This window comes from Hyphomonas sp., assembly GCF_046313975.1.
Classification (GTDB): domain Bacteria; phylum Pseudomonadota; class Alphaproteobacteria; order Caulobacterales; family Hyphomonadaceae; genus Hyphomonas.
In genome coordinates this window covers 1-56143 of record NZ_JBKBXB010000005.1, presented here as the reverse complement: position 1 = coordinate 56143, position 56143 = coordinate 1, and the positions used below count along the sequence as shown (strand labels likewise).

The 56143-nt window shown below is 64.1% G+C and carries 50 protein-coding genes (1 of these 50 cut by a window edge); 19 read left to right on the top strand and 31 right to left on the bottom strand.

What is annotated here, in order from left to right; genetic code table 11:
• Window positions 1–559, bottom strand: partial view of a helicase HerA-like domain-containing protein gene (locus tag ACK4TE_RS03245; RefSeq protein WP_409910044.1) — the 5' end (the start) only. 968 nt of this gene lie to the left of the window's left edge; 559 of the gene's 1527 nt are visible here — the first part of the coding sequence; it begins with the start codon at window positions 557–559; the stop codon falls past the left edge of the window.
• Between the two features lie 151 nt (window positions 560–710).
• Here ACK4TE_RS03245 and ACK4TE_RS03240 point away from each other — a divergent pair, with 151 nt between their 5' ends.
• The 3 genes from ACK4TE_RS03240 (at window position 711) to ACK4TE_RS03230 (ending at window position 7477) form a co-directional block, all read left to right on the top strand.
• Window positions 711–1835 carry an AI-2E family transporter gene (locus ACK4TE_RS03240; RefSeq protein ID WP_409910043.1) on the top strand — a complete coding sequence of 375 codons (1125 nt, stop codon included), beginning with the start codon at window positions 711–713 and terminating at the stop codon, window positions 1833–1835.
• A gap of 378 nt (window positions 1836–2213) precedes the next feature.
• Window positions 2214–6935, top strand: coding sequence for an NAD-glutamate dehydrogenase (locus tag ACK4TE_RS03235; protein ID WP_409910042.1), 4722 nt, complete (start codon window positions 2214–2216; stop codon window positions 6933–6935).
• A 68-nt stretch (window positions 6936–7003) separates the two neighbouring features.
• Window positions 7004–7477, top strand: a complete 474-nt coding sequence (locus tag ACK4TE_RS03230) for a hypothetical protein (RefSeq protein ID WP_409910041.1) — start codon at window positions 7004–7006, stop codon at window positions 7475–7477.
• A gap of 3 nt (window positions 7478–7480) precedes the next feature.
• On the opposite strand, the gene ACK4TE_RS03225 is transcribed toward ACK4TE_RS03230, so the two are convergent.
• Window positions 7481–10174 carry a M1 family metallopeptidase gene (locus ACK4TE_RS03225; RefSeq protein ID WP_409910040.1) on the bottom strand — a complete coding sequence of 898 codons (2694 nt, stop codon included), beginning with the start codon at window positions 10172–10174 and terminating at the stop codon, window positions 7481–7483.
• Window positions 10175–10294: 120 nt separating this feature from the next.
• On the opposite strand from ACK4TE_RS03225, the gene queG reads away from it, so the two are divergent.
• Together queG and mtgA are read left to right on the top strand one after the other, a co-directional pair.
• Window positions 10295–11419 (top strand): tRNA epoxyqueuosine(34) reductase QueG, encoded by a 1125-nt coding sequence (gene queG, locus ACK4TE_RS03220; protein ID WP_409910039.1) that lies wholly within the window; start codon window positions 10295–10297, stop codon window positions 11417–11419.
• Window positions 11416–12465 (top strand): monofunctional biosynthetic peptidoglycan transglycosylase, encoded by a 1050-nt coding sequence (gene mtgA / locus ACK4TE_RS03215; protein WP_409910038.1) that lies wholly within the window; start codon window positions 11416–11418, stop codon window positions 12463–12465. The genes queG and mtgA overlap by 4 nt, the downstream gene beginning before the upstream one ends.
• Window positions 12466–12490: 25 nt before the next feature.
• On the opposite strand, the gene ACK4TE_RS03210 is transcribed toward mtgA, so the two are convergent.
• Window positions 12491–13408: an SDR family NAD(P)-dependent oxidoreductase gene (locus ACK4TE_RS03210; RefSeq protein WP_409910037.1), complete on the bottom strand. Its 918-nt coding sequence runs from the start codon at window positions 13406–13408 to the stop codon at window positions 12491–12493.
• Between the two features lie 117 nt (window positions 13409–13525).
• On the opposite strand from ACK4TE_RS03210, the gene ACK4TE_RS03205 reads away from it, so the two are divergent.
• Genes ACK4TE_RS03205 through ACK4TE_RS03195 form a run of 3 tightly spaced genes read left to right on the top strand, consistent with a single transcriptional unit; the run spans window position 13526 to window position 15049 of the window.
• Window positions 13526–14176, top strand: a complete 651-nt coding sequence (locus tag ACK4TE_RS03205; protein ID WP_409910036.1) for an HAD-IA family hydrolase — start codon at window positions 13526–13528, stop codon at window positions 14174–14176.
• Complete coding sequence (locus tag ACK4TE_RS03200) at window positions 14163–14753, top strand: hypothetical protein (protein ID WP_409910035.1); 591 nt, start codon at window positions 14163–14165, stop codon at window positions 14751–14753. Before ACK4TE_RS03205 ends, ACK4TE_RS03200 begins: the two co-directional genes overlap by 14 nt.
• Window positions 14754–14755: 2 nt before the next feature.
• A complete protein-coding gene (locus tag ACK4TE_RS03195; protein ID WP_409910034.1) occupies window positions 14756–15049 on the top strand; it encodes a 4a-hydroxytetrahydrobiopterin dehydratase in 294 nt (97 codons plus the stop codon).
• Between the two features lies 1 nt (window position 15050).
• On the opposite strand, the gene ACK4TE_RS03190 is transcribed toward ACK4TE_RS03195, so the two are convergent.
• From ACK4TE_RS03190 to ACK4TE_RS03175, 4 genes are read right to left on the bottom strand one after another with little or no spacing between them, the layout of a single operon-like run.
• Window positions 15051–16595, bottom strand: a complete 1545-nt coding sequence (locus ACK4TE_RS03190) for a nitrilase-related carbon-nitrogen hydrolase (protein ID WP_409910033.1) — start codon at window positions 16593–16595, stop codon at window positions 15051–15053.
• A 9-nt stretch (window positions 16596–16604) separates the two neighbouring features.
• Complete coding sequence (locus ACK4TE_RS03185) at window positions 16605–17909, bottom strand: ATP-binding protein (RefSeq protein WP_409910032.1); 1305 nt, start codon at window positions 17907–17909, stop codon at window positions 16605–16607.
• 7 nt (window positions 17910–17916) lie between these two features.
• The gene (locus ACK4TE_RS03180; RefSeq protein ID WP_409910031.1) at window positions 17917–18603 is read right to left on the bottom strand and encodes a response regulator; all 687 of its coding nucleotides are present in this window, start codon (window positions 18601–18603) and stop codon (window positions 17917–17919) included.
• Between the two features lie 4 nt (window positions 18604–18607).
• Window positions 18608–19072: a MarR family winged helix-turn-helix transcriptional regulator gene (locus ACK4TE_RS03175; protein ID WP_409910030.1), complete on the bottom strand. Its 465-nt coding sequence runs from the start codon at window positions 19070–19072 to the stop codon at window positions 18608–18610.
• Between the two features lie 51 nt (window positions 19073–19123).
• On the opposite strand from ACK4TE_RS03175, the gene ACK4TE_RS03170 reads away from it, so the two are divergent.
• The gene (locus ACK4TE_RS03170; protein WP_409910029.1) at window positions 19124–20008 is read left to right on the top strand and encodes a branched-chain amino acid aminotransferase; all 885 of its coding nucleotides are present in this window, start codon (window positions 19124–19126) and stop codon (window positions 20006–20008) included.
• On the opposite strand, the gene ACK4TE_RS03165 is transcribed toward ACK4TE_RS03170, so the two are convergent.
• Window positions 20005–20916, bottom strand: coding sequence for a DMT family transporter (locus tag ACK4TE_RS03165; RefSeq protein ID WP_409910028.1), 912 nt, complete (start codon window positions 20914–20916; stop codon window positions 20005–20007). The two genes, ACK4TE_RS03170 and ACK4TE_RS03165, sit on opposite strands and share 4 nt — an antisense overlap.
• Before the next feature lie 17 nt (window positions 20917–20933).
• Window positions 20934–21890, bottom strand: a complete 957-nt coding sequence (locus tag ACK4TE_RS03160) for a calcium/sodium antiporter (RefSeq protein ID WP_409910027.1) — start codon at window positions 21888–21890, stop codon at window positions 20934–20936.
• Window positions 21891–22052: 162 nt separating this feature from the next.
• Here ACK4TE_RS03160 and ACK4TE_RS03155 point away from each other — a divergent pair, with 162 nt between their 5' ends.
• Entirely contained in the window at window positions 22053–23033 is a 981-nt protein-coding gene (locus tag ACK4TE_RS03155) for a sensor histidine kinase (RefSeq protein ID WP_409910026.1), read from the top strand.
• Here ACK4TE_RS03155 and ACK4TE_RS03150 read toward each other — a convergent pair.
• The gene (locus ACK4TE_RS03150) at window positions 23030–23764 is read right to left on the bottom strand and encodes a PhyR family response regulator anti-anti-sigma factor (RefSeq protein ID WP_409910025.1); all 735 of its coding nucleotides are present in this window, start codon (window positions 23762–23764) and stop codon (window positions 23030–23032) included. The genes ACK4TE_RS03155 and ACK4TE_RS03150 overlap by 4 nt on opposite strands.
• A gap of 135 nt (window positions 23765–23899) precedes the next feature.
• Window positions 23900–24541 (bottom strand): peroxiredoxin, encoded by a 642-nt coding sequence (locus ACK4TE_RS03145; protein ID WP_409910024.1) that lies wholly within the window; start codon window positions 24539–24541, stop codon window positions 23900–23902.
• Window positions 24542–24660: 119 nt separating this feature from the next.
• On the opposite strand from ACK4TE_RS03145, the gene ACK4TE_RS03140 reads away from it, so the two are divergent.
• Window positions 24661–25188, top strand: coding sequence for a SixA phosphatase family protein (locus tag ACK4TE_RS03140; protein ID WP_409910023.1), 528 nt, complete (start codon window positions 24661–24663; stop codon window positions 25186–25188).
• A gap of 128 nt (window positions 25189–25316) precedes the next feature.
• Here ACK4TE_RS03140 and ACK4TE_RS03135 read toward each other — a convergent pair whose 3' ends face one another.
• The 3 genes from ACK4TE_RS03135 to ACK4TE_RS03125 all read right to left on the bottom strand — a co-directional run bounded on the left by ACK4TE_RS03135 (window position 25317) and on the right by ACK4TE_RS03125 (window position 27635).
• The gene (locus ACK4TE_RS03135) at window positions 25317–25622 is read right to left on the bottom strand and encodes a UrcA family protein (protein WP_409910022.1); all 306 of its coding nucleotides are present in this window, start codon (window positions 25620–25622) and stop codon (window positions 25317–25319) included.
• Window positions 25623–25705: 83 nt separating this feature from the next.
• On the bottom strand, window positions 25706–25891 hold the full coding sequence (locus ACK4TE_RS03130; RefSeq protein WP_409910021.1) for a hypothetical protein: 186 nt from the start codon (window positions 25889–25891) through the stop codon (window positions 25706–25708).
• Window positions 25892–26153: 262 nt separating this feature from the next.
• Window positions 26154–27635, bottom strand: coding sequence for an FAD-binding domain-containing protein (locus ACK4TE_RS03125; protein WP_409910020.1), 1482 nt, complete (start codon window positions 27633–27635; stop codon window positions 26154–26156).
• A gap of 141 nt (window positions 27636–27776) precedes the next feature.
• On the opposite strand from ACK4TE_RS03125, the gene ACK4TE_RS03120 reads away from it, so the two are divergent.
• From ACK4TE_RS03120 to ACK4TE_RS03105, 4 genes are all read left to right on the top strand, one after another.
• Window positions 27777–29261, top strand: a complete 1485-nt coding sequence (locus ACK4TE_RS03120) for a glycosyltransferase family 2 protein (RefSeq protein WP_409910019.1) — start codon at window positions 27777–27779, stop codon at window positions 29259–29261.
• Between the two features lie 67 nt (window positions 29262–29328).
• Window positions 29329–30543, top strand: coding sequence for an acyl-CoA dehydrogenase family protein (locus ACK4TE_RS03115; protein ID WP_409910018.1), 1215 nt, complete (start codon window positions 29329–29331; stop codon window positions 30541–30543).
• 56 nt (window positions 30544–30599) lie between these two features.
• On the top strand, window positions 30600–31736 hold the full coding sequence (locus ACK4TE_RS03110; RefSeq protein WP_409910017.1) for an acyl-CoA dehydrogenase family protein: 1137 nt from the start codon (window positions 30600–30602) through the stop codon (window positions 31734–31736).
• A 100-nt stretch (window positions 31737–31836) separates the two neighbouring features.
• A complete protein-coding gene (locus ACK4TE_RS03105; RefSeq protein WP_409910016.1) occupies window positions 31837–32379 on the top strand; it encodes a hypothetical protein in 543 nt (180 codons plus the stop codon).
• Window positions 32380–32453: 74 nt separating this feature from the next.
• On the opposite strand, the gene ACK4TE_RS03100 is transcribed toward ACK4TE_RS03105, so the two are convergent.
• The 6 genes from ACK4TE_RS03100 to ACK4TE_RS03075 form a co-directional block, all read right to left on the bottom strand.
• The gene (locus ACK4TE_RS03100; protein ID WP_409910015.1) at window positions 32454–32726 is read right to left on the bottom strand and encodes a DUF2853 family protein; all 273 of its coding nucleotides are present in this window, start codon (window positions 32724–32726) and stop codon (window positions 32454–32456) included.
• A 248-nt stretch (window positions 32727–32974) separates the two neighbouring features.
• Window positions 32975–33868, bottom strand: coding sequence for an SIMPL domain-containing protein (locus ACK4TE_RS03095; RefSeq protein ID WP_409910014.1), 894 nt, complete (start codon window positions 33866–33868; stop codon window positions 32975–32977).
• A gap of 118 nt (window positions 33869–33986) precedes the next feature.
• A complete protein-coding gene (bfr, locus tag ACK4TE_RS03090; RefSeq protein WP_409910013.1) occupies window positions 33987–34463 on the bottom strand; it encodes a bacterioferritin in 477 nt (158 codons plus the stop codon).
• A 197-nt stretch (window positions 34464–34660) separates the two neighbouring features.
• Window positions 34661–34945, bottom strand: coding sequence for a bacterioferritin-associated ferredoxin (locus ACK4TE_RS03085; protein WP_409910012.1), 285 nt, complete (start codon window positions 34943–34945; stop codon window positions 34661–34663).
• A complete protein-coding gene (locus tag ACK4TE_RS03080) occupies window positions 34942–35172 on the bottom strand; it encodes a helix-turn-helix transcriptional regulator (protein ID WP_409910011.1) in 231 nt (76 codons plus the stop codon). The genes ACK4TE_RS03085 and ACK4TE_RS03080 overlap by 4 nt, the downstream gene beginning before the upstream one ends.
• 3 nt (window positions 35173–35175) lie before the next feature.
• On the bottom strand, window positions 35176–35625 hold the full coding sequence (locus tag ACK4TE_RS03075) for a hypothetical protein (RefSeq protein ID WP_409910010.1): 450 nt from the start codon (window positions 35623–35625) through the stop codon (window positions 35176–35178).
• Window positions 35626–35785: 160 nt separating this feature from the next.
• Here ACK4TE_RS03075 and ACK4TE_RS03070 point away from each other — a divergent pair, with 160 nt between their 5' ends.
• Together ACK4TE_RS03070 and ACK4TE_RS03065 are read left to right on the top strand one after the other, a co-directional pair.
• Window positions 35786–37378: a lysine--tRNA ligase gene (locus tag ACK4TE_RS03070; RefSeq protein WP_409910009.1), complete on the top strand. Its 1593-nt coding sequence runs from the start codon at window positions 35786–35788 to the stop codon at window positions 37376–37378.
• A 61-nt stretch (window positions 37379–37439) separates the two neighbouring features.
• A complete protein-coding gene (locus tag ACK4TE_RS03065) occupies window positions 37440–37760 on the top strand; it encodes a hypothetical protein (protein WP_409910008.1) in 321 nt (106 codons plus the stop codon).
• A gap of 76 nt (window positions 37761–37836) precedes the next feature.
• Here ACK4TE_RS03065 and ACK4TE_RS03060 read toward each other — a convergent pair whose 3' ends face one another.
• Window positions 37837–41298, bottom strand: coding sequence for an indolepyruvate ferredoxin oxidoreductase family protein (locus tag ACK4TE_RS03060; RefSeq protein ID WP_409910007.1), 3462 nt, complete (start codon window positions 41296–41298; stop codon window positions 37837–37839).
• A gap of 127 nt (window positions 41299–41425) precedes the next feature.
• Between ACK4TE_RS03060 and ACK4TE_RS03055 the strand changes: the two genes are divergently transcribed.
• A complete protein-coding gene (locus ACK4TE_RS03055) occupies window positions 41426–41923 on the top strand; it encodes an Lrp/AsnC family transcriptional regulator (protein ID WP_409910006.1) in 498 nt (165 codons plus the stop codon).
• Window positions 41924–41930: 7 nt separating this feature from the next.
• Here ACK4TE_RS03055 and ACK4TE_RS03050 read toward each other — a convergent pair whose 3' ends face one another.
• From ACK4TE_RS03050 to ACK4TE_RS03005, 10 genes are all read right to left on the bottom strand, one after another.
• Window positions 41931–42827 carry a hypothetical protein gene (locus tag ACK4TE_RS03050; RefSeq protein WP_409910005.1) on the bottom strand — a complete coding sequence of 299 codons (897 nt, stop codon included), beginning with the start codon at window positions 42825–42827 and terminating at the stop codon, window positions 41931–41933.
• Between the two features lie 52 nt (window positions 42828–42879).
• Entirely contained in the window at window positions 42880–43500 is a 621-nt protein-coding gene (locus ACK4TE_RS03045) for a hypothetical protein (protein WP_409910004.1), read from the bottom strand.
• Between the two features lie 82 nt (window positions 43501–43582).
• Entirely contained in the window at window positions 43583–44764 is a 1182-nt protein-coding gene (locus ACK4TE_RS03040; RefSeq protein ID WP_409910003.1) for a thiolase family protein, read from the bottom strand.
• Window positions 44765–44850: 86 nt separating this feature from the next.
• A complete protein-coding gene (locus ACK4TE_RS03035; RefSeq protein ID WP_409910002.1) occupies window positions 44851–45429 on the bottom strand; it encodes a glutathione peroxidase in 579 nt (192 codons plus the stop codon).
• A 116-nt stretch (window positions 45430–45545) separates the two neighbouring features.
• A complete protein-coding gene (locus ACK4TE_RS03030) occupies window positions 45546–45785 on the bottom strand; it encodes a dodecin family protein (protein WP_409910001.1) in 240 nt (79 codons plus the stop codon).
• A gap of 95 nt (window positions 45786–45880) precedes the next feature.
• Window positions 45881–46204 carry a hypothetical protein gene (locus tag ACK4TE_RS03025; protein ID WP_409910000.1) on the bottom strand — a complete coding sequence of 108 codons (324 nt, stop codon included), beginning with the start codon at window positions 46202–46204 and terminating at the stop codon, window positions 45881–45883.
• A gap of 134 nt (window positions 46205–46338) precedes the next feature.
• Window positions 46339–48549 carry a M13 family metallopeptidase gene (locus ACK4TE_RS03020; protein WP_409909999.1) on the bottom strand — a complete coding sequence of 737 codons (2211 nt, stop codon included), beginning with the start codon at window positions 48547–48549 and terminating at the stop codon, window positions 46339–46341.
• An 85-nt stretch (window positions 48550–48634) separates the two neighbouring features.
• Window positions 48635–51856 carry an efflux RND transporter permease subunit gene (locus ACK4TE_RS03015; protein ID WP_409909998.1) on the bottom strand — a complete coding sequence of 1074 codons (3222 nt, stop codon included), beginning with the start codon at window positions 51854–51856 and terminating at the stop codon, window positions 48635–48637.
• On the bottom strand, window positions 51853–53124 hold the full coding sequence (locus tag ACK4TE_RS03010) for an efflux RND transporter periplasmic adaptor subunit (protein WP_409909997.1): 1272 nt from the start codon (window positions 53122–53124) through the stop codon (window positions 51853–51855). Before ACK4TE_RS03010 ends, ACK4TE_RS03015 begins: the two co-directional genes overlap by 4 nt.
• Window positions 53125–53126: 2 nt before the next feature.
• Window positions 53127–54590, bottom strand: coding sequence for an efflux transporter outer membrane subunit (locus ACK4TE_RS03005; RefSeq protein WP_409909996.1), 1464 nt, complete (start codon window positions 54588–54590; stop codon window positions 53127–53129).
• A gap of 215 nt (window positions 54591–54805) precedes the next feature.
• Between ACK4TE_RS03005 and ACK4TE_RS03000 the strand changes: the two genes are divergently transcribed.
• On the top strand, window positions 54806–56143 hold a 1338-nt coding region (locus ACK4TE_RS03000; protein ID WP_409909995.1), incomplete at its 3' end, for a sensor histidine kinase.

The window sequence follows — 56143 nt, the reverse complement described above, 5'->3', positions numbered from 1 at the left end:
TGCCATACTTGCGGCTGACTTCGGTGCGCACCGTATCGTCGCCGAGGCTGACGAGCAGCTTGCGCAGATCTTTCAGGTCGAGCAGCAGGAGGCCATTATCGTCCGCATACTGAAAGGCGATGTTGAGCACGCCTTCCTGCACATCGGTGAGACCCATCAGGCGCGAGAGGAGGATGGGGCCCATCTCGGAAATGGTGGCGCGGATGGGGTGGCCGCATTCGCCGAACACATCCCAGAAGATGGTCGGGGCGCCTTCATATTTCAGCTCGCCCATGCCGATCTGCTGGGCGCGGGCGGTGAGGCTGGCATGCGCCTTGTGGGTGTCGCTGCCCGGCATGCAGATACCGGACAGGTCGCCTTTCACATCGGCGGCGAAAACGGGCACGCCTGCATCGGAGAATGCCTGGGCCATGACCTGCAGGGTGACGGTCTTGCCGGTGCCGGTGGCGCCGGCGACGAGGCCGTGGCGGTTGGCGACCTTCAGGATCAGTTGCTGCGCCGCGTCGGGGTGGCCGGTGCCATTGGCATCTGCCCCGCCAAGAAAGATCGTTTCCGCCATGTCCGGCCCTTCATTCTGAAATCGGGGTGCAGGCTAGTGATTTGGCGGGATTCGGCAAGCCAAACCCGCTGTGGGCGCCGCTGACGGACTGCGCTTGACGGGCAGGGCGGGCCCTTCCAGTTTGCGGCGGCACGTCTGGAGGCGCATCTGCATGGAACGTTCGGCCAGGGTCGGAACCTGGATCATCGCCACCGGCGTGATCGTTGCCTTCCTGTACCTGGGGCGCGACATTCTCGCGACCTTTGCCATGGCGGTGTTCCTGTACCTGATCATCGAAGGCTTCGCGACTGTGATCGAGGCGGCGGGCAAGCGGGCGAAGGTGGCGCGCTTCGGCATGCGGGCGGCGCGGCTGATTGCGGTCCTGATCGTGACCGGCGGCTTCGTGGCGTTCATCGCGCTGCTGGCCAATGGCTTTGGCGAGTTCGGCCGGCATTCGGAGGAATACGAGACCAAGATCAACCTGCTGATCGCGGACGCCTACCGGGCAGTGGGGCTCGGTAATGCGCCGACGCTGACGCAGCTGTTACTGAACGAGACGGGCCAGCAATTCTTTGCCACGCTGGCGAACGCCGTAAGCGGGCTGTCGGGAGACCTGGTGCTGATCCTGATCTATGTGGCGTTCCTGTTTGCCGCGCAGGGCGGATGGTCGCGCAAGCTCGACGCGATCTTCCGCACGCCGGAGCGGCGCGAGCAAGTGCGTGTGATCGGCGAGGAGGCGCGCCTCAGCATCGAGCGATACCTGTGGGTGCAGACGGTGATCTCGGCGCTGATCACGCTGCTCAGCTATGTCTCGCTGCTGGCGCTGGGCGTGCAGAACGCGCTGTTCCTGTCGGCGCTGATCTTTGTGCTGAACTATATTCCGACCGTCGGTTCGATTGTCGCGGCGCTGGTGCCGCCCTTGTTTGCCCTGGTGCAACCGTCCGTGCCGGGCTGGGTGCCGGGCTTCGCGCCGGATACGTCTTATATCTATGCCGCTCTCGTCTTTGTGATCGTGAGCTTCTGGCAATTCTCGATCGGCAATTTCGTGCAGCCGCGGATGATGGGTGATTCGCTCAACCTGTCGGCCCTGGTGGTGCTGCTGGCGCTTGCAATCTGGGGCCTGATCTGGGGAATCCCGGGCATGTTCCTCTCGGCGCCGCTGACCGTGCTGATGATGATCCTGCTGGCCCAATCGGACCAGACACGCTGGATGGCGGTGCTTTTGTCTTCGGATGGCAACCCCAGGGGGAAGGTAGAGCAGTCTGAAGTTGCGGTATCTGCGTCACGGGGTAGCTAACCCGGTCCATTTGTTGTACGCGGCTTGCAGCATACCGGCATGGCAAGCTACATGTCGATGGAGAATTGTTAACTTTTTTGCTGACACCATCCGGGTTCAAATCCGAGTGTGTCGCTCTATATAACGGGTCAGACTTCCGCGTGCGTCCCCCCACCCAGCCTGCGGAAGTTTCTGAAGGGCCCGCTGGACATGTCCCCGTCCGGCGGGCCCGCTTCATTTCGGGGTCCGGTTTCTGAATCCAGCTTCCGTTGACGCAAGCGGCAGGGCCCTTTCCGGGGCGTGCCTATTCTTTCATCACATCGGCCACCAAGATTCTTGAAGCGTTCAGGACCCGGGAGTAGACCCGGATGAAACGATTTCCCTTAGGTGAGTCTTTCCATGACCCGTTCCGCCGCCATCACCGGCCCTGAAGGCCAGGTGCTCGACCAGATTTTACAGGAGGCGGCGGGCGAAGACCTGACCGGCCTGACCGAGGCCGATATCCGCGCGCTGGCCAAGCGCCTGTGGGACTGGGCGGCCACCGTGCCTGCCGGGCAGCAGGCGGTGCGGATTACTCCGCATACGGACGGCGCGGCGGGTCCGCTCAGCCGTAGCCTGCTGGAGGCGACCGGGCCGGACATGCCTTTCCTTGTCGATTCGCTGCTGAACGAATGCGCCGCGCAGGGCCATGAGGTAAAATCCCTGTTCCACCCGGTGGTGACACTGGCAGACGGGCGCCGGATTTCGGTGATCCAGATCCACACCTCGCTGATCACATCGCAGGAAGCGCAAATCCTGGAAGAGGGTGTGCGCCATACACTGGCGGATGTCGGCCGGGCGGTGTCGGACCATGCCGCAATGAAGGCGCGGATGCGCGCCGAGATGAAGCGGCTGTCGGGCCTCACGCACATTCATCCGGCCGAACGGGATGAGGCGGTGGCTTTCCTCGAATGGCTGCAGAAGGAGCATTATGTGTTCCTCGGCAGCCGCGAATATGATTTCGAGACGGACAGCGATGGCCGCGTTCTGCCGGCCGAGCCGGTGACGGTGGAAGGCTCCAATCTCGGCATCCTGCGCGACGACAATCTCAATGTGCTGTCGCGCGATTCCGAGCCGCTGGTGATCAACCAGCAGATCGGCGAATTCCTGTCGCACCCGGCGCCGCTGATCATTGCGAAATCGACCCTGCCGAGCCGCGTGCACCGCCGGGTGCCGTGCGACTATATCGGGGTGAAGAAATATGATGCGCAGGGAAGGGTGAACGGCGAGGTGCGTTTCCTCGGCCTGTTCACGGCGGAAGCCTATGACGAGACGGCGCGGACGATACCTTTCGTGCGCCGGCGGGTGCAAAAGATCATGGCGGCCTCCGGTGCGGCGCCGGGCGGGCATTCGGAGAAGGCGCTCGCCAACCTGATCGAGACCTGGCCGCGCGACGAACTGTTCCAGACACGATCGGCGATCCTCGGGCCGATGCTGATGGGCGCGCTTCACCTGATCGGCCGGCCACGGACGAAAGTGTTCCTGCGCCGCGACGAGTTTGACCGGTTTGTCACTGCGCTCGTGTTTGTGCCGCGGGAATCGTATGACACGGCGCTGCGTCAGCGAATCGCTGCCTTGTTGACGGACGCCTATGAGGGCGAACTGCGTTCGTTCCAGCCTTACTTTGATGCCGGCCCGATGGCGCGCGTGCATTTCGAGATTGGCCTCGTGCCGGGACATCCGGAGCCGGATTCTGCGGAAATCGAGGCGCGGATTGCGGGACTGGCCCGGACATGGGACCAGGGCTTCCGCGACCTGCTGATGGAATCGAAACTTTCCGGCGCCGACCGGGAAGGGGCACGGGCCTTTATCGGCGCGTTCAATGCGGCCTACCGCGAAGCGTTCACGCCGGAAGAGGCGCTGACGGATGTGGCGAGCATGGCGCCGCTTTCGGCCGGCCGGCCGGTGGTGGCGCGCGCGTATCGTCAGCATGCGGACAAGCCCGAGACTGTGCGCGTCAAGATCTATGCGCGGGACGGGGCGATTGCGCTGTCGCGCTGTGTGCCGGTATTCGAGAATCTCGGCTTCTTCGTGAATTTCGAGACGGGCTATCCGGTTCGTCCGCCGGTGAAGCCGGTGGCCGATGCGCCGGACACCTACTGGGTACATGCACTCTACATGCGTACGGCCGATGGCTCGGCGCTGGACCTCGACCAGATTGCCCGCGCGCTGGAAGAAGCGTTTGTCGCTGTGTGGAGCGGCAAGGCGGAGAATGACGGGTTCAACAAGCTGGTTCTGGTTGCCGGAACAGGCTGGCGCGAGGCGGCGCTGATCCGCGCGCTGGCGGCTTATCGCCGGCAGAGCGGCATGGACCAGCCGCAGGATGTGCAGGAGGCCGCGCTGGCGCGCTATCCGGCAGCGACACGGCTGATCCTCGACTATTTCGCAGCGCGGTTTGATCCGCAGGCGCACAAGACGCTGGAGGCGCGCAAGAAGGCCGGCGCGGCGCTGGAGGCGCAGTTCGAAGAGGTGATGAAGGATGTCGTCAGCCTGACGGATGACCTTGTGCTGCGCCGGCTGTTCGCGCTTGTCGGCGCCGTGCAGCGCACGAACTTCTACCAGATTGACGAGAATGACGAGACGCGGGCCTGGATCAGTTTCAAGGTGGCGAGCCGGGAACTGGCGGACCTGCCGGAGCCGAAGCCCTTCCGCGAGATATTCATGTCGAGCCCGAAGGTGGAGGGTGTGCACCTGCGCTTCGGGCCGGTGGCGCGCGGCGGCCTGCGCTGGTCGGACCGGCCGTCGGATTATCGCACCGAAGTGCTGGGCCTCGTAAAGGCGCAGCAGGTGAAGAATGCGGTGATCGTTCCGGTGGGCTCGAAGGGCGGGTTCTATCCGAAGCAATTGCCGGAGCGCTCTGATCCGGCATGGTTCGAAACAGGACGCGATGCGTACAAGGAGTTTATCACGGCGCTGCTCGGCCTCACCGACAATCTGGTGAAGGGCAAGGTGGTGCCGCCGGCGAACACCGTAGTGTGGGACGGGGAAGACCCGTATCTCGTCGTCGCCGCCGACAAGGGCACGGCGACCTTCTCTGACACCGCCAATGCGATCAGCCTCGAGAAAGGCCACTGGCTGGGCGATGCGTTCGCCTCCGGCGGGTCTGCGGGCTATGACCACAAGAAGATGGGCATCACCGCGCGCGGCGGATGGGAGGCGGTGAAGCGCCACTTCCGGGAGCTGGGCAAGGATATCCAGACCGAGCCGTTCACGGTGATCGGCGTCGGCGACATGTCGGGCGACGTGTTCGGCAATGGCATGCTGCTGTCGCCGGAAATCCGGATGATCGCGGCGTTCAACCACATGCACATCTTCCTCGACCCGAATCCGGGCGATGCGAAGAAGAACCTCGCCGAGCGCCAGCGCATGTTCGACCTGCCGCGCTCGACCTGGGCGGACTATGACACGAAGCTGATCTCGAAAGGCGGCGGCGTCTTTGCCCGCTCGGCCAAATCGATTCCGCTGTCGCCGGAAGTGAAGGCGATGACGGGCCTGTCGAAGGATGCGGTGACGCCCGATGAGCTTCTGAATGCACTGCTGAAATCCGAATGCGACCTGCTCTGGTTTGGCGGCATCGGCACCTATGTGAAGGCGGCATCGGAAGCCAATACGGAAGTCGGTGACCGGGCGAATGATGCGATCCGGGTGAATGGCCGCGACCTAAAGGCGAAGGTGATCGGGGAGGGGGCAAATCTCGGCATGACGCAGGCGGGGCGGATCGAGTTCGCGCTGGCGGGCGGGCGGCTGAATACCGATGCCATCGACAACTCGGCCGGTGTGGATTCGTCCGACCACGAAGTGAATATCAAGATCCTCGCCGCCGAAGCGATCCGCCTGGGCGACCTGAAGGAAGGCGACCGCAATGCCATGCTGGCGCAGATGACAGATGATGTCGGCCGCCTTGTGCTGGCGCATAATTATGATCAGACGAATGCCCTGACACTGGCGAGCACGACGGCGCTGGAAGACCATGACGCGCTGGAGCGACTGATGGTCTACCTCGAAGAGCGCGGCGTGCTGAACCGGGCGCTGGAAGGTCTTCCGTCCACGGCAGACATGCAGAAGCGGCATGAGCAGGGCCAGCCGCTGACTCGGCCCGAGCTGGCCGTACTGCTCGCCTGGTCGAAGATCGTGCTGTTCGATGACCTGATCGCCTCCGACCTGCCGGATGATCCGTGGTTCGAGCCGGTGCTGAAGGGATATTTCCCCTCACCCATCGACGGGTTCGACAAGGCGATGAAAGGCCACCGGCTGAAGCGCGAGATCATTGCAACGGTGGTGGCAAACCGGACGCTTGATTTCGGCGGGCCGGTGGCACTCCTGCGCCTACGCGAGCTGACCGGGGCGGCGCCGGCCGAGGCGGTGCGCGCGGTGGAGGCAGCCCGCGCCGTGCTCGACCTTGCCGGTTTCCGCAAGGAAGTGTTCGCGCTCGACAACACGGCGCCGGCAGACCTGCAGACGGCGCTGCAACTGGAAGCCGTGCACGCGGCGAGCGAAGCCGCAGCCTGGTTCCTGCGTGCCATGCCGGGCGCGAAAGTCGGGGATGCCGTGAAGGCCACCCATGGCCCGCTGAACGAGTTGAAAGCGAGCCTGGCTCAGGTGCAGTCTGCTTTCCCGGCCTCGCGCATCGAGCGGGAAGCGCGCGGCTTCATCAAGCGCGGTGCGCCCGAAGCGCTGGCGCACTGGGCGGCGGCGATGGCATATTTTGCGCAGGGCCTCGTGATCGTCGATGTCGCCCGCGAGACGAAGAAGAAAGTGCCGGAGGCGGGCGCCGCCTTCTATGCCATCGGCGATGCGCTGCGGCTTGACCGGCTGCGCGCCTCGGCGCGCGAAGGGTTGATGCATGCGCCTTACTGGGACCGTGTGGCGGGCCGGCGCCTGATTGCCGAGCTTGTGCGGCTGCAGGCCTCGGCGACGGGTGACGCGCTGGCGAAGGGCGGCGCGGAAGCCTGGATCGAGGAACGCGGCGACGCGCGCCGGCAGCTACTCTCGACCCTGTCGGCGCTGACCAAGGACCGGTCCTGGTCGTTCGCCAAGTTCGCGCTATCGACCGACGCGGTGCGCCAGTTCATGGGCCGCTGATGCGGTTTGTTCAGACAGCGTTCAGGGCCGGGGCGGAAATCTGCCTCGTATCTGAAGCAGGGGGACGTATGCGGAAGATCCTGTTCCCGGCTGTGGCCGTATTGTTGAGTTCCGCCTGCGTGCTCTCACCGCAGGCAGACAGCTTCGATGCCGCTCCGGCCGGGACAGTGCCTGCGGAGGCAGAGCCGCAAGTGGCGCCATCGATAAAATGGAACAATACCGGCCGCGAGCTTTGGTTCTACCATCATGTGGGTGGCGACTGCAGCGAACTCGTCCACGGTCATGGCCGCAACAATGTCTGGGGCCTCGCGCGCCTGCCGCTGGGCGAGGTGCAGCACCACGGCGTCGAAGCTGCAGGGAATGGCGGCTTTCAAGTCCGCTACAGCTGTACGGATGGCAGCGACTGCATCCAGACAGGAAGTCTGGACGAGACACCGAACCGCGCCGGCAGCCACATGATTCCATTCCAGACCACCGAACGTGCCGAAGGCTGGCTCGCCGATGTGGCGGCGCTGGAGACGGCCTGCGCGGCGCGCCGCTGACGCTCAGCGCGCGGCGAGCGTTGCGGCGAGTTCCGGAATACGTTTCTCGACCTGCGCGGCGCAGAGCTGCGCCTGCTCGATCCCCTGCGCGAGCTTGCGCTCATAGCCCGGGATCATCGCCGCCTTGCTTTCGAAGAAGGCCTTGGCTTCTGCGGCCCCGGACGCCGAGCAGAGTGATCCGGCGAATGCAGCGACCTGCTGCTTGCGCACTTCCGGCAGCTTTTCGATTATCGCGTCAAAGTTCTGCTGGAACGCCGTCCAGACCTCGTTCACGGCGCGGGTGTTGGCGAAGCCGCCGCCGAGCATGGTGTAAAGTTCCGACGGGCTGACCGGCAATGTCGTGGCCGCGCCGCTGACGAGTTCGGCGGCGATGCGCGGTTCGGCGCGCGCCACGAGGGCCCGCAGTATGGCGCCGCGTTCGGTCTGGTTCTGCGAGGCGAGCGCATAGGCGAGGGCAGGCTCAATGAAGGTCCAGCCGCGTTCTTCGGCGGCGATGCCGAAGGCGTTGCTGATCTCGTGCGCCTGCAGGGAGTTCGGGTTCGCGCCCTGGCGATAGCCGATATAGGCCTCGGCGCGCCGGGCGAGGGCCTCGCGGGCCGCAGGCTGGTTGCCGATATCGAGCAGCAGCGCGGGCAGGGATTCGCGCAGCAGCGTTTCCTGTACGCTGAGACTGGCGGGGTTCGCGGACTGCAGGCGGCGGGCGAGCGGACCATAGGTGCGCTCGGTCCAGGCGGACAGGCTCTTCTGGCTGCCTGAATCGAGGCGGGCATGGGCGGCGCGCAGGAAGCCGAAGCTGAGGCTGATAGCGGCGGGTGATCCGTGCACGGAGGCCTCGAGGCCGGAGAGCAGGGCGGCGGGGCTGACCGAGCCGGCATTGTAGCCGGAAGTCAGCGCATCGACAAACACCATCTGCTCGCCGGCACTGAGGGATGTGTAGTTGGCGGAAAGCTTTTCCGCGGATGCCTCGTCCAGCGCGAAGCGCCAGTAGCCGGTGCCGCCGGCATTCGGCATCACATAGTCCGGGCAGGCGCCGACAGGGAGGGTTTCTTCCCGCGCGGTCAGCATCTTCGTGATCAGTGTACTGTCATTTCCGCTGACGGCGCGGGCCGCAAACGGCACCTGCCAGAGCGTTGCGGTGCGCTCGATCTCGGAGCCGAGCGGGGCATAGCGGCTCTGGGCGACAGTCATTTCGCCCTTGCCACCCTCGCAGCTGACGGAGATGTCGAGCATCGGGATGCCCGGCTGCAGGATGAAGGTTCGGAAGCTGGCGGTGACGCCGGTATCGCCCGAGCCCTGCTCGAGGCTTTCCATGAAATCATCGACATCGGCCACGCCGTCAGCGAAGCGGCGCATATGTACGCGGATGCCTTCGCGGAAGCGGTCCTCGCCGAGATAGGTCTCGAACATAGACAGGACGCTTCCGCCCTTCTGGTAGGTGATGCTGTCGAAGGCGTCGTTGATGTCGCCATTGGTGAGGACGGGGTTGCGCACCTGGCGGGCAGATTGCAGGCTGTCATTGCCCATCGCGCCGAGGCCGCCGGCGATGCGGGCCAGTGGCCATTCGCCGCCGGGATCGATGGCGGCCATCGTCTTGTTCGCCATCCAGGTGGCGAAGGCTTCGTTCAGCCAGATATCATCCCACCAGGCGGGCGTGACGAGATTGCCGAACCATTGGTGGGCGAGTTCGTGGGCGTGCGTGGAGTAGATGCTGCGGCGCTGGGTGAGCGAGGTGCGCTCGTCGATCAGCAGGGCGCCTTCGCGGTAGATGATGGCGCCGGCATTCTCCATGGCGCCGTAGGCAAAATCCGGAGCGGCGATGAGGTCGAGTTTGCCATAGGGATAGGCTGCGGCGAAATACTCTTCCTGCCAGAGCAGCATGTCGCTGGTGATGGCGAGGGCATCGGCGAGCTTGTCGCCCTTGCCGGCGGCGGCAAAGCCGCGCAGCGGGATGTGTGCGGGGCGCAGGCCGGACTGGTAATCGATCCAGACGAGTTCGCTTTCATCATACGGGCCGACCACGAGGGCGAGGAGGTAGGACTGGATCGGACGGGTGGGGGCGAAGACGTGGCGCTCGAAGCCTTCCCCGGCGGGTTCGGCAGCGAGGTGGATGCCGTTGGCGACAACCTTCAGGCCTTCCGGTGCGGTGACGGTGAGCACCCAGGGGGTCTTGAAGCGCGGCTCGTCAAACGAGGGTACCATGCGGCGCGCATCGATGGCTTCCATCTGTGTGGCGAGATAGTCGCGGCCGCCCTGCGTGACCTTGTAGAGGCCGGCGAGGCCGAAATTGTAGGGCGCCTCATAGCTCATCACCAACGTGGCGGTGCCGGCGGGCAGGGGCGTGTCGAAATCGAGATAACCGACGCCGCCTTCGGCCTGGTCGCCAGTGAAGCTGGCAGGCACTTCGCGGCCATCCGGCAGGCGGGCGAAAGCGGTGAGGATGTCCGGGCCGAGAGCATGCAGCCAGATGCGTGCGTGGGCCTTGTCGAGGGTGACGTCGATCTCGACCTCGCCGCTGAAGCCCGGTGCGGAGGGGTCTGTCCTGAGGTCCAGCCGGTAGACTGTCGGGGTGACGCCTTCGGGCAGCTTTCCGCCGGGCGCCTCCAGCTGCTTGACCGGGGCAGTATCGACGCCGGAAGGTGCGCCGCAGGCGGTGAGGGCGGCGCCGATCAGCAAGGCGGCGAGGCGGAAACGGACCATGGCGGGCTCCATGCAGGGGCAGCAGATCTGTGCCTCCCAAAGCACAGGCTGGGCGCTGCGAAAACCTCGCACACACAGCGCCGTTCCAAGGGGCACTCCGGACTGGTATCTCTCGCGGTAATGTCACAGGAACATGACACTCCCGAAGCCGTGCTGAAACGCCGCGCCCGCGCGCTGGGGTTTGATGCAGCTGGCATTGCCCGCGCCGATGAGGCCTGGGAGGCGGGCGCGCGGCTGGCGGAGTTCGTGGCCGAGGGCCGGCACGGCGAGATGGGCTGGATGGAGACGACGCTGGCGCGGCGCAGCGCGCCGACCGCGATGTGGCCTGAGGCGCGTTCGGCGCTGGTTGTGGCGATGAATTACGGGCCGGATCACAATCCGCTGGAGACGCTGGAGCGGCGCGAACAGGGGAATATTTCCGTCTATGCGCGGGGACGGGACTATCACGACCTCGTCAAGTCGAAGCTGAAACAGCTGGCGGGCGATGTGGCTGAGGTGACGGGCGCGGAGGTGAAGGTGTTTGTGGACACCGCACCGCTGATGGAGAAGCCGCTGGCCGGGCGGGCGGGGCTGGGCTGGCAGGGCAAGCATACGAACCTTGTGAGCCGGGAACTGGGCAGCTGGTTTTTTCTTGGCAGCGTTCTGACTTCGGCAGAACTGGCGCCGGATGTTCCGGAGACGGATCATTGCGGCAGTTGCCGGGCCTGTCTCGACATCTGCCCGACGGATGCTTTCCCGGCGCCCTACCAGCTGGATGCGCGGCGGTGCATTTCGTATCTTACCATTGAGCATGCCGGGCCGGTGCCGAGAGAGTTTCGCGCCGCGATGGGCAACCGGATCTATGGCTGCGATGATTGCCTGGCGGCCTGCCCGTGGAACAAGTTTGCCTCGGCGGCGTCGGAGGCGGCGCTGTTTGCGCGGGCGGAGCTGAAGACGCCGGGGTTGGATGAGCTGGCGGCGCTGAGCGACGCGGCATTCCGGGAAGTGTTTTCCGGCTCTCCCATCAAGCGATCCGGACGCGCCCGGTTTGTGCGCAATGTTTGCCTCGCCATTGGCAATTCGGGCCAGCCGGAGCTGGCGACCAGCCTGTTGCCGCTGTTGCAGGATGAAGCGCCGGTTGTGCGCGGGGCGGCGGTCTGGGCGCTGGCGCGCCTTGATACTGCCCGGTTTGCTGCAGAAAAGGCGCTGCGCCGGGACGCGGAGCAGGATACCAGCGTGCAGGAAGAATGGGATCTCGGGGCATGACGGACGTCATCGGGGAAACACAACCGAAGCCGAAGCGGGAGGTGCCGCTGTGGCGGCGCATCGCAGTGGGCGCCGTGCAGGCAGGCGCGGCGGTGTTCGCGGCGTTCCATCTCTATGCACTGGCGCTGACCATACTGCCGGCGCCGGGCACGATCCTGATGTCGCAGCGCGCGGGGCAGGGGCAGGATGTACGCCGGGACTGGGTGCCGATCGAGAAGGTATCGCCGCAGCTCGTGCTGGCGGTGATCGCGGCGGAAGATGCGCAGTTCTGCAATCATGGCGGCATCGACTGGGACGCGGTCGAGAAGGCGCGCGAATGGAACCGGAAAAATCCGGATCGCAATCGCCGGGGCGGGTCGACCATCAGCCAGCAGACGGCCAAGAACGTGTTCTTTTGGAATGGCGGCGGCATGCCGCGCAAGGCCGGTGAAGCCTGGATGACCTATGTGATCGAGGCTGTGTGGGGCAAGCGCCGGATCATGGAGATGTATCTCAACGTTGCCGAATGGGGCGACGGATTGTTCGGCGCGGAAGCGGCGGCGCAGGCGCGGTTCGGAAAATCCGCCGCTGATCTGACGGCGCGCGAGGCCGCATTGCTGGCGGCAGTTCTTCCGTCCCCGAACAAATGGCGTGCGGTGAACCCGGGGCCGTATGTCCGCAAGCGTGCAGGTTCGATTCAGGGCCGGATGCGCGTGGTGGCGAATGAGGGCTATGCGGCCTGCGTTCTGGGCGACGAGTTCCGCGTGACGGTGCCGAAGCCGGAGCCGGGCGAAGCGCCGCGCCCCGCGCCGGTATTCGAAGACCTGCCGGAAGCACCGGAGACGGGCGAAGAGGCATTGGAAACGGTGCCCGAGCCCGTTGCAGGCGAACCGGACCCGATCCTTGATGCTGCGGAAGAAGTGTTCAGCCGGCCGGATGCGGAGCCAGAGGTGGACGTTGAAGGTGAGGCGCAGGCGGAAGCTCCGCCTGCGGAGGAAGTGCCGATCACGGAGGTGCCGCCCCCAGCGGAGGATGAAGGCGGGCCGACGGTGATCACGCCGCAGTAGCGCTTCGGGCGCTGACAGGCGTGGACTAGACCGGATCGTAAGGGAAGACGCTCGCCGTGGCGCCGAGATCGGTGAAGTCGGGGCTCATAGCGGGGAAGCAGTGTTCGATCAGGGATTCCGGCGTCCAGCCTTCGAGGCGGGCGAGGGATTTGACCGGGCGGGGCTGGTCGAACAGGACAACTTCGTTGCCGCGCACGCCGAAGATCTGCCCACTGACATTTGCCGCCGTGTCGGCGCAGAGCGCCACGGCAAGCTGGGCGACCTGATCGGCGCGCATGCCGTTCTTCATCCGCTCGACACGCTGGGCGCTGGCTTCGTCTTTCACCGGGATCGAGGCAATCATCCGTGTCCATGCAAACGGTGCGATGACGTTGGAGCGGATCTTCTTTGCGGCGCCTTCCATCGCGAGGATGCGGGAGAGGCCGACGATGCCGAGCTTGGCGGCGGCATAGTTGGCCTGACCGATATTCCCGATCAGGCCGGAGGTGGAGGTGAAGAAGACATAGTTGCCATGCTCCTTCTCGCGGAAGTATTCGACCGCAGCGCGCGCGACGTTGAACGAGCCGTGCAGATGAACATCGATGACGGCTTTCCAGTCGGCTTCGGACATCTTGTGGAACATGCCGTCGCGCAGGATGCCGGCGGGATTGATGATGGCGTCGAGGCGGCCGAACGTGTCAAGGGCCTGCGTCACCATGCCCGAGACGGCGCTGTAGTTGGTAACGCTCTCGGAGTTCGAGGCGGCTTCGCCGCCGGCGGCGCGGATTTCAGCGGCGACCGTTTCGGCCGGGCCGGCATCGCCTTCGTCGCCGCCCTTCAGGCCGCCGCCGAGATCGTTGACCAGAACCTTCGCGCCCTGACGCGCCGCCAGCAGCGCGCATTCCTTGCCGATGCCGTTGCCGCCGCCGGTGACCAGAACGACTTTTCCGCTGAGCAGGCCCATGTTTTCCTCCGAAATGTCTCGAGCCGGGACAGTATCGTTGCAGGCGCAGCCCGCAAGGGCGCCGTCGGGGAAAATCAGGGTTTGAAATGCCGCGCCTGAGCGGCTAGTCAGCGCCTCATGTCACGCACGTTTCAAGCCATCATCTGGGATTTTGGCGGGGTGTTCACCTCCTCGCCGTTCGAAGCCTTCAACCGCTATGAGGCCGAGAAGGGCCTGCCGGTCGATTTCATCCGCACGGTCAATTCTCTCAATCCGCTGGAGAATGCCTGGGCGAAGCTGGAGCGCAGCGAAGTGGACGCGGAGACGTTTGACCAGATGTTCCGCGCCGAAGCGGTGGCGCTGGGGCATGATGTGCCGGGGCGCGATATCCTTGCGCTTCTGTCAGGCAGCCTGCGCCCGCGCGTCGTGAATGCGCTGAAGGTGTGCAAGGGCCATGGCAAGGTCGGCTGCATCACCAACAACGCGCCGGTCGGCAAAGGCGCGTCGATGACGCAGGATGACAGGAAGGCGGCGGAGCTCGCGGCTGTGTTCGACATGTTCGATCATCTGATCGAAAGCTCGAAGCTCGGCATCCGTAAGCCGGACCCGCGCATCTATGCGCTGATGTGCGAGGCGCTGGATGTGGACCCGAAGGCGTGCGTGTATATCGATGATCTCGGCATCAACCTGAAACCGGCGCGCGATATGGGGATGGCGACGATCAAGGTGACCGGCGAGGAACAATTGCTCGCCGATCTGGAAGCCGTGACCGGCTATGCGCTCCGCTAGTCTTGCCCTCATTCTTGCCGGACTGATCGCTGCCGCGTGTTCGCAGGCAGAGCCGGAAGTTGTTCTGACCTTGCCGCCGGTTCCGGATGAGCGCCTCGCCCAGCCGCCGCAAGCGCCGCAGCCGGTGGAGGTGAGTGTTGCGGCAGAACGCACACGCGATGAGCTGCTGCGCGAGGCGGGGAAGGGATCGCTGCGCGGGCTTGCGAACATCGCGGCGCGCAATCCGGAGTTCCGGTCGAATGTCGGCGGGCAGGATCATCAGCAATTCTGGGATCTGTTGCGGCGTACCGGCGTTGATCCGAACCGCAAGCTGCGCGACCTGTTCGAGCAGCCGGTCGGTGTGCGCGAGATTGATGGCCAGCGCTGGTATGTGTGGCCGGACCTTGCAGCGATGGATGCGGCCGATCTCATTCCGGAGAAGCTGTCCTTCAAGGACCGGCGGCGTCTGGAAGACCTGATCCGCGAGGATGGCATCGCGCGCATTCGTGCAGGTGAAGGCTATCCCGGCATGCGCACGGCCATTGCCGAGGATGGGACATGGATTTACTTCGTACTCGGACAGGATGGGGAGGAGTGAGCATGGGCGCAAGGATCGGAGCCGATGCGGCGCTGAAAGCGCTGAAGGGCTGGAAGACGGCCGAGGGCGAGCGCGACGCGATTGCCAAGACTTACAAGTTTACCGATTTCAAATCAGCCTTCGCTTTCATGTCCGGCGTGGCCCTGAAGGCCGAGCAGATGGATCATCATCCGGAATGGTTCAATGTGTATAACCGCGTCGAGGTGATCCTGACGACGCATGATGCAGACGGCGTGACGCAGAAGGACCTCGAACTCGCCGGCTTCATGGACCAGCTGGCGGCGCGGCTGGGCTGAGCTATTTCTTCCACGCCACGCGGTAAAGATCGAAGCGGCGATCCTTGAGATTCTGGACGGCGCCGGACTGGCGGGCCGTCAGCAGGTCGGACAAGGAAAGGTCTGCAAGCGCCACCGTTTCGGTATTCGGCGCGGTATCGGCGGCGACGCCGTCCCGGGAGAAGGGAAAGTCCGAGGGCGTGAGGATACAGCTTTCGGCATAGTGGATGTCCATGTTCTCGACATTCGGCAGGTTGCCGACGACGCCGGAGAGGATGACATAGCACTGGTTTTCGACCGCGCGCGCCTGGCTGCAATACCGTACACGGAGATACCCGCGCCGCTCATCCGTGCAGAAGGGCACAAACAGCATCAGCGCGCCCTGATCGACCAGGTGGCGGGCGACTTCCGGGAATTCGCTGTCATAGCAGATCATCACGCCGATCGGGCCGCAATCGGTCTGGATGACATGGTTGCCTTCGCCGCCCTTGATGTTCCACCAGCTGCGTTCTGACGGGGTAGGGTGCAGCTTTTCCTGCGTGTGGACAGACCCGTCCCGAAGGAAGACATAGGCGACATTGTGGATGTCGCCGTCCGCCATCATCGACGGGTGCGAGCCGCCGATGATGTTGATGTTGTAGGCGACAGCCAGCTTTTCCATGAAGGCAATGAAGCGCGGCGTGTATTCCGAAATCTTCTGGATCGCCTCGACCGGACCCAGCGGTTTGCTCTCGAGCGAGAGAAGCTGGAGCGTGAAGAGTTCCGGGAAGACGACAAAGTCTGCGCGGTAGTCGGAGGCGATGTCGACGAAGTATTCGACCTGCTGCTCGAAATCATCGATCGCGCTGATCTTGCGCATCTGGAATTGCACGGTGGCGACACGCACCCGCTCGGGCAGGGCGGTATCGCCAAAGCTCGGTTTTGCCTTGATCTTGTCCTGGGCGACCGGATTGCGCCACAGCATCTGCGTGGCATGGGTGCCGGACTCGAGATCCTCTGCCATATAGTTCTTCAGTACACCAACGAGTTCAAAGCCTTGCCGGAGCTGGAAGGAGAGAACCGGATCGCGCAGCCTGGACTCCCTGACGGCCTGCACATAATCTGCCGGGTCGGGATATTGTTTCGCGTGCCGGTGATAGCCGGGGATGCGGCCGCCGAACATTATGCCTTTGAGGCCGAGGCGTTCGCAGAGCTCCTGGCGGATCTGGTAGAAACGCTGCCCGATCCGGAGCCGGCGGAAGTCTGCATCGACCAGAACATCCATGCCGTAGAGCATGTCGCCGTCCGGATCATGCCGGGCCGCAAAGCCGCCGCCGGTAATCTCGTTCCAGGTGTGCGGGGCCATCGCCACGTCCGAGGCGATGACGAAGGTGACGCAGTGGCCGACCACCCGCCCTTCGAATTCCGCGACGAACTGGCCTTCCGGAAAGCGGTTGATCTGCCCGGCAATCTGATCGGACGTATAGCCAAGACCCACCCCGTACATCTTCTCATAGAGCGGCAGGAGCGCGGCAATGTCCCGGGGGAGGGCATTACGGATGACAAGTTTGGATTTTGAAGCGGTCATGGTGTTCCCCTAGCGCGCCTCGTTCGGCACGCGCAAGACGGCGCGCAGGCCGCCCATCGGGCTGGGCAGCAGGCGCACGTCGCCGCCATGCGCGCGGGCCGTGTCGCGGGCGAGCGTCAGGCCGAGGCCGGAGCCGGGCTGGTTCTGGCTGCGCGCATCATCAAGGCGGGAGAAGGGACGGAAGGCTTCTTCCTGACGCTCCGGCGGAATGCCGGGGCCATCATCATCGATGACGACTTCCGCCCAGTGCGGGCCATCGACGAGCAGCACCCGCGCATTGGCGGCGTACTTGACCGCATTCGACATCAGGTTTGCCACGGCGCGCTTGATGGCCAGCGGTCGGCCAGTGACCATCATCCGCTCGGCGCCGCTGACCGGCAGCTGCGCGCCCATGCTGGCGGCAACATCGCGCACGACCTGGGCGAGGTCGAACAGCTTGCGCTCATCGCCCTCCTCACCGCGGGCGAATGCGAGATATTCGTCGAGCATCATCGCCATGTCATCGAGATCGGCCCGGGCGGCGCGGATATCGTCGGTCTCTCCCATCATCGCGAGGGCAAGTTTCAGGCGTGTCAGCGGTGTGCGCAGGTCGTGGCTGACGCCGGCGAGCATGGCGGTGCGCTGTTCGGCAAAGGCGGTGAGGCGGTCCTTCATGCCGATGATGGCGCGGGCGGCATCGCGCACTTCAGTGGCGCCGGAGGGGCGGAAGTCCGGCAGGTCCTGCCCGCGGCCGAAGGCGCGCGCCGCTTCCGACAGGCGCAGGATGGAGCGCACCTGCTGGTTCAGGAAGCCCACCGCCAGCAAAACCATCAGCAGCGAGAAGGCGATGACCCAGACGATGAAGATGTGAGAGTTGATCATGAACGCCCGCTTTCGGTCGATGATGATCTCACCTGTTCCGTCTGCAGACGGAAAGCGGATATGCAGGCGGGAATTGTCCCGCTCGATGCCAGCGAAGAGGGGCGCGCCGAGGCGGCCTTCAAGTTCGGAGACCAGCGTGCTGGCATACGGGTAGTCATGCTTTAGCTGCGCTTCGGGAATGGCATATTCCGTCAGGTCACAGATGAAATAGGTTTCCAGCTGCATCTGGATGCGCGTGTGGTCGCCGTCGGTGTATTCCGTATTGAGGCAGGCGGCCTGGATGAGGCTGGCATCGCGGGCGATGGCCTGCGCCAGCTTGCGGTTCACTTCCGCGACATGGCTGGAATAGTAATACCAGGTCATGATCGACAGGATCAGCAGCACCGGCACCAGGATGATGAGCAGGCTGCGGGCATAGAGCCCGCGCGGTGTGATATCCCGAAGGCGCAGCATGGCCATCTCAGTCCGGCATCAGGCGGTAGCCGATGCCCCGCACAGTCTGGATATGGATGGGCTCTTTCGGGTTCGGCTCGATCTTACGGCGCAGGCGCGTGACCTGCACGTCCACGGAGCGTTCGAGGCCGGCAGAGGTGAGGACCGCCAGGTCTTCGCGGCTGACCGGCTCGCCGGCATTGCGGGCAAGGATGGTCAGCAGCTGCAGCTCGGCGTCGGTGAGGCGGATGCGTTCGTCACCGGATTTCAGCTCTCCGCGGACCGGGTTGAACACCATGCCGGACATTTCGATCTCGTCCGGCGGCGGAGCGGTCTTCTGCGCGCGGCGCAGGATCGCCTCGCAGCGCAGCACGAGTTCTTCCGGCTCGAACGGTTTGGCGAGATAGTCGTCTGCGCCGAGGCGAAGCCCTTCGATCCGGTCAGTCGTGTGGCCGCGCGCCGTCAGCAGGATGACCGGCGTGTCGCGGGCCGGGCCCTTGCGGATGCCGGCGAGCAGGGAGAAGCCATCCTCGCCCGGCATCATCACATCCAGGATGGCGAGGTCGAACGCCATGTTCTCCATCAGGCGCCGGGCGGAAGCGGCGTCCGCTGCGGCGCTGACCCGGAAGCCCTTCATGGTGAGGAAGCGCTTGGTCAGGTCGCGGATACGGTCGTCATCGTCGACCATCAGGATATGGGCGGGCTCCTTGACCATGGTTTTACCGGACCAGCGCTTCGAGCAGGCTGCGGGCGCCGGCCACGGCTTCGGGACCGCTGGCCCGGAAGGCGAGGCGGAGGCGTTCGCGCACCTCTATGGCAAGCGGTGTGGTCAGTGTTACCCCGGCATCCGAGAGGCTGAGCTTGCGCCGGCGGGCATCGCCGGTTTCGCTGGCACGCTCGATCAGGCCCCGCTCGTCCAGCTTGCCGATCAGGCGCGCGAAAGTGGGCACGGTCATGCCGAGGGCGGTGCGCAGCTGGCTGACTGTCTGGCCGGGGCGGTAGCGCACGGCCATGAGAATCTGCAGCTCTGGCTTGCTCAGACCGGCCTTCTTGCGCGCGGTTTCGGCAGCCCGGGTGAGCGCGGAGGCCCCGGAAATCAGCAGTCCCGCACTGCGGTCGAGTTCCTGATCGGTCAGGAATAGGCGGGGATCGAAAGGACGGTTCAGGTTGACGGACGGGGCCATAAGGCGGAAATGAGCCTGAATACGCAGAAAGTTCAAGCGAGGAGCGTTCCAATGGCTGCCATCCCCTATGATGACCGTGACGGATACATCTGGATGGACGGCCAGTTTGTACCGTGGCGCGACACCAAGGTGCATGTGCTGACCCATGCCCTGCACTATGCTTCGGCGGTGTTCGAGGGCGAGCGTGCCTATGGCGGCAAGATTTTCCGCTCGCTGGACCATTCTAGGCGCCTGCACAAATCGGCGAACATTCTCGGTTTCGACATCCCGTTCAGCGTGACCGAACTGGAGAAGGCGAAGCAGGAGGCGCTGGCAAAGTCGGGTCTCGACAGCGCCTATGTGCGCGCGATCGCCTGGCGCGGCTCGGAAATGATGGGCGTCTCGGCCCAGAACAACACCATCCACCTGGCTGTGGCCGTCTGGCACTGGGGCGATTATTTTGCCGACAAGATGAAGGGCATCCGCATGACGCATGCCCAGTGGCGCCGCCCGGCTCCGGACACTGCGCCGTGCGAGGCCAAGGCGGCAGGCCTGTACATGATCTGCACCCTGTCCAAGCATGCCGCCGAGAAGGCCGGCTACCAGGACGCGCTGATGCTGGACTATCGCGGCCAGATCGCGGAAGCGACCGGCGCCAACATCTTCTTCGTGCGTGACGGGGTGCTGCACACGCCGACGCCGGACTGTTTCCTCAACGGCCTGACGCGGCAGACCACGATTGCGCTCGCCAAGGCGCGCCAGATCGAAGTGGTGGAGCGCGCGATCTTCCCGGATGAACTGGCGACCTTCAGCGAGTGTTTCATCACTGGCTCGGCTGCGGAGATCACGCCCGTGGCCGAGATTGGCGAATATCGCTACAAGCCCGGCCAAATCTCCCTGTCGCTGGCGGAGGATTATACCGCGCTCTGCAACGGCAAGCTGGAGCTGGCGCTTTAGGTCAGGATATCGCTGGCGGGGATTTTCGCTTCGCGCCGGCTGATGAAGTGGGTCTCGAAGGCGACGACGAGACAGGCGGCGATGATGATCGCGGCGCCGGCCCAGACGCGCCAGCCTGGGATTTCCTGGAAGAAGGCATAGCCGAGCAGGGCAGACCAGATGAGGCCGGTATATTCGAACGGGGCGAGCGTCTGCGCCTTCGCGCGGCCATAGGCGAGCGTCATCAGCCACCAGATGCCGATGCCTAGGAAAGCCACGCCGATCATCGGACCCCAGGACTCGGCGCGCGGCAACGGATCCGTGAAGAGCAGCAGGAAGGGCAAGAGGAAGAGCGCCGGGAAGACGTTCATGAACGTCACCAGCGTCAGGCTGTCTTCCTCCTTCGTCCGCAGGCGGAGGAGAACGATGTTGAGGGCGTAGAGCACGGCCGAGCCGAGGACGGCGGCGGTGCCGTAGAGTCGGTTGCCATCGACCGGTGCGCCGGTGGTGTTGGCGGTGGCGGCGAGGGCCGCGCCGCAAAAGCCGATCAGGGAGGCCCCGACCGTGACCTTGCTGATCTTCTCGCCGAGGATCACCCGCGCGATAGGTGCGATCATCAGCGCGGCGGTGAAGCCCAGCACCACGGCTTCGGCGAGGGCGATCTGGGTCAGCGAGTAGAAGAACGCAAAGGCCGAAATGACCTGGGCAAGGGAACGCAGGGCATGGAAGCGGATGGCCGGCAGGCCCGGCATGGCCCGGCGGCTGGCCGCGAACAGTGCCACCATGATCACCGAGCCGAGGATGTATCGCCAGGACGTTGCCGTCAGCACACTGTTCCCGCTCAGCATCACATGCTTCATCACGGCATCCACACCGCACCCGAAGATGACGCCGAAACAGACGAGCAGGATGGGGTGGGGCAGGCGCATGCTGGTTAGTAGGCCCTTCAGACTGAAGCGTTCATGCCGAGCCATACAGTGTAGGCAACATAGGCCGCCAGCATGAGCCCCCCTTCGGCGCGGCTGATACGCCAGCGGGTTATGGCGACCGCAAACAGGAGCAGCGTGGCGCCGATCATCACCCAGATGTCGAAAGACGCGATCTGCGGCGGCACATCAATCGGTTTGACAATGGCCGTGACACCAAGAATGCCGAGGACATTATAGATGTTCGAGCCCACGATATTGCCAAAGGCGATGTCGCTGTGTTTGCGCAAGGCGGCCATGACGGAAGTGACGAGTTCCGGAAGCGACGTGCCGACAGCGACGATGGTGAGGCCGATGATCGTCTCGGAAATGTTCGCCATGCGGGCGAGGTCAATCGCGCCCGTCACGAGGAGGCGGGCGCCGAATATGGTCAGCGCAAGGCCGGCAATAACGAACACCAAATCCAGCAGGATCGCGCCTGGTTCAACCTTTGGCGGTGAGGATGTTCCGCCTGCACTGTTGGCAGCGGCATTTGCGCCGCGCTCCTGCTGGAAGGCATACCAGATATAGCCGGCCAGTCCCGCGACGAAGAGGACGCCAAGCCAGACTTCGAGCCGGCCGAGGAGCACGGCGCCAAGACACACCAGGGTAGACAAGGCGAGCACAAGCCCGTCGCGGCGGAACGTGTCGCGGGCCACAGCCACTGGGAACAGGATTGCCGAAACGCCAAGGATCAAGAGGATATTCGCCGAATTGGAACCCACGACATTGCCGACCGCAATGCCGGGTGAACCGGCAAAGGCAGCCTGAAGGCTGGTCACGAGTTCAGGGGTCGACGTGCCGAAACCGACCAGGGTCAGGCCGATCAGCAAAGGCGAGATGCGGAATTTCTGTGCCAGCTGGACAGCGCCGCGCACGAGCAGTTCGCCGCCGGCCACAAGCAGGATCAGGCCGGCTACAAGATAGACAACAGTCATGAGTGAGGTCCCGGGGCACCGCGCCCGGCGAAGGGTTTGGCTGATCCGCTGCCCGCCGGGAAGGGGGCTAAGGAAATATTCCGGCAAGCCGGCTGCGGCCCGCGCCCTTGCCTCGCAGGCCCGAAACAGGGCAGTCAGGACGGGCTGCCGGGACGCCACGTTATGCCTGACCCCTTGTGTTTCGAGAGAGTGCTCGCGGGGCTTGCCACGCCCGTGGTGGTCTTCGACCGGGACATCTGCTTTGCCTATGCCAATGAGGCCTATTGCCGGTCTGTCCACCGCAGCTGGGACGAGTTGAAAGGGCGCAATCCGGCGGACCTGTTTCCGGAATCGGAAGAGCGGATGGACGCGATGCGCGTCCGCATCCGGCGCGCCTTCGAGGGTGAAGCGTCCAGTTCCGACTCCGCACCCTATCAGATCCCGGGCCCGGACGGGCAGATGCTCGAACGCTACTGGCGCTCCCGCATTGTGCCGCTGGCAGGGCCGGATGGCACCGTGACGCATGTCATCCAGTCTGGCGAGGATGTCACCGACGAGGTGATGCTGCGCCGTCAGAAGGACGTGATCGCCGCCGAGCTGGAACACCGGGTGCGCAATACGCTGGCGATGGTCGGCTCTCTCGCGGTGGTGACCGGGCAGCATACGCCGAGCGTCGAAGCCTTCGTCGAGACCTTCACGGACAGGCTGGATGCAATGAGCCGCAACCTGTTCATGATCTCGGACAATAACTGGCGCGGCCTGGCATTCCGGACGATTGTGGAGGCCGAACTGGCGCAGGTTGTGTCCATCGACGACCCGCGCATATCCTTGGAGGGGCCGGATGTGGTCCTGTCGATACGCTCGACCAAATGGGTGGCGCTGCTGACGCATGAACTTGTCACCAACGCGGTGCGCTATGGATGTTTCTCCGTATCCGGAGGAACACTTTCGGTGCGCTGGCGTGTGGAGCAGACTTGTTTCGTCGTCGACTGGGTCGAGACCGGGCGGAAGGGAACCGGCGCGCCGCAGCGCAAGGGATTCGGCACGCAGATGCTGGACCTCCTGCCGAATGTTCACACCGAGCGCGACTTCCGGGATGAAGGGCTGGTCCTGAAGATCACGGTGACGGGCCCGTATCATGCGCCCGCAGGCACAGGCCGCTAGGATATCTTCAGGGAGCGGATGAACAGGGCCTGGCTGATCAGGGTCTTGACCTGCGACGGCCGGAACGGCTTCGGCACAAGGAATGTCGGCTCACCGTCGCGGCCCGTCAGCAGGCGTTCGGGAAACGCCGTGATGAAGATGGCGGGCACATTGATTTGCTGGCGCACTTCCGCGACCGCCTCTGTTCCCTGCGAGCCGTCGGAGAGCTGGATATCGGCCAGGATCAGGTCGGGCTTCGCCTGAAGGATGGCCTCCACGGCCTGACGGTGGGTTGACGCGATGCCGGCAACCGTGTGGCCGAGCGACGTGATGATCTGCGACAGGCTGGCGACAATCAGCGGTTCATCCTCGATGATGAAGATGCTGGCAGAGTGCGGTGTGGAGAGATCGTTGCCGGAGGCGTCGATCAGGTCTGCGAGGGCCGGCTCGGTGACGCCGAGGATGCGCGCGGCGTCGGCAGGGTTGAAGCCTTCCATCACGGTCAGCAGCAGCGCGCGCCGCCCTGCCGGAGAGGCCGGGATGGAAGCAGACGACCAGGCCTTTGGCGCGCTGAGGGTCTGTTCCAGCGCCTGGAAGAGGGAGACCCGGGTGACCGTTTCGGGCAGGCTGGAGAGCAGGTGTTCGAGCATTGTCTCGACTGCGAGATCGCCCTGCATGGCAACGCCGGTGACGGCGCGGGCATATCGGCGCAGGTAGGGCAGTTGCTGTTCGACCGTCTCGGATATCTGCATCTCACCCCCCCGGGTTTCAGGCGGACGTTTGCACAGCATCGCCGCCGCTGCAACGCACGGCCCGGGCCTAATTTTTCTTGCGCCGAGCCCGTCCGCGCAAACCGGACGGTTCGTATGCGGAGCGAACCGTAATGTTTACACCTTGTCAGGCTGCGGCGTTACGCGGAGATAGGGTTTCAGGGCGCGATAGCCCTTGGGAAACAGGCGTGCGATTTCCGCAGGGTCCTGCAGGGACGGCGCTATGATGACATCGTCGCCGTTTGTCCAGTTTACGGGCGTGGCGACCTTGTAGCCGTCCGTCAGTTGCAGCGAGTCCAGAAGCCGCAGCACTTCGTTGAAGTTGCGCCCGACGCTTGGCGGATAGACGATCGAGGCGCGGATCTTCTTCTGCGGGTCGATGATGTAGACTGCGCGCACGGTCAGCTTCGGATCGGCGCTCGGATGTATCATGTTGTAAAGGGTCGCGACCTTGCGCTGCGGGTCCGCGATCATCGGGAAATTCACGGCGGTGCCCTGCGTTTCCTCGATATCGGCGCTCCAGTCGCGGTGATGTTCCAGGGAATCGACCGAAATGACGAGCGCCTTGGCGTGGCGGCGGGCAAATTCGTCCTTGAGGCGAGCCGTATAGCCCAATTCCGTGGTGCAGACCGGCGTGAAATCGGCCGGATGCGAGAAGAACACGACCCAATCATCCCCGGCCCAAGGGTGGAACCGGATCGGCCCATCGGTCGTCTCGGCCTCGAAATCGGGCGCGGTATCACCGATCAAAAGGGTCATTCGCAGGTCCTGTCTCTTGATTTCCGCCGCGAAACTAGTGCCTAACGGGCCCCGAACAACCACAGCTGGCTGAAGCCGACGATGAGAAATCCTCACACTCGCCGGGGATCGATCCCAGCATGAAGCGCCTCATCCTGATGCGCCATGCCAAGACCGAGCCCTGGACCGAAGGGATCGACGATTTCGGCCGCGCGCTGACACCGCAGGGGCATGAAGACGCGCGCCGCATGGCTGAGGAGCTGGTGGCCCTCGGCTGGAGCCCGGAACTGATCCTGGTCTCGAGCGCGCGCCGGGCGCGGGAAACCTGCGCAGAGGTCGCCTCCGTGATGTCCGGAGAGAAAGTTCGCCCGATGGAGTCGCTCTACCTGACCGGTGTGCGCGGCCTCTCCGAGGCGGTGCGCCAGAATGACCGGCCGGACACGCTGATGGTCATCGGCCACAATCCCGGGCTTCACGATTTCGCGCTGACCCTGCTGAAGGAAGGCGGCGCGGTTGACCTGGAGGCGGCCGGGCGCCTGCACGAGAAATTCCCGACCAGCTGCGCCGCCCTGTTCGAGGCGCCCTCAGCGGGGCCCTTCGTGCCGGCCCAATTGAAACTGACCGGCGTATTGCGGGCGAAAGATTTCCGCGGCAGCAGCGACGAATAGGCCGTACCCAAAAAAATCCGCCTCCGGGCCTGGCGGGGCACGGAGGCGGCAGGGAGACGAACCGGCAACTCACGGAGCGTGATGGAGAGTGAGACGGTGGCCGCCGGTTCGCTGGTCTTGGGCCGAGATCAGCGCTGCTGTGCGTGGACTGCCGTCAGATTGGCATTGTCAATCTTGCGGATGGCCTTGGCGAGCGTCTGGTCGGTGCAGAACTTCACGGCATAGGTTTTCGCGAAGTTCATGCCGGCATGTTCGGCTTCGCAGCGTTCGACCACCTGGTCGCGGATACTCGCATATTCTGCGGCTGCGCCCGCGGTTGTGGCGAGATTGGCGCGCGAGAATTCGACATCCATGTTGAACTTGTCGCTGACGGCGAAGGCCGGCGTGGCGGCAGTTGCGAAGACAAGGGCGGCGGCGATGAGGGTGCGTTTCATGGGGCGTTTCCTTCCGGTCTGGAGGTTGGGTTTTGAAGGTGAAGTGCCGCCGGGTCAGGGGCATCCCGGGGGCACTTCGGGGGCTACGAGCGAAGCTCGCGGCGGTTCTGGCGGCGGCGGCGCTGAGCCAGGAGATCGAGGCGTTCACCCGCTCCGTCGTCATTTGCCGGCTTGCTCCGGGCAGGGGCGGCTCCGGTGTTCAGGCCGAACGCCGCGACGGGGGCAAAAACTTCAGCTCCGTTGTCGCTGTGACGGGCGCGGGGGGACATGATCAAAACTCCTTCTGGCTTGGTTGGTTTGTCCGTTTGTCTTTGGCGGGCTCATCCCTGCTGCCGACACAGACTATCTAGGCCAGGTCTTATTGTTTTTCAATATTAAATTATCGAAAAAAAATAATGTCTAATAAAATCAAGGACATATTTTCATCGAAAAACGATAATAATCGCTCTGAAGAGGACGCGCGCACGTTTATCGTTACCCGATATGGGAAAATTTCAGGAGGCGGGTGACCGTATCCCGGTCCGCCGGCGCTCAGTTTGGTGGCGGGGCGGGCAGGTCGAGCGATAGCTGGACCTGAGGCGCTGCCGCGCGGGACAGGCGGGGTTTTCGGGCCGCCACATGGGCCGCAGCGGCGGGGCGGGGGACCGGCATGGCCCGGGGGCGGCTGGCGGCGATACGGCTGCGTGCTTCACCGGCAGCTGCCATGTGGTCGACAATCCGCATCGGATAAGTCTGGCCGAGCACGATCCCGGCTTCCGACAGGGCAGACGGCGCCGCCTCCCAGGGAGCGTGGATCAGCGCATCCGGCAGACGGGCCAGTTCCGGCACCCAGCGGCGGATGAAGGTGCCCTCCGGGTCCTGTTCGCGCGACTGTTTCACCGGATTGAATACGCGGGGCTGGCCGGGGGCGGAGCCGCGGGCCAGCGTGTAGTGGATCGCCGGTTCGAAATCGAGGAGGCGCGCCGCCAGCAGCTCTGCCGGGCGCTGCCAGTCAAACCAGAGATGATCGGCGGCAAATCCCATCGCGAGGGCGCGCATGCGCGCATCGATCCATCCCGTCGCCTTCAGCGCGCGCATCGCGGCGTCGAGGAATGGAAAGCCGGTGCGCCCTTCGATCCAGGCAAGGAGGCGCGGATCGTCTGCCGCCGGCTGCGGGCGCTGGCCGTCCCAGGCGGGGAAGAGATTGCGGCTCTCGAAGGTTGTGCGGTCTTCCAGCTTCTGGACCAGCAGGCTGCGCGCGTGGAGGCGCGCAAGGAACCCGTTGAGGCGCGCGGCCGTGTCGAGATCTCCGGCGGTGACATAGCCTGTCACGGCGCGGTTTGCGGCCTGCCAGGCCTCGCGCACGGACACTGTGCCGAAAGCGAGATGGGCGGACAGGTGGGCGTGCGCGCCGCCTTCCTCCAGAAAGCGGCGGAGGGCGGAAATGCCGGCAGTGCGTCCGCCTTTCTCGCGGTCCGGGCAGTCATCCGGGCCAAGCGCGAAGTCTTCCGCGATGGGCCAGTGCTGCGCGCCAAAGGCCGGCGATGTCAGCGTTTCCGGTGCGCGCAGACGCGGGGCCTGCATGCGGGCCTCCCACTGGCGTGACCAGTCCGGCTGGGCGACATGCTCGCGCACGATGCCGGGCTGCGCCTGTTCGCGCAGTTCGATCCCGGCATTGCGAGCCCAGCGGCGCAGCTGCCGGTCTCGGTCGAAGCTCCATTGCAGGCCGGTCTCTTCGTTGAAGTGAATGGCGGCGAGGCCGAAATCGCGGTGCAGGGCGGAGAAGACTTCCGCCGCTGCACCGGTGCGCAGCATCAGCTTCGTGCCGCGCGTGGCCAGAGCCGCGTCCAGATCCTGAAGCGAGTCCAGAAGGAACTCGAAATGCCGGCGGGACCGTTCCGGCTGCGCCCAGTCGCCTGGCTCGAAAATGTAGAGCGCAATGACCGGGGCCCCGCTCGCGGCCGCAGCAGCGAGGGCGGCATGATCGTGAACCCTGAGGTCCCGTCTGAACCAGACAACATGAACGCCGGACATGGAACAAACATAGAACAAGTTGGAATCCGCCGCAAGAACCTTCCACATCTCGCCGCAGCGCTTGCAACCGGCGCGATTGTTCCGCTAATGAAATGAAAATTCCACAGGCTATTCCACAGCCTGTGACGTGGGGGTGTCGGCATGGCGGCCGATGGGAGTGGGCATTCCGAAAACCAGCGGCGGCATCTTTCGCGCGCGCTGACCGAGCTTGCGCCTGATGCGCGCGCGGCGCACCGGGCGGCGTTCGGATTCGATTTCGCGTTTCCGGACTTGTCCGCGCGCCGGATGTTTCCGCCCGGCCAGCGGCATGGCGCAGCGCCGCTCTATGCGGTGGCCGGGATTGGCGCGCTTATGGTGCCGGATCTTGCGATCCTGGCTGCTGGCTGGTCCGGGCTCATAGTGTTTGCAGCGATCCTTGTCTTCCGCGCCGCGCTTTACCGGATGGGCACGGGCATGCCGGCAGCCCCTGCATCGGATGTTGCGGGAAGCTGGCCGGTCTACACGCTGCTGATCGCTCTCAAGGATGAGGCGGAAACGGCTGCGCAACTCGCCGAAGCAATCCGCGCGCTCGATTACCCGGCAGACCGTCTGGATGTAAAACTGCTGATCGAGCAAGGCGACGGGCAAACCCGTGCGGCGCTCTTGGCGCAGGACTGGCCGGCAGGAACGCAGTTGCTCACTGTGCCGCCGGGATTGCCGCGCACGAAGCCGCGTGCGCTGAATTATGGTCTCGGGCGGGCGGTCGGCGAGTTTGTCGTCGTGTATGACGCCGAAGATCGTCCGCATCCGGATCAGTTGAAATCGGCGGTGAGCGCCTTCCGGGCGGCCGGTCGGGAGCTTGCCTGTGTGCAGGCGCCGCTGGTGGGGGAAGGGGCACCGAGCTGGATCGGCGGGCAGTGGGCTTTGGAATATGCAGTTCAGTTCGGACGGCTGCTGCCGGCGCAGGCGCGGCTTGGTCTTCCCGTGATGCTCGGCGGGACGAGCAATCATTTCCGCCGCAGCGCGCTGGAGGCCGCCGGCGGCTGGGACGCTTGGAACGTGACGGAGGATGCAGAACTGGGCCTGCGCCTTGCGCGCAGCGGACATTGTGTGGGCATGATCCGGCCGCCGACGCTGGAGACGCCGCCGGACTCGCTGATGGTGTGGATCAACCAACGCTCGCGATGGCTGAAGGGGTTTATCCAGACCTGGCTTGTACTGATGCGCCGGCCGGGAAAGGTCGCCCGGGAACTCGGCCTGCGCAGGTTTCTCGCGTTGCAACTGACGCTTGGCGCGGCGATCCTGTCGGCGCTCGTGCACGGGCCCTGGGCGCTCTGGCTGGTATGGAGCTGGCTTGACCCGGAACTTGCGATTGCGCCTGCATTCCTTGTGATCGCGACTCTTTCTTACATGGCAGGCATTCTGATGGCGCTGCTGGCGCCGGGCAGAGTGGACGGCAGACGGGTCAGGCTGGCACTCAGCCTGCCCGTCTACTGGCCGCTGCAATCGCTGGCGATGCTGCGCGCAATCTACGGCCTCGCGCGGTGCCCCCATTTCTGGGCGAAGACGCCGCACGGCGCAGCGTCGCAGGCTGGTCGTTACGAGTCCGAAACGTTCGGTGCCCGTTCCGGTTCTGACGTTAGGTGAGCCTTGCGCAAAGCGCTGCCCGGACTAGGGTAACTCATTCAGAAAATCCGCCCGAGGGAGCGCCGCCATGGCCTATGATGATGCCGAGCAACTCGAAGCCTTCCGCACCGACACGCGCAAATGGCTGGAGGCAAACTGCCCGCCTTCGATGCGTACACCGATGCCGGATGATGAAGTGGTCTGGGGCGGGCGCAACGCCACCTTCAAGAACCCTGACTCGAAACTCTGGCTCGACCGGATGGGGGAGAAGGGCTGGACCGCGCCGGAATGGCCGAAGGAATATGGCGGCGGCGGCCTGAGCCGCGGTGAGGCCCGCGTGCTGGAGCAGGAGATGCGCCGCATCAAGGCGCGCCCGCCGCTCTTCTCGTTCGGTCTCTGGATGTTCGGCCCGGCGCTGCTCGAATTCGGCAATCACGAACAGAAACTGCGCTTCATTCCGGACATCGTGAAAGGCAAGATCCGCTGGTGCCAGGGCTATTCGGAGCCGGGCGCAGGATCTGACCTCGCCGGCTTGCAGACACGCTGCGAAGACAAAGGCGACCACTACCTGATCAACGGCCAGAAGGTGTGGACCTCCTATGCCGACAAGGCCGACTGGATCTTCTGCCTTGTGCGCACCGATACGAGCGTGAAGCATGAGGGCATCAGCTTCATCCTGTTCGACATGAAATCTCCGGGCGTCGAAGCGCGCCCGATCCAGCTGATCTCTGGCGAGAGCCCGTTCTGCGAAACCTTCTTCACCGATGTGAAAGTGCCGAAGGACCAGCTCGTCGGGCGGCTCAATGGTGGCTGGGATATTGCCAAGCGCCTGTTGCAGTTCGAACGCTCCTCGATTTCGGCGGGCGGTTTCGGCGGTACGGGCGGCTCGGGTATTCTCGGGCCGGAGGATTATGCCAAGCAGCATATCGGCGTCGACGAGAGCGGCCGCATCGCGGACGGCGACCTGCGCGGGCGCATCACTGATCACAAGATGTATGCCAAGGCCTTTGCATTGACCGTGCAGCGCCAGACCGAGCAGGCGAAAGCCGGGCAGGCGGTCGGCCATACCGCCTCGATCCTGAAATACGGCGCGGCCAAGATGAACCAGGACCGGCACGAATTGTTGATCGAGGCGCTCGGCACAGAAGGACTCGGCTGGGAAGGCGAGGGCTTCGACAAGAATGCCAAGAAGGTGACGCGCCAGTGGCTGCGCTCGAAGGGCAACTCCATCGAGGGTGGTACTTCGGAGATCAACCTCAACGTCATCGCCAAGCGCGTACTCGGACTGAAGGATCATCAGTAGTCAGACTGCTGAACATCCACCCCGAGCTTTCAGATTCAAGATCAGGAATACCCAACATGAGTTTCGTCCTCACTGAAGATCAGGAAATGCTGCGCGAGACGGCGATGGCGTTTGCGCGTGATGAGATGCCGCTGGCGCACCTGCGCGCGCTGCGTGACAAGGGCGCCAATGGCAAGGACCCGGCGACGCGCCGGAAGCTCGCCGAGCTTGGCTTTTTCGGCGTGATCATTCCGGATGAGCCGGGCGGCGAGACGTTCGGCCTCACAGGCCTCGGCCAGATTCTTGAAGCGCAGGGGCGCACGCTGGCGGCGACGCCGCTCTTGCAGACGGCGCTGATCGCGGCCTCTGCCATCCAGCTGGGCGGTTCGGCGGCGCAGAAAGCCGAATGGCTGGCAAAGATCGCCGGCGGCGAGGCGACGTTTGCGCTGGCGCTGGACGAAGGCGCCCATTTCTCGCCCTACAACATCGCCACCGAAGCCGAGCGCGACGGGCAGGGCTATACGCTCAACGGCCTGAAGAAATATGTGCCGGACGGGCATCATGCCGATATGCTGATCGTGGTCGCGCGCACGTTTGGTGAAGCCGGCGACAGGCACGGGCTCAGCCTCTTCCTCGTGCCGGCGAACGCCAAGGGCGTGAGCGTGCAGGAACTGAAAACTGCCGACAGCCACGGCGCGGCGCATATCACGCTGGAGAATGTGCACGTGCGGGAAAGCGCGCTGCTGGGGCCTGCGGATGAAGGCGCGGATATTCTCGATCCCGTGCTCGACCGCGCCGCGATTGGCCAGGCTGCGGAGATGCTCGGCTCGGCGCAGGCGGCGTTCGACATGACGCTCGAGTATCTCAACAATCGCAAACAGTTCGGCCAGCTGATCGGCTCGTTCCAGTCGCTGCAGCACCGCGCGGCGAAAATGTTTGTCGAGCTGGAGATGACGCGTTCCTGCGTGGCGGCGGCGCTGAGCGCCGTGGATGCAGGCAAGAGCGATGTTGCGGAACTGGCAAGCCTTGCGAAAGCCAAGGCGAGCGAGCTGGTGCATCTTGTGTCGAACGAGTGCGTGCAGATGCATGGCGGCATCGGCATGACAGATGCGGCCGATCCCGGCTTCTACATGAAGCGCGCGCGGGCGCAGGAAGCGCTGTACGGCTCTGCAAGCTGGCACCGAGACCGCTATGCGCGTCTCGGCGGCTACTGAGCGGCGCCGGAAATCGCAGCCTTCAAGTCCGGTTTTGTTTCCCCTTCGGGAGGATGTGTGGAACTATGTGCCCAGACATCAGAAGAGAAGGAGAACCCTCATGGCTGTTTCACGCCGCGAAGCAAAGCCGCTTTGCACGAAAGCTGAATTCGCGCTGGCAAATGAAAGCTATCCGCCGGATATCGCCCGCTTCAGCGAACGGGAACTCCGTACACGGATTGGCCGCGCGCGCAAACTGCGCGACAAGTACAAGGACCTCGCCGCCAAACAGGCCCGCGAAATTCGCGGCAAGGCCAAGCCGACCCGCCAGAAACAGCCGACCGGCAATGCTGGCACGGTACTGAAGCGTGATTTTTTTGCCGAGACGCTGGAGCGTTTCGAGACCAAGCTTGGCATTGTCGAGCGCCGCAATGCTCGGGCGAAAGCCGAAGCCGAGCAGGCAAAGGCGCAGGCCGCGCTGCAGGCCGCGCTGGCGCGGAAGAAATCTGCCGCCCCCGCCAAACCCGCCTCCCGCAAGGCGGGCAAGGGCATGAAGGCAGTCGCCTCCAAGAAGCGCGACCAGTTCCCGAACCTGCCCACCATGCGCGGCGCCACGCGTGCGGCGCATGCGCGCGGCCAGGCGAAGCGCGACGGCCGGCGCTGATCTCCGCCCAAATGAAAACCGCCGCTCCGGCCATCCGGGGCGGCGGTATTTGTTTCCGGTAAGTCCGGGAGGGATCAGGCCTTCAGGGCCGCAGCTTTGCGCAGCTCCTTGGCAATCAGGTAATAGACAACCGGGCGATGCTTGGCGCGAACAGCGCGGCCATATTTTTCAACCGCGACCTTGATGGCGGCATTGCCCTTGTCTTCGTCTGCAACGCCGAGCTTCTTCACGATGAAGCTCGTCCGCACACGTTCAATCTCGCTCTTGTCGGAAGCGGCAACCGTCGCCGAATCGGACTTGTAGATAGACGGGCCGCAAGCCTTCACGCAGGCATCAAGCAGGGCCATGTCCGGGCGTGCTTCGCCCACTTTCTATTTAAGGTCAGCAACATACTTTTCGACAAGCAGTTCCTTCGCACTGGGCGCTTTCGCCATTGGGTTTTTCCTTTTCTGGTTTTGATGCCTTTGCCCTGCAATGAGAGCATGACAATGCGTTGGGAGGCGAAGCCTAGGCTCCGCCTCCCCGTAAGACGCCAGTTTGTCCTGTGGATCAACCTTTTTCTGCCCCAAGGAGAAGAGTGATCCGTAGACGGAGTTTACCGCTCGATCTGGTAAATCATGCAGACACTGGACGAAACAGATTGTTTGCGATCATCCGAAGGCAGGTTGAGGGAGTCGATATCTGCCTGGGTGATTGTCACTGTCTTGCCGCCGATCATGCCAGAGGCGACCGGAGGCGGCGGCGGGGGAGGCGGCGGCGGCGCATAAGCAGGCGCGGCGCGGTAATAGTCATAATCACTGCCGGCCATCGACGACCAGGAGCCGAGGCAGGGGCCATTGCCCTCCTGCACAACCATCAGCTTGCCGAGCTTGCTACCGCTGGCCGCAGCCGTGGCCTTCGCGCGCGCGGCGCCGTCTTTCACGGCGGTTTCATACGCCTGCAGGTTCAGCTCCGTGGTGCGTTCCAGATACGTCGAAAGGGCGGTCGAGTTTTCCGGACCGAGCGCGAGTGCGCCGGCGCGCGCGGTGCCTGCCTTGGACACATCTTCCACGGTGACGGTCAGCGTCACGCGCGCTTCATAGGCGCGGATCTTGTCGGAACGCTCATTGTCGATGCGGTTGCCGTCTTTGTCCTTGTACTGTTCATACAAGGCGGTGACGTTGACCGAAGATTGCACGATCGAGTCCTTTCCGGCGGCCTTCTTGATCGTGTCATAGGCGAGGCGCCCGCGTTCGACGGCAAGTTGCATCGCCTCCTTCGAATCCTTGTCGGTCTCGAGATAGGTGACGGAGAAGGAGGCCCGGTTCGGCGCAACCTGCATGTCGGCGCGGCCGAGCACTTCGATCACCGGAACACGTGTCCAGTAAGGCGTGGTGAAGGCCTCGGTCTGGAAGTCCGGCGCACCTTGGGCCAAGGCGGGCATCAGGCTAGCGGCAGTCGTGAGGGCGAGCGCGCCGCCAGCGGCGCGCGACAGGATTGAGCGTTTCAAGGAAGTCCCCTGTATCAAGAAAAACGGCGACGCGGCCGTGCCGCATCGCCGTCACTATCTTCCGCCAATCGTGTCTGCACAATGTCCGGCTGCGGGCCAGCCGCGGGCATTCGGGATTCTATTCGTTCGCTTCGGACTGAAGCAGCGTGTAGCGCTCGATGCCGATGCGCTCGATCAGCGCGAACTGCTTCTCGATAAAGTCGACATGCTCTTCCTCGTTGTGGAGGATCTTGCCGAACAGGTCGCGGCTCACATAGTCGCGCACCTTCTCGCAATGCTCCATCGCATCACGCAACACTGGGATAGCAATGTTCTCGAGCTTCAGGTCGCATTCAAGGATTTCCTGCACGCTCTCGCCGATATGCAGCTTGCCGAGGTCCTGCAGGTTGGGAAGGCCGCCAAGGAAGAGGACGCGCTCGATCAGCCAGTCGGCATGATGCATCTCCTCGATCGATTCCTCGTGCTCCTTCTTGCTGAGCTTCGAGACGCCCCATTCCTTCAGCATCCGCGAATGCAGGAAATACTGGTTGATCGCGGTCAGCTCGTTCTTCAGAGCGAGGTTCAGGTATTCGATGACTTTCTTGTCGCCTTGCATGGGCGGCTCCTTCGCGTCTGGGAGGGGTAGGGAAGTTTACCTATCCTTGTAGGCGAGTTAGCCTGGGCGCGCAATAAAAAATCCAATAAAATCAATTGCATATGCAAGTGCGATACAGTTGCAAGAGCGCGAACGCCTCGTACTTCGGAGGCGGCGAAGCGTTTGAAATTGCAGGGATTTGGGGCCGCTTGGCCAGTTTACTCGGCGGCGAGAACTGGCAGGGACGGAACGCAGCGGTCCATCTGCTCCGAGATCATTTCGCCGATCGACTGGGAGCATTTTCCGCAATTGAACTTGCAGCCATGATGGGCCTGTACGGCTTTCGGGCTGCGCGCACCGGCGTCCACGGCCTCGCGGACCGAGCGGCAGTTGATGCGGTTGCAGACGCAGATGATCATGAGAACCATTTGCAGCAGTTGCGAATGAGTGTCAATCTGCATCTTGCGGGCCAGGCTGCGCCAGGCCGTCGCAGGCCGGGTCATGCGCCGCGTGGCGGGCCTTCCCAGCCAAAAACCACTTCAATATCCGTGTCGAACACCCGGGCGATGCGGAAGGCGCTCTCCAGAGAGGGCGAGTATTTGCCGAGTTCGATGGCGATCACCGTCTGCCGGGTCACACCGATGGCCTCGGCGAGGGCGGACTGACTCATGCCGCCATGCGCCTCGCGCAGCTCCCGGATGCGATTCGTGATGGGCGGGGCCTTGGCCATGGCTCACACCCCGCGGCGGAACAGGTAAATCTGGAAAATGTATTCAGATATCTGCCCCGCCATCAGGCTGAGAAAGCTGAGATGGAACAGCATGTGCCCGTCCTGGTTCACCGAATAATGCCATAGCGCGCCGAGCAGCAGCACAGCCAGCACATAGCCGGCCCAGTGCGCCGCGCGGTCCGCCACCCGCCGTTCGCGCTCGTCTGCCGGCGCCTCTGCCTCACGCGGGGAAGTGGCACCGAGCGCCGTCATGGCGATAACTGAGGCGATCACGATCACTACGACATAGGCGATGACAAAGCCCATCCCTGGCGGCGCTGTCCGGCCGATAGCCTGCGAGGCACCGGCGACCATCTGGAAATAGAAGACTGCGCCCGCGATCAGGATCGCCGCCATCACCCAGGCGGTCTTCTCGCGGAACGGTGTGTTCCGGAATGCGGTCAACATGGACATGGCGAACTCCTGACGTGTCAAAGATTTTGTACTCCGACGTGTAGTCTAAGATTTTTGACATGTCAAATATCTTGAACACAGAATTTCCGCTTCGCTTGACGCCCCCCTGCAGCGCCTCTAGGTCCGCGCCTTAACCCTGATCCAGCCGGCAGAATCTCCGATGACCGACCTTTCAACCCTCGCCCAATCCGCCAAAGCCTGGCCGTTCGAACTGGCTCGCGCGCTGGAGAAGCGGGTGGCGGAGCAGGTGAAGGCGGGCGAACGGGCCGCGGATGCGCCGGTGATCTTCGAGACCGGCTATGGCCCGTCGGGCCTGCCGCATATCGGCACGTTCGGCGAAGTGGTGCGCACGACGATGGTGCGCCATGCCTTCGAAGTGCTCACCGCCGGCAAGTATGCCACGCGCCTGATCTGCGTGTCCGACGATATGGACGGCATGCGGAAGATTCCGGACACGGTGCCGAACCCGAAATCGCTGGAACAATACCTGCAGATGCCGCTGACCGTGGTGCCCGACCCGTTCGGCACACACGAATCCTATGGCCGGCATATGAACGCGCGCCTGTGCGCCTTCCTCGATCAGTTCGGTTTCAAGTATGAATTCCTCTCGGCGACGGATTGCTACAAATCCGGACGCTTCGACGCGATGCTGCTGCGCGCGGCGGAGAAATACCAGGCGATCATGGATGTGATGCTGCCGACGCTGGGCGAAGAGCGGCGCGCGACCTATTCGCCTTTCCTGCCGATCAGCCCGAGCACGGGGCGCGTGCTCTATGTGCCGATGAAGAAGGTGGACGCAGCTAAGGGTGAAGTGACGTTCACGGATGAAGACGGCACGGACGTGACGCTGCCCGTCACCGGCGGCGCCGTGAAGATGCAGTGGAAGCCTGATTTCGGCATGCGCTGGGCGGCGCTCGGCGTTGACTTTGAAATGTTCGGCAAGGATCATCAGGCCAACGCGCCCATCTATTCGAAAATCTGCCGCATCCTCGGCCACCGGCCGCCGGAACAGTATGTCTACGAACTGTTCCTGGACGAGAAGGGCGAGAAGATTTCAAAAACCAAGGGCAATGGCATCGCAGTCGAGCAATGGCTGACCTATGCGCCGGATGAGAGCCTCGCGCTGTTCCAGTTCCAGAAGCCGCGCGTCGCCAAGAAGCTCTATTTTGATGTCATTCCGAAGGCGGTAGACGAATACCTGACCTTCCTCGAGAAGTTCTCGCAGGAAGAGGCCGCCGCACAGCTGGAGAATCCCGTCTGGCACATCCATTCCGGCCGCCCGCCGCAATGGTCGAGCCCGGTTTCGTTTGCGCTGCTGATGAATCTCGTCGCGGTGGCGAACCCAACCGATGTGTCCCAGCTCTGGGCCTACATCACGCGCTATGCGCCGGGCGCCTCGCCGGAAACCCATCCGCTGCTGAATGATCTCGCCGGCTATGCCATGCGCTATTACCGCGACTTCGTGCTGCCCGCGAAAACCTTCCGTACGCCGACGGAACAGGAACGGGCCGCGATGGTGGACCTCTCGGCCCGCTTCAAGACCTTTGCCGAGGAGCCGACCGGCGAGAACCTGCAGACGCTAACCTTCGCCGTCGGCAAGGATCACGGCTTCGAGAACCTGCGCGACTGGTTCAAGGCGCTGTATGAAGTCCTGCTTGGTCAGGAGCAGGGGCCACGCTTTGGCAACTTCGCCGCGCTCTACGGCGTTGCCGAAACGGCCAAGCTGATCGATGACGCGCTGGCGCGTGGCTGAACGGTAAGCAGAAAGTAAGACGAAACCGGCGTATAAGGAGCCACCCCAGGGGGCCCCGTCCATGCGCATGCTCATACTCGCCGCTCTTGCTCTCACTTTGCCGCTCGGCGGCTGTCTTGCTTCGAAGATCGTGACGGTGCCGGTCGGCCTTGCCGGCGCTGCGCTGGAAGGCGCCGTCAATATGGGTGGCTATGCGGTTCGCGTCACGGGTGACGCGCTCGATGGGCCGGACGAGATGGTCCGCCTCGATATCACCTACAAGAAGGGCAAAGGCACGCGTACCGAGACGCGCGAGGTGAAAGCCAAATATGTCGAGCGCGAAATCAGAAAGATGAGCAAGAAGGGCAAGATCCTCGACGTGGAAGTCTCGCCGATCGGCTGAGGCCGATGAGAAAACGCCCCGGCCGCGCGGGAGCGCATGCCGGGGCGATCAGTGCCCGGGAGGGTGGGGTACCACTCTACTTTGCGGCTGCGATCAGCGTTGCTTTCGCCTTCGGCAGCTTGCCTTCGGGCCAGCCGGCCCAGAGTTCTGTCTCGTGCGCCTTCGCTTTCACCACGGCGGCTTCCTTCACATGGCCGAAGCCGCGGATGTCATCCGGCACGCGGGCGATCTCGATGGCGAGGGCATGGTTGCCGGCCGTGAGCTCGCCGGCGATGCGGCGCATGTTGGCGAGATAGATGTCACGCAGGTCGCGCTCCATCCTGCGCTCTTCGGTATAGCCGAAGAGGTCGAGCTTGGTGCCGCGCAGGCCTTTCAGTTTCGCCAGCACCTTGAAGCCCGTCATCATCCAGGCGCCGAAATGTTTCTTCACGAGATGGCCGTTCGCATCCTTCTTGGCGATGATCGGCGGAGCGAGCCAGAAGCGCAGCTTGCCGCCCTTGAACTGGCTCGCCAGCTGACGGGCAAACGTGCCGTCCGTGTACAGACGGGCCACTTCATACTCGTCCTTGTAGGCCATCAGCTTGTAGGCATAGGTTGCCACCGCCCGCGTTAGCGCCTCGCCGAGCCCTTTGGCTTCCTCAGCCTGGCGCACTTCCGCGACGACCTCGCGGTAGCGGCTGGCATAGGCGGCGTTCTGATAGGCCGTGAGGCGCGCCGCGCGGTCCTCGATCAGCGCGTCCAGCGTTTTCGGCTGGGCCTCGCCGCGCGGATCGCTTTGCGGTGCAAGGCGTTCCGGAGCGGCAGCAGCAATCCGGCCGATATTGAAGGCCGCCATATTGTCTTCGACCTTGGTGCCGTTGAGACGGACCGCGCGGTAAAGGCCGCGCAGCGAAACCGGCAGCTTGCCTTTTTGCCAGGCATACCCGGCCATGATCATATTGGTGTAGATCGCGTCGTGCAGGTAGCCGACCGCGAGCGCTTCGGCATCGATGCCTTCAAACTCTGCCGCCTGCCGTTTCACGCGCGCCGAGAGCAAATCGCTCTCGAAGCGTTTCGACCGGTTACGGATGAATTCCGAAGTCGGGGTGACGTCCGAGTTCGCATAGGCGGCCGTGCGGCCCGCATCCATCAGGTTCAACGCGTCGCCGCCAGCAGCCACAACCAGGTCGCAGGCGATGATCAGGTCAGCGCTTGCCGGCGGCACGCGGCCCGTCGAGATCGCTTCGGGTTCGCGCGCGAAGCGGATGTGCGACAGCACCGGCCCGCCTTTTTGTGCGAGGCCTGTCATGTCGAGCGATGAAGCGGCATGGCCGTCCACATGTGCCGCCATCGCCAGCACAGCGGCCACCGTCGTGACGCCCGTGCCGCCCACGCCGGTGAACAGCACGTTCCACGGCTCGGCAAGGCTTGGCGTCTCGGGCAGGGGCAGGCCGTCGGCGTTGAAGTCCTGACGCGGCTGGTCTTCCCAGGCGGGCTCGCCATCCTGGATGGTCACAAAGCTCGGGCAGAAGCCCTTGACGCAGGAAAGATCCGTATTGCAGGTCGACTGGTTGATGCGGCGCTTGCGGCCAAGGTCTGTCTCTACCGGTTCCACTGACAGGCAGTTCGATTTCAGCGAACAGTCGCCGCAGCCTTCGCAGACTTCCGTGTTGATGATCGTCCGCACACGGTCCGGCTTGATCATGCCGCGCTTGGAGCGCCGGCGCTTCTCGGTCGCGCACATCTGGTCATAGATGATGACCGTGACGCCCGGCGTCTGGCGCAGTTCGGTCTGCACTTCTTCGAGATGGTCGCGGTGGAAAATCTTCACGCTGCGGGGAAGATCCTGCACGTTGGCATAGCGGGTCGGGTCTTCCGTCACGATACGGATGGTCTTGACGCCTTCGGCTTCCACCTGCTGCGCGATCATCGCGGGCGTCTGGCCGGACTCGACATGCTGGCCGCCGGTCATCGCGACGGCGTCATTGTAGAGGATCTTGTAGGTCATGTTCGCGCCGGAGGTGACCGCGGCGCGGATCGCGAGGCTGCCGGAATGCGAATAAGTGCCGTCGCCAAGGTTGACGAAGACATGGTTTTCGTCCGTCGCCCAGTGCTGGCCGACCCAGGCGATACCTTCGCCGCCCATCTGGCTGGTCATGTCGGTTTTCCGGTCCGGCATGAAGTTCGCCATGTAGTGGCAACCGATACCGGCTAGCGCGCGGCTGCCTTCCGGCACCACGGTTGAGGTATTATGCGGACAACCCGAACAGAAATGCGGTGTGCGGACAGTCGGCGACGCATTCGTGCGCGCCGCTTCCCCGGCCCGCCCGACGCGGTCGAAGTAAGCCGCAGCGCGAGACGTGTCCCAACCCGAGGGAAGGGCGTGCATCAGCGCGCGGGCGATTTCCGGAATGGTCAGCGAGGCAATGTCGGAGAGGAGCGGCGCGCCGCTCGCATCCTTCTTGCCCTCGATCACCGGACGGCGGCTGTCCGGGAGGTCATACAGGGCGGCTTTCAGCTGCGCCTCGATCAGCGGGCGCTTGTGCTCGATGACGATCACGCGCTCGAGGCCGGCGCAGAACTCGCGCACGCCCTGCGGCTCAAGCGGCCAGGGCATGGCCACCTTGTAGATGGTGAGGCCAAGGCTGCCCGCCTCTTCCGGCGACACGCCGAGTGCGGCAAGCGCTTCGAACACATCGCGCGCGGCCTGCCCGGTCACGATCAGGCCAAGGCGCGGGCGCGGCGAGGGCAGGATCACATGGTCCAGCCGGTTGGCACGCACATAGGCCTGCGCCGCCGGCAGCTTCACCTGCCGCAGGCGCGCTTCCTTGTTCAGCGGCACATCGCCCCGGCGCATGTGTACGCCGTCTTCCGGCAGCGCGAAAGCCGGGCGCTGGATGGCAAAGCGGTTGAGGCTGACATCGACCACCGATCCGGAATCCATCGTATCGGCCAGCGCGACAAGGCCGGTCCATGCGCCGGAGAAGCGGCTGATCTCCCAGCCATGGATTCCATAGTCGAGCACGTCCTGGATCGAGGCCGGGTTCAGCACCGGGATCTCGGCATCCATCATCGCGTATTCGGATTGTGAGGGCAGGGTGGAGGACTTGCAGTTATGATCGTCGCCGACCACGGCCAGCACGCCGCCCAGCGCAGACGTGCCGGCCGCATTGGCATGCTTGAACACATCGCCGGTGCGGTCGACGCCGGGCGCCTTGCCATACCAGATGCCGAAGAGGCCATCGAACTTGGCGCCCGGGAACAGGCCGAGCTGCTGGCTGCCCCACACGGCGGTGGCGCCCAGGTCTTCGTTCAGGCCTTCCCAGAACTTGATATCATGCGCGTCCAGCCATTTCTGCGCCGCGCGCAGCTGCTGGTCGTATCCGCCGAGCGGAGAGCCGCGATAGCCGGAGATGAAGCCCCCGGTATTCTGGCCTGCAGACCGGTCGAGGCGTTTGCGATCCAGCGGCAGGCGGACCAGCGCCTGGATGCCGGTCATATAGGCCTTGCCCTCGACAAGATCGTATTTGTCGTCCAGCGTTACTTCGCGGTGTTTCATGAACGGCGCATCCTCGCCTGAGCCCTGGTAGATTATTGGGCAAAACGTGCGAAATTGCTTGCCTAACTTGCGCATCTTTTGTTAGTTTGTGGAATATTATTCCATAAACAGGCGGGTTGTAGGTTAGTTGTCCCAAGAACTAGATAGCGTGGATGCACGCATCCTTGAACTGATTCAGAAAGATGCGAGCCTGTCGGTGGCCGAAATCGCCGAGCGGGTTGGCCTGTCCTCGTCGCCCTGCTGGCGGCGCATCAAGCGCATGGAAGAGGCAGGTTTCATAATCGGGCGGGTGACGCTGATCAACAATCATGCGCTGGGTCTGGATTTTGAAGTCATCGCCAGCGTGAAGCTCTCCCTGCCCAGCCGTGAGAATCTCGAAGCCTTCGAGGCGCTTGTGCAGAATTGGCCGGAGGTTGTGGAGTGCATGACGGTAACCGGCGCGGTCGACTACATGATGCATATCATCACGACCGACATGCACGCCTATGACAATTTCCTGCGCGACAAGCTGCTCGGTTCCAAGCTCGTCTCGGATGTCCAGTCGCGCATCGTCATCCGCGTCGCCAAGAAAACAACGGCGCTACCACTCGGGCTCGTCCGCCAGAGCACGAAGTCCAGCGAATAAGTCCGTCTCAGAGCAGGTCGAACGCGGACTGGAAGGCGGAGTAGCCGGTCACTTTCACACCGTGCAATATTTCGCCGCCTGCCTCTTCGTGCAGGCTGATCCCGTTCTGCAGCGCCGCGCCAATGTCCGTATCCGGATCATCCGCCACAGCGAGCACCATCGCGATGGGGCGCTGCGGCGCAGATAATTCCGGACACAGGGCCTTGCCAGCAGGGCAGGTAACTTTCTGCGTGCTGTAGCCGAGGTCGAGGATGCTGGCGGGTACGCTGCCTTCCTCGCAGGGCAGGTTTGCGCCAATGGCGCTGCTGAGGGCCAGGCCGCGCGCGCGGGACAGGAACGTGTTCTGCGCCGCCGTGCCTTCGACGGACGCAGCGCCAATGGCGATGACGCGCGAGAGCGAACATATGCCCTCACCAAGATCGAGCTTCGAAAAGGCGGTCTCCACCGGCGCATGGAGGCCGGCGACGAAGATCGAATCTGCGCGGGCGAAGGTCCAGGTCTCGTCGCCGACGAGGACATAGGCCGTGAACTCGGCGCTGCGGCCTTCGCTGTCCGTGCCGGTGAAGCGTGCCGTCTCGCGCCAGCGCGCATCGGAAAAGAGCGGCGGCGGCTCGGCTTCCGGCTCTGGTTCAGGAACAATTTCCGGTTCTGGCTCCGCCTCGATCACCACAGGCTCCGGCTCAGGTTCGATCACGGGTTCGGCGGCCTCTGGCTCCGGCGCGGGTGCCTCTGGCAGGGCCGCCGTCCTGAGATAAGGGTCGTCGACTATCTCTCCGGGACGCAGGCGCAACGACCAGATCGTGGCGGCGAGGCCCAGCAGGAACAGCAGCAGGAACAGCAGGACCAGCCAGTCGGGGTTGAACTTCTTCTTCTGCTTTGGCGGCAGCGAATAATAGTCGGCCATCGGGCAACTCCCCTGTCTCCCGGTACATCCTAACCCGGAATGGTGGCTCGGGTCACGCCTCGGCAGAGGCGTGCAGCATGGGCCGGTATCCGGCACGCAGGGCATCACATGTTAGGCGCGGCGTCAGGCGCTGCCCGGACGCAGGCAGCGCCCCGGCAGGGCCATAGCCCTGGAACGACCAGCGCCGCGCGCCTTGCGCCGTCTTCAGATAGGCCTCGCCCGCATGGGCATAGAACGCGCCGTCCGGTAGCGAAGTGGGGTCTACGGTCTCGCGCTCAGCCGCGCCCTGCAGCACGGGTTGCAGCTCGCCGGCCGTGTGTGCGTCGATAGCGGCAACAAGATCACCGGGCGCCAGCTTGCCAGCACTGACCAGCGCGCTCCGAAAGGCTGTCGCCTCCGCGCGCCGGCATTCGAAACAGGGCCGATGCCCGCCCGCCAGCGCGGTGGCCTCATCCAGAAAGAAAAGCTCCGTGTACAGACCGGGCTGCATCAGCGGGCGCCGTCGCCCCTTGAACTCCAGCACACAGATGATCCACTGGCGGCTCGCCCAGTGCCGGTCTTTCAGCGTCTGGTCATCGCGGTGGAAACACCCGCCCCGGTTGCCCATGAACAGGCCTCGGTCGGGAACCGCGTGGAGAATGCCGAAAGGATCAACCCGGTTCTGAAGCGGCATGATTGCTCCCCGAACGAACAAGCCCGGATAATGCGGGGCTGCATCATCCGGGCCTGTTTTCAGCCGGTCCGCCGATGCAGGATCAGACCCGCTCGACCGCCATCGCGATGCCTTCGCCGCCGCCGATGCAGAGCGAGGCGACGCCTTTCTTGGCGCCGCGGTCTTCCATCGCGGCGATCAGCGTGATCAGCACGCGCGCGCCCGAAGCGCCGATCGGATGGCCCATCGCGCAGGCGCCGCCATTCACGTTTACCTTGTCATGGCTGATGCCGAGCTCTTTCATTGCGATCATCGGCACGACGGCAAACGCCTCGTTGATTTCCCAGAGATCGACATCCTCGGTTTTCCAGCCGGCCTTCTTCAGCGCCTTCTGCATCGCCGGCACAGGCGCCGTGGTGAAGTATTCCGGCTCATGCGCATGGCTGGACGAGGCGACGATCTTGGCGAGCGGTTTCAGGCCGCGTTTCTTCGCTTCGGATTCCTTCATCAGCACCAGCGCGGCAGCGCCGTCCGAAATCGCCGAAGCGTTTGCAGCCGTCACCGTGCCGTCCTTCGAGAAGGCAGGCTTCAGCGTCGGGATCTTTTCCGGCATCGCGGTGCGCGGCAGCTCGTCCGTGTCGATGACGATGTCGCCCTTCTTGCCCTTCACAGTAACAGGCGTGATCTCGCGCTTGAACTTGCCGTTCCTGGTGGCGTTCTGCGCGCGCGTCAGCGTTTCCAGCGCGTAGGCATCCTGCTGCTCGCGGGTGAACTGGTACTCGCCGGCGATCTTGTCGGCGAACACACCCATCGGGCCCTTGGCATAGGCATCCGTCAGGCCGTCGAGCGCCATATGGTCCTCGGCGCCCATGGTGCCGTACTTGTGGCCCTTGCGGACGTTCAGCAGGTGCGGCGCATTGGTCATCGATTCCATCCCGCCGACGATGACGATTTCCGCGTCCCCCGCGAGGATGGCGTTGCGGCCCATCACGGCTGCCTGCATGCCGGAACCGCACATCTTGTTGATCGTGGTCGCCTCGAGGCCCTTGTCCTCTCCGGCCTTGATCCCCGCCTGGCGGGCAGGGGCCTGACCCTGGCCTGCCGGCAGGCAGTTGCCCATGATGATCTCGTTGGCTTCACCAGGTTTCAGCTTCGCCTCAGCGACCGCCGCCTTGATGGCAAGCGCGCCCAGCTCGTTTGCCGAGAAGCCTGCAAGGTCACCCAGCAGGCCTCCCATGGGGGTGCGGGCCATACCGACGATGACAACCGGATCTTTATCAGACATGGGGCGTTCCTTCCTGAAGTTTCTGAGCGGGTGCAAAAAAGCAACTTAGGCGCCGCCGATGCCGTTTCGTCAAGGTGACGCGCAGGTCAGCCCTTCAGGATGGCATCAATGTCGGCGGCAAGGTCCTTGTCTTCCGGTTTCACCTTGGAGCCATAGGCCTTCACCGGGGTACCGTCGCCCTTGATCAGGATCTTGTGGAAGTTCCAGCCCGGCTCGGCCTCCTTGCCGATGGTGGCCTTTGCGGCCGTATAGAACGGGTGCGCGTCCTTGCCTTTGACATGATACTTCTTGGTCAGCGGGAAGGTGACGCCGTAATTGATCTCGCAGAAGGTTTTCACTTCCTCTTCGGTGCCCGGCTCCTGGCCCATGAAGTCATTCGATGGCACGCCGACAATGACCAGGCCCTCGTCCTTCTTCTCCTCGTACAGGGCCTGCAGGCCCTTGTACTGAGGGGTGAACCCGCACTTCGACGCCGTATTGACGACGAGCACGGCCTTCGCGCCGAGCGCGGTCAGGTCCATCGGCTTGCCGTCGATGCTGGTGAACTGGGTGGCGGACATGGGAACTCCCTGGGTTGAGGCGGCAGGCGGTTCGCTCGCAGCAGGCGCGCCGCAGGCGGCAGCAGCGATGCAGGCGGCAATCAGGGCAGGCAGAAGGGGTTTCATCAGGGGAGCTCCGGCTATCTTGATGCGCAAGATATATCCCTAACGCGCCCGGCGTCATCCCCGGACACGGCTGCGCCCGCAAAAGTGATGATGCGGAGCCGGAAGGCCCGGCCCGGCTATTTCTTCTTCTTGCCGTTGCCGCCCTTGTCGCTGCCGGCATCGACCTCGAAGGTCATCTGCATGTTGACCCGGTACATGTCGATCTTGCCGTCCTTGATGGTCGTCGACATCGAATTGACATGGCAGGAGGCAAGCCCCCGCACGGTCTTCGAAAAGCGGCTGACAGCGGTCTGGATCGCATCCTCGAAGGATTTCGAGGATTCCGACAGGATCTCTTCGGACTTCATGATGGCCATGGATGTCTCCCTTGCATGGCGATAGCCCCCCGTTTCAGGAAGCGCCTGCATGTAGCAATTGGCAAGGGGACTCGCGCGAATGCGCCGGGGAGGGGCTAGCTGCGAAGACGCAGGCCGGCTTCGCTGTTCTTCTGCCAGACCACATCCGCCACGCCTTCCAGGCCGATTGCCCTTGCGTTCAGGGTCACGACAGCGGGCAGGCGTTCATTGCTCGGAAAGCGCAGGCGAACGCCATTGTCCGCATGGTCCAGCACGATGCCTTTGCGGCGGTAGCCGGACTCGTAAACCACATAGGCCTCGCGATACGTCATCGCCCGGACCGGGCGCGCGCTGTCGGGCTCGGCGTTCACGACCTGGGCCAGTCGCTTCGGCTCGACTTTCACGGGCTTTTTGCCGAACAGGGCGGACAGCAGGGACATGGTTAAGAACTTCCGGCGAGCAGGATTGGAACAGCTCGCCTGGGAAGATGCATAATCTGCGCCAAGTTAATGCGCCGTTTCGGCCGTACACCCTGTTTTGGGCGTACGCCTTGCTTCATAAAGGTTTTCTATCGTTACCAGATGCGGATACGCTCTTCAGGCGGAAGATAGAGCGCGTCTCCGGGCTGCACATCAAAGGCTTCGTACCATTCGTCGAAGTTGCGCACGATGCCATTCACCCGGAATTCCGGCGGCGAGTGCGGGCCCTGCTGCAGCTGGCGGCGGAGGGCTTCGTCGCGGTACTTCGCCCGCCACACCTGGCCCCAGGCCATGAAGAAGCGCTGGTCGCCTGTCAGGCCGTCCAGCACGGGGGCTTCCTCGTCTGCGCTGACGACACCGTCGCCATTCGTGTCGAGGCTCAGGCGGTAGGCCTTGTGGGCCATCGACAGGCCGCCGAGGTCGCCGATGTTTTCGCCAAGGGCGAGACGGCCGTTGATGCAGGTCTGGCCATCATCCAGCGGGCAGAACTTGTTGTACTGGCCCACCAGCGCGTCTGTCAGTTCGCGGAAGTTGGCTTCGTCTTCCGGCGTCCACCAGTTGCGCAGAACGCCGTCGCCATCCGATTTCGAACCCTGGTCGTCGAAGCCGTGGCCCATCTCGTGACCAATCACGCCGCCGATGGCGCCGTAATTGATCGCGGGGTCAGCCGACAGGTTGAAGAAAGGCGGCTGCAGGATCGCGGCCGGGAAGACGATCTCGTTGCGGTTCGGCGAGTAATAGGCGTTCACCGTCTGGGGCAGCATGCCCCATTCCGTCTTGTCGATCGGCTGGCCGAGCTTCGAGATCATGTCATTGTAGGCCCATTCGCCCGCCGCAGCTGCGTTGGCGAAGGCGCTGTCGCCAACCACCAGCGCGTCATAGGTCTCGAATTTTTCCGGGTAGCCGATCTTCGGCGTGAACTTGGCGAGCTTGTCGCGTGCTTCCGCCTTGGTCGTGTCGCTCATCCAGGTAAGCTCGTCGAGGTTCGACGCCATTGCCTTGCGCAGGTTGGCCACCAGCTTGTCCATCTCGGCCTTGTTCTCGGCCGGGAAGTAGCGCTCGGCATAGACCTTGCCGACGCCTTCGCCGAGCGAGCCTTCGACTGCCGTCACGCCGCGGCGCCAGCGCGGGCGCTGCTCTGTCGTGCCAGTCAGGGCCGTGCCGTAGAAGGCGAACACCGCATCATCGATCCGCTTCGGCAGCACGTCTGCACTGGCGCGCAGGTAGCCGGCAGCAAGCCAGGCTTTCCAGCTGTCCATCGGCGCTTCGGCCATGATCCTGAAGATGCCTTCGACACCGCCGCCGGCGACCTTGGCAGCATCTTCTGCCGACAGGCCGTTCTCGGCGATTTCTTCCGCCGTCGGAGTAACCTGGCGGACGACAAAGAATTCCTGTCCGCCTAGGCCCGATTCCTCCAGCACTTTCGCCGTCGGAAAGGCCCCGCCGAGCGCGATCAACTCGGCTTTCGACAGCTTGTTGTAGGTGAGGTTGCGGTTGCGTCCGATGGCGCGGTCCCAGTGCGCTTTCGCGATCGAGGTTTCAAGCTCGAGAACACGGGCTGCAGACGCTGCCGGATCGGCAAAACCCGCTTCTGTCAGCAGGGTCGTCAGCATCGCCACATAGGCCGCGCGCAGCTCGATATTCTTCTCGCTATCGACGAGGTAGTAATCACGGTCGCCCATGCCGAGACCGGCCTGGTTCACATAGAAGATGTACTGGTCGGGCTGCTTGGAATCGACATCCACAAAGCCGCCGAACGGGGAGGGCACGCCATTGGTGGCGAACAGGACCGCAAGATCCTCGCGCGTCGCCGCCGCCTTGATCTGCGCAAGCACCGGCTCTGCCGGCGCGATGCCTGCCGCTTCGATCGCGTCGGTATTGGTATAGGCATTGTAATAGGCGGCAATCTTGCCTTCCAGCGTTGCGGCATCCGGCGAAGCGGCGCTCAGCTCCTCGATGATCTTGCGCACGCGCTGCTCGGATTTCTCGCCGAGAAGATCGAACGATCCATAGCGCGTCCGGTCAGCGGGAATTTCAAACGTCGAAATCCAGGCGCCGTTGACATAGGCGTTGAAGTCATCACCCGGCTTCACGTCCGTATTGCGGAAATCGAGATTGATGCCCCATGCGCCCCACTCGTCCGGCGCGGACAATTCAAGACCCTCGGGCGTCAGGTATTTGCCTTCCGCGGTCATCGCCGGGCCGGCCGGCTTTGCATCTGCCTGTGCCGGTGCTGCAACATCCGTGTGATGTGCACAGGCCGTGATGAGCGCGAGCGACGCTGCGCCAAGCATGAGACGTTTCATTGTAATACTCCCTGTATGGCCCCACCAGACAAGCGGAGCGTCCCTGTAAACTGCAACTACTCTACGCGGTGGCTCTGAGGCCGGATTACTCTGCAGGCGACGGACGGGCGGTGCCGTGTCCGGCGCTGGTGCCGATAAGTTCTTCCTCATCGATGGTCGCATGGCCGCTATAGCTCTCGCCGATCTGGCGGTAAGGTTTGCCGCCCCAGGTCCAGCGGAAGATACGACCGATCTCGACACCGACCGCATACATCGCCGGCACCATCAGCAGCGACACGAACAGCGCGAACGCCACCGCATAGCCGAGCGACACGATCATCGGCTGCAGGAACTGCGCCTGCACCGATTTCTCGGCGAGCAGCGGCAGGATGCCGACAAAGGTCGTCACCGAGGTCAAGAGGATCGGGCGGAAGCGCGAGACGCCGGCATCCACCAGCGCCTGCACCGCGCCTGCACCTTCGTCGCGCCTGCGGTTCACATAGTCGATCATCACGAGGTTGTCGTTGATCACGACGCCGGCCGCTGCCGCGATGCCGAAGAAGGCGAACATCGCCATCGGCGTACCGGTGATGGCCAGTCCGAAGATCGCCCCGCAATAAGCAAAGGGCAGGGCTGTCATCAGCAGCACGGGCTGAGCGTAGGAGCGGAACGCAATCGCCAGCAGCATGTACATTGCGCCGAAGGCAATCAGCAGCAGCCGGTTGATCTCTGCGAAGAATTCCTGCTCCTGCTCGAAGCCGCCGGCCTCGCCGCGGATCACGTCCGGGAACTCTTGCCGGAACTGTGGCCAGAAATCCTTCTCCATCGCTTCCATGATGCGGCCGCGCCCGCCATCGCCGAGCACTTCGGCCGTGACACTGACCGAACGCACGCGGTTGCGGCGCACGATGCGGTTGATGCCGGGCGCATAGGTGAACTCCGCAACTTCCGTGACCGGAATCTCGCGCCCGTCAATCGTCCGGATACGGATGGAGGCGAGGCTGTCGAGATCGTTGCGGTCTGTTTCCGGCAGGCGCACGCGTACTTCCACGTCCTGACCATCCCGGGCCATGCGGTCTGCCAACTCGCCGAAATAGGCCTGGCGTAACTGGTTCGATACGTCCTGAAGCGTAACGCCGAGCGTCTCCGCGCCGGGTTTCATCCGAATCTGGATTTCCTCGGCCGCAGAGGAGAGGTTGTCGGTAATGTCATAGACTTCCGAATAGTTGGCGAGGTGCGCCTTCATGTAGTCCGCCGCCGCGCGCAGCCTGTCGAGGTCCGGATGGCTGAGCGCGAAGGTCACGCCCGTATCCGGGCGGTTGAAGGTGAACTCGAAGTTGATTTCCTCCGCGTCCTGAATATCGCCGGTCGCTTCGCGAAGCTCTTCGGCGATGTCCTTGGAGCGGATGTCCTCGGGGCGCTCCTCCGGCGGCACCAGGCCGATCCAGGCCTGAACCTGGCGCCCGCCAGCCACGACAGACGCGTCTCGGATAAGCCCGCCCTCGATTTCCGGATGCGCGCGGTCCGTGGAAACGCGGGCCGCCTCGATGCCCGCATGCAGCTGGTCGCGCACCTGCAGCACACGCTCGAACGGCGTGCCGTCCGGCATCTGGATGTTGACTTGGATCAGGTCCGCCTCGATCTCCGGCATGAACTTGAACGGCACAAGTCCGCTCGACTGCAGCGAGATGGCGAGCATGAAGAAGGAGATGAACAGGGCCACCGTCGCATACCGGAACCGGATCGCGAGTTCGAGTACCGGGCGGTAGATGTGATTGGCAAACCAGAGCAGGCTGTCCGCGATGCGGCGCTGCAGGGCCATGAACTTGCCGACCGGCCCATCGAACTTCTGCTTCTTCATGTGCGCAAGGTGCGCCGGCAGGATGAACATCGACTCGATGATCGAGATCAGCAGCGCGGCGACCACAACGAAGGTGATCTGCTGCGTGAACATCCGCGTCGGGCCGGTGATGAAGGCCCAGGGCAGGAAGGCGATGATCGTGGTCAGAACCCCGAAGATCACCGGCTTGATGACCAGCTGCGTGCCGATCACGGCGGCATCGATGCCGTCGCGCCGCCCGCTTTCCACTTCCCTGTGTATGTTCTCGCCGACAATGATGGCGTCATCCACAATCACCCCGATGACCAGCAGCACCGCAAAGGTCGACAGGATGTTCCAAGACACACCGAAGGTCGGCAGCAGCATCACGGCGCCGGCAAAGGCGGTGAAAATGCCGATCGTCACCCAGAAGGCCACGATCGGGCGCAGGAACAGGATCAGCACGAGCATCACCAGCACGGCGCCTTGCAGGGCGGAGGTGCTGATCAGGTCCATCCGGGCCTGGAAGGTTTCGGAATCGTCCCACAGGATGTCGATCTTCACGCCTTCGGGCAGGATGCCGTTGGCCGGATCATTGGCGCGCTCGATATAGTTCCGGAAGCCTTCCGCATAGCGCGTGATGTCCATTGTGTCAGGCTCGGGCATCATCACGAACACCGAGGTGCGCCCGTTGAAGCTCGTCTGCAGGCGGTTGCTGACGAAGCCGTCGATCACGGTCGCCACATCGGCCACGCGAACGGTGCCTTGCTCCATCGACTGACGGATGATGATCTCGTCGAACTGCTCTGCCGTATCGGCGAGGTTGCGCGCGGTCAGCGACACATCACCGACAGGCGATTCAATGCGTCCGCCGGAGGAGTTGAGCGAGGAGCGGCGCACGGCCTGCGCCACGTCGCCGAGGCTGAGGCCGAAACGGCGCAGCGCTTCCTCGGAAACTTCGATGCTGACCTGTTCGGCCTGCGTGCCCTGCAGCACGGCGAGTTCGCCGCCCGGCAGCTGGGCAATGTCATCGCGCACCTTGTCGCCGATCTTGCGGAGCGTGCGCGCATCGAGGTCGCCATGCACGGCGAGGCCCATGAACCAGTTGCGCTGCTCCCAGCGCGTCACCTGCGGCTGGAAGGCCGCCTGGGGCAGGTTGTTGATCTGGTCGACGCGGAGTTTCACCTCGTCGAGGAATTCCGTCATGTCGATGTCGTCACGGCCGCGGATATTGACCACGCCGAAACCTTCGCTCGCCACCGACGTGATACGGTCGAGGCCGTTGATATCGGCAACGGCCTCTTCGATCCGAGTGACGATCTGGTCTTCGATGTCGCGCGGGGAGGCGCCGGTCCAGGCCACCGACACCGAAGCGCCCGAGACCTTCACGACCGGGAACATCTCCCGTTCCATCGCGGAATATCCGAAGACACCGCCTGCGAAGAAGATGAACATCAGCAGGTTTGCCGCAACCGAGTTGCGGGCAAACCAGGAGACGATGCCGTTCATTGTGCGGCTCCCTCAGCATTGGCCGCCGTCTTGGTCTCCGCCGGGTTGGCCTTGTCACTGCCGGCGGCCTTGGGTGGGTTATGCACTTTCACGGTTCCGTCCGGCATGCGCTGCATCACCGTCAGGCTCATGCCGTCGAACGGCGCCTGGATCGGGCTGATGATGGCAAGCTCGCCGGCCGCCGCGCCTTCGTGGAAGTAGGCGCCGTCCTTGTCGGAGAAGGCCACGTCCACGGTGCGGATCGACAGCTTCCCGCTTTCCGGGTCGCCGATATACAGCTTGTCCGTGCCGCGCAGGGCGGCGCGCGGGGCGATCAGCACCTGATCCAGGCTGCGGCCCTGGATTTGTGCGTTCACGAACAGTCCAGGCGCCATCGGTGCGCCATTGTCAGCGCCCTTGCCGAACGGATCGGGCAGTTCGGCGATGACATTGATCTGCCGCGTCTGCGGATTGATGGCAGCGCCGGTGCGCACCACCGTGCCGCGCCAGCTGCGCGGCTCGCCGCCGACCGTGGCCGTGAACACGACTTCCGGACCCGGTGTCGCCTCGCTCGCGGCAAACGCAATCGGCAGGCCGAGGCGGCCCAGTTCGGCATCCTTCAGCGGCAGGGAAACCTCAACCACGTCGGTGCCGAAGATGCGGCCCAGCGATTGTCCCGGCGCAACGACCTGGCCGATATCCACGGCGCGTTCGCGCACGCGGCCATCGAAGGGCGCAACCACGGCCGTGCGGGCGAGTGCCAGTTCAGCGTCCTGAAGCTGCGCCTTCGCCGCTTCCAGCGACGCGCGGGCCTCTGCCAGCTGCGGCTCGCGGCGGGCGAGGGGAGAGGCGTCCGACATGCCGAGGTCTTCAAGGTCCTGCAACGCCAGTTCAGACTCGGCGATCTCGCGCGCAAGGCGCTGCTCTGCCGAGGCCACGGTCGAACGGGCCCGCACCACGCCGAGTTCATAATCCTGCGCTTCAACGCGGATCAGCACCTGGCCGCGGCGGATGAAGCCGCCATCGATGAAGTCCGGCGAGACGAACGAGATACGCCCCGAAATCTGCGGCGCGACGACAATCTCGCGCCTCGGTTTCACTTCGCCCTGCGCACTCACCGTCAGCGTCAGCGCGCCTTCGCGCACCGGTTCTGCAAATACGTTGAGGCCGGCCCGCGGTTCCTCATTCTTTTCCGGCTCCGGTTTCATCGCCTGGATGGCAATGAAGCCACCGACGCCGAGAATGGCGATGATGGCGATCGGGGCGATGATGGCGATAAGACGTCCCATAATTACTGGCTCCTGCCGGGTTCTGCGGCATCTGGTTCGAAGAGGAAGTCGTCAGCAGCGGCGACGGGGACGCCTCCGCCAAGGGCGAGATGGTAGGACACCCGGTTGCGCGCCCGGCTGGCACGCGCCGACATGAACTGGCTTTCCGCCGTCAGGCGGCGCGTCTGGGCGTCGATGAGGTTGAAGATGGTGATCGTGCCGCTGATATACTGGCGCTCCGCCAGGTCTTCGGCATACCGCGCTTCCTCGAAGGAAGTGAACTGTGCCGCCTCCTGCTGGGCCAGCAGAACGTCTGCGGTCAGAGCATCTTCCACTTCGCGCCAGGCCACCAGCACGCCGCCGGCATAGGACGCAACGCTCGCTTCCAGCCGGGCCAGCGCGGCTTCCTGCTGCGCCTTCAGGCGCCCGCCGGTAAACAGGGGCTGGGTCAGGTTCGCGATCAGCCGGGCCCCGATCAGCGCCGGGTCGAACACATCCTGCAGCTCGGTTGCATCATTTCCGCCTGACGCCGTCAGCCGCAGGGCCGGCAGCATCGCCAGACGCGCATCCTCGGCCCGCAGGCCGGCGCTGACCACCTGCGCTTCCAGCGCGGCAATGTCCGGGCGGCGCGACAGGAGCAGGGCAGGGTTGCCTTCCGCTTCCATCGGGCCCAGCTCCGGAATGGTCGCGCTCGCGGCAATCTCGGCGCGCGGATAGCGGCCGAGCAGCACTTCCAGCCGCCGCGCCGCTTCGGTCGATGCCTGACGGCGCGATGCAATCACGGCTTCTGCCCCGGCCAGCGACGACCGCGCGGTGCGCAGCTCCAGCGGGCCCAGCACACCGGATTTCACCCGCCGCTCGGTAATCGTCAGGACACGCTCACGCGCCTCGTACGAGAGCAGCGCAATGCGCTCCTGCGCGACCGCTTCGTTCAGCGAGATCCAGGCAATCGCCGTCTGCGCTGCGACCGAAAGCTCGGTTGCGGCGAGGTCGGCATCGCTCGCGGCCAGGTCTGCGTCCGCCTGCGCGATCGAGTTAGACACCCGGCCCCAGAGGTCCGCTTCCCAGCTGGCGCTCAGGCTGAACCCGTAAGTCGGGTCATTGAACCGTTCCTCCTGCCCGGCCACGATCAGGCCGGTCGAGGTGCCGCCTGCCGTCAGCGAGCCCGACAGGCTCGGCAGGCGCTGGCTGCGCGAGGCGCGCGCCGCCGCCCGGCTCGCCCGGTTCAGTGCCGCGCGCGATTCCAGCGTCGTGTTCTTCGCCAGCGCTTCGGTCACCAGCTCGGTCAGTTTCGGATCATTGAACTGGATCAGCCAGTCGGCCGTCGGCGCCTTGCCGGCCACGCCGCGCGCCGCCCACTCCGCCGGGGCATCCGGCAGCGTGTCGACCAGCGCATTGCGGCCATCGATGAAGCGTTCCGCCGGGGCCGGGGACGTGGCACAGGCTGCCAGCATGGCGGAGCTGAGAAGGAGGAAGGATTTATGCATGAGGGTAGCGCTGGGCCCCATATGGTTTTCGCGTTCCGATACGCCCGCTCTTGCCGAGCGTCAATATGAAATTATCGAAATTCAATAATTTACATTGAATGACCCGGACATCGGACAGCATACACGCCGGGGGCAGCCCTTGGCAGGGGCAGCTGCAGAGGGTAGCGCCAGTGTATTGAGCCTTTCTCAAAACTAGGGCGCGGTGCCGGGAAGTCATGGATTCCAAACACGAAATTCAGGCAGAGCCCCCGGTGCGCCGGCCGATGACCGGGCGCGCGCGGGATTTCACCGTCCTGCTCGGCACCACCGGCCTGGTTTTGCTGATGCTGGCCGCCTCCAGCGCGCTCGGTTTCGTCGAGGCGATCAGCGCGCTGGGTGTCATCGGCTCGGTGGCCGCTGCCTGGTATGTCGGTTCGGGTGCGCGTGTTCCCGTGGAACCGTCCAGCCCGGCCCCGGCCGACACTGCCCGCCCCACCGCGCCGGAAACCTCCGCCACGCTGCTGACCGCCCTGCCGCTACCTGCCATTGAAATCGGCCCCGGCCAGAAAATCCTCGCCTGGAACACGCCGGCGGACGAGGTCTTCCAGCTCGGTAACCTTCCGGTTGCCCGCGCCAGCGCCGTGATCCGCTCGCCCGCGCTCCTCGCCGCCATCGACGAAGCCCTCGCCCGCGGCGCGCCAGCGCCCGTCACCACCGAGCTTGAAACCGGACCCGACGAAACCTGGCGCGCGCATGTCAGCCGCATCCCGGCCGGCAGGAACGTCCTCGTCCTCCTCGAAGACCTCACCCCCGTCAAACGCGCCGCCCGTGCCCGCGCCGACTTCCTCGCCAACGCCAGCCACGAGCTGCGCACGCCGCTCACGGCCATCTCCGGCTTCATCGAAACGATGCGCGGCCCGGCGAAGGACGACAAGGACTCCTGGGGCCGCTTCCTCGACATCATGGCCGGCGAGTCCGACCGGATGAGCCGCCTGATCGCCGATCTCCTCTCGCTCTCGCGCATCGAATCGGCCGAACACGTCCCGCCCAAGGGCCGAGAGGATTTTGCCGAGATCGTCTCCGCCTCCATCGCCGCTCTGCAGCCGATCGCGGCAGAGAAAGGCATCACGCTGAAGGTCGAAAGCGCGGGCGCGATGCCCACCGTCACGGCTCACCGCGACGAGATGATCCAGGTCGTGGAAAACCTCGTCTCCAACGCGGTGAAATATTCCGTGTCCGGAGCATCCGTCACCCTGCGCTACGGCCCGGCGCCCTCACTGGCCGAGGCGCGCACCGCCGCCTCCCAGCGCTGGGACGGCGCCCAGCGCATGACGCTCTTGCAATCGCTCGCCCGCACCGCCGCGCCGGAGCCCGCCGTCTGGCTGCGTGTGGAAGATGAAGGCCCCGGCATCGAGCGCGAACACCTGCCGCGTCTCGGCGAACGCTTCTACCGCGCCGACCAGTCGCGCGGAGGCAAGATCACCGGCACCGGCCTCGGCCTCGCCATCGTCAAACACATCATGGCCCACCACCGCGGCGGCCTCGCCGTAGAAACCCGCCTCACCGAAGGCACC

What these genes read in the sequence shown, in the direction of transcription:
- ACK4TE_RS03240 (WP_409910043.1), top strand. Translation starts at nt 711, where the DNA reads ATGGAACGTTCGGCCAGGGTCGGAACCTGGATCATCGCCACCGGCGTG.
- ACK4TE_RS03235 (WP_409910042.1), top strand. Translation starts at nt 2,214, where the DNA reads ATGACCCGTTCCGCCGCCATCACCGGCCCTGAAGGCCAGGTGCTCGAC.
- ACK4TE_RS03230 (WP_409910041.1), top strand. Translation starts at nt 7,004, where the DNA reads ATGCGGAAGATCCTGTTCCCGGCTGTGGCCGTATTGTTGAGTTCCGCC.
- ACK4TE_RS03225 (WP_409910040.1), bottom strand. Translation starts at nt 10,174, where the DNA reads ATGGTCCGTTTCCGCCTCGCCGCCTTGCTGATCGGCGCCGCCCTCACC.
- queG (WP_409910039.1), top strand. Translation starts at nt 10,295, where the DNA reads ATGTCACAGGAACATGACACTCCCGAAGCCGTGCTGAAACGCCGCGCC.
- mtgA (WP_409910038.1), top strand. Translation starts at nt 11,416, where the DNA reads ATGACGGACGTCATCGGGGAAACACAACCGAAGCCGAAGCGGGAGGTG.
- ACK4TE_RS03210 (WP_409910037.1), bottom strand. Translation starts at nt 13,408, where the DNA reads ATGGGCCTGCTCAGCGGAAAAGTCGTTCTGGTCACCGGCGGCGGCAAC.
- ACK4TE_RS03205 (WP_409910036.1), top strand. Translation starts at nt 13,526, where the DNA reads ATGTCACGCACGTTTCAAGCCATCATCTGGGATTTTGGCGGGGTGTTC.
- ACK4TE_RS03200 (WP_409910035.1), top strand. Translation starts at nt 14,163, where the DNA reads ATGCGCTCCGCTAGTCTTGCCCTCATTCTTGCCGGACTGATCGCTGCC.
- ACK4TE_RS03195 (WP_409910034.1), top strand. Translation starts at nt 14,756, where the DNA reads ATGGGCGCAAGGATCGGAGCCGATGCGGCGCTGAAAGCGCTGAAGGGC.
- ACK4TE_RS03190 (WP_409910033.1), bottom strand. Translation starts at nt 16,595, where the DNA reads ATGACCGCTTCAAAATCCAAACTTGTCATCCGTAATGCCCTCCCCCGG.
- ACK4TE_RS03185 (WP_409910032.1), bottom strand. Translation starts at nt 17,909, where the DNA reads ATGCTGCGCCTTCGGGATATCACACCGCGCGGGCTCTATGCCCGCAGC.
- ACK4TE_RS03180 (WP_409910031.1), bottom strand. Translation starts at nt 18,603, where the DNA reads ATGGTCAAGGAGCCCGCCCATATCCTGATGGTCGACGATGACGACCGT.
- ACK4TE_RS03175 (WP_409910030.1), bottom strand. Translation starts at nt 19,072, where the DNA reads ATGGCCCCGTCCGTCAACCTGAACCGTCCTTTCGATCCCCGCCTATTC.
- ACK4TE_RS03170 (WP_409910029.1), top strand. Translation starts at nt 19,124, where the DNA reads ATGGCTGCCATCCCCTATGATGACCGTGACGGATACATCTGGATGGAC.
- ACK4TE_RS03165 (WP_409910028.1), bottom strand. Translation starts at nt 20,916, where the DNA reads ATGCGCCTGCCCCACCCCATCCTGCTCGTCTGTTTCGGCGTCATCTTC.
- ACK4TE_RS03160 (WP_409910027.1), bottom strand. Translation starts at nt 21,890, where the DNA reads ATGACTGTTGTCTATCTTGTAGCCGGCCTGATCCTGCTTGTGGCCGGC.
- ACK4TE_RS03155 (WP_409910026.1), top strand. Translation starts at nt 22,053, where the DNA reads ATGCCTGACCCCTTGTGTTTCGAGAGAGTGCTCGCGGGGCTTGCCACG.
- ACK4TE_RS03150 (WP_409910025.1), bottom strand. Translation starts at nt 23,764, where the DNA reads ATGCAGATATCCGAGACGGTCGAACAGCAACTGCCCTACCTGCGCCGA.
- ACK4TE_RS03145 (WP_409910024.1), bottom strand. Translation starts at nt 24,541, where the DNA reads ATGACCCTTTTGATCGGTGATACCGCGCCCGATTTCGAGGCCGAGACG.
- ACK4TE_RS03140 (WP_409910023.1), top strand. Translation starts at nt 24,661, where the DNA reads ATGAAGCGCCTCATCCTGATGCGCCATGCCAAGACCGAGCCCTGGACC.
- ACK4TE_RS03135 (WP_409910022.1), bottom strand. Translation starts at nt 25,622, where the DNA reads ATGAAACGCACCCTCATCGCCGCCGCCCTTGTCTTCGCAACTGCCGCC.
- ACK4TE_RS03130 (WP_409910021.1), bottom strand. Translation starts at nt 25,891, where the DNA reads ATGTCCCCCCGCGCCCGTCACAGCGACAACGGAGCTGAAGTTTTTGCC.
- ACK4TE_RS03125 (WP_409910020.1), bottom strand. Translation starts at nt 27,635, where the DNA reads ATGTCCGGCGTTCATGTTGTCTGGTTCAGACGGGACCTCAGGGTTCAC.
- ACK4TE_RS03120 (WP_409910019.1), top strand. Translation starts at nt 27,777, where the DNA reads ATGGCGGCCGATGGGAGTGGGCATTCCGAAAACCAGCGGCGGCATCTT.
- ACK4TE_RS03115 (WP_409910018.1), top strand. Translation starts at nt 29,329, where the DNA reads ATGGCCTATGATGATGCCGAGCAACTCGAAGCCTTCCGCACCGACACG.
- ACK4TE_RS03110 (WP_409910017.1), top strand. Translation starts at nt 30,600, where the DNA reads ATGAGTTTCGTCCTCACTGAAGATCAGGAAATGCTGCGCGAGACGGCG.
- ACK4TE_RS03105 (WP_409910016.1), top strand. Translation starts at nt 31,837, where the DNA reads ATGGCTGTTTCACGCCGCGAAGCAAAGCCGCTTTGCACGAAAGCTGAA.
- ACK4TE_RS03100 (WP_409910015.1), bottom strand. Translation starts at nt 32,726, where the DNA reads ATGGCCCTGCTTGATGCCTGCGTGAAGGCTTGCGGCCCGTCTATCTAC.
- bfr (WP_409910013.1), bottom strand. Translation starts at nt 34,463, where the DNA reads ATGCAAGGCGACAAGAAAGTCATCGAATACCTGAACCTCGCTCTGAAG.
- ACK4TE_RS03085 (WP_409910012.1), bottom strand. Translation starts at nt 34,945, where the DNA reads ATGACCCGGCCTGCGACGGCCTGGCGCAGCCTGGCCCGCAAGATGCAG.
- ACK4TE_RS03080 (WP_409910011.1), bottom strand. Translation starts at nt 35,172, where the DNA reads ATGGCCAAGGCCCCGCCCATCACGAATCGCATCCGGGAGCTGCGCGAG.
- ACK4TE_RS03075 (WP_409910010.1), bottom strand. Translation starts at nt 35,625, where the DNA reads ATGTCCATGTTGACCGCATTCCGGAACACACCGTTCCGCGAGAAGACC.
- ACK4TE_RS03070 (WP_409910009.1), top strand. Translation starts at nt 35,786, where the DNA reads ATGACCGACCTTTCAACCCTCGCCCAATCCGCCAAAGCCTGGCCGTTC.
- ACK4TE_RS03065 (WP_409910008.1), top strand. Translation starts at nt 37,440, where the DNA reads ATGCGCATGCTCATACTCGCCGCTCTTGCTCTCACTTTGCCGCTCGGC.
- ACK4TE_RS03060 (WP_409910007.1), bottom strand. Translation starts at nt 41,298, where the DNA reads ATGAAACACCGCGAAGTAACGCTGGACGACAAATACGATCTTGTCGAG.
- ACK4TE_RS03050 (WP_409910005.1), bottom strand. Translation starts at nt 42,827, where the DNA reads ATGGCCGACTATTATTCGCTGCCGCCAAAGCAGAAGAAGAAGTTCAAC.
- ACK4TE_RS03045 (WP_409910004.1), bottom strand. Translation starts at nt 43,500, where the DNA reads ATGCCGCTTCAGAACCGGGTTGATCCTTTCGGCATTCTCCACGCGGTT.
- ACK4TE_RS03040 (WP_409910003.1), bottom strand. Translation starts at nt 44,764, where the DNA reads ATGTCTGATAAAGATCCGGTTGTCATCGTCGGTATGGCCCGCACCCCC.
- ACK4TE_RS03035 (WP_409910002.1), bottom strand. Translation starts at nt 45,429, where the DNA reads ATGAAACCCCTTCTGCCTGCCCTGATTGCCGCCTGCATCGCTGCTGCC.
- ACK4TE_RS03030 (WP_409910001.1), bottom strand. Translation starts at nt 45,785, where the DNA reads ATGGCCATCATGAAGTCCGAAGAGATCCTGTCGGAATCCTCGAAATCC.
- ACK4TE_RS03025 (WP_409910000.1), bottom strand. Translation starts at nt 46,204, where the DNA reads ATGTCCCTGCTGTCCGCCCTGTTCGGCAAAAAGCCCGTGAAAGTCGAG.
- ACK4TE_RS03020 (WP_409909999.1), bottom strand. Translation starts at nt 48,549, where the DNA reads ATGAAACGTCTCATGCTTGGCGCAGCGTCGCTCGCGCTCATCACGGCC.
- ACK4TE_RS03015 (WP_409909998.1), bottom strand. Translation starts at nt 51,856, where the DNA reads ATGAACGGCATCGTCTCCTGGTTTGCCCGCAACTCGGTTGCGGCAAAC.
- ACK4TE_RS03010 (WP_409909997.1), bottom strand. Translation starts at nt 53,124, where the DNA reads ATGGGACGTCTTATCGCCATCATCGCCCCGATCGCCATCATCGCCATT.
- ACK4TE_RS03005 (WP_409909996.1), bottom strand. Translation starts at nt 54,590, where the DNA reads ATGCATAAATCCTTCCTCCTTCTCAGCTCCGCCATGCTGGCAGCCTGT.